This window comes from Limosilactobacillus caecicola, assembly GCF_943192935.1.
Classification (GTDB): domain Bacteria; phylum Bacillota; class Bacilli; order Lactobacillales; family Lactobacillaceae; genus Limosilactobacillus; species Limosilactobacillus caecicola.
In genome coordinates this window covers 170864-228534 of the sequence record NZ_CALPCI010000001.1, presented here as the reverse complement: position 1 = coordinate 228534, position 57671 = coordinate 170864, and the positions used below count along the sequence as shown (strand labels likewise).

Genomic DNA, 57671 nt, shown 5'->3' with positions numbered 1-57671 from the left:
ACCAAAGCAATGAAAACCGGGCGCAGACGCGGTCGGAACAGGCGGCGGCCGTGATTAATAACCAGGCCAATGGTTACTTTACCGATAGCAACTTGATCGCCGCTGAAGTCAGCATTAGTGGCGAGGAACAGCAAAACTTACGGCACCTAGTGGACCAGTTAGTGGAACAGGGAATCTTTGTGGCTGATTATGATGGCAAGGATTCCACCCAGATTATTGATGAATATAACCAAACTCACGAACCAGTGAACGCGCTGAATAAAAATCAAACCCCACCATACTTTGATTTGGTGCACGATGAATTAGGCCACCGTTTGGAAATTTACGCTGGTTTGAACCAGATGGAACGGGTCCGGGTTGGTCACATTACAAAGGTTGGCTTGACAGATGTTCATGCTGCCCATGCCAGGTACCGGCTCTATTTAGCAAATGTTTACGTTACCGGTGGTCCGCACAAGATTCCCGGACGACGGGGGACGACAATTTTAACGGATGGTGACTTTGGACTGGTCGCCCACGTTGCCTATAAGACCCGAGACAGAGAAGAATCAACTCGGCGGCGTCGGCGGTCAGAAATTTAATCTATGGATACAAGAAAGCGGGGTTGCGAGAATGTTGCAACCCTTCATTTTTGGCAATAGCTTGGGAGGAAAATTAGTGGTTACAATTAGGACAATTGCGGAGAAAGCGGGAGTCTCAACATCGACGGCCTCGCGTGCATTGAATGACAATCCGCGCATTAGTAAGGAAACCCGCGATAATATCAAGGCAATTGCAAAGCAGTTGGGTTATCGGCCAGATTATTCAGCAAAGAATTTAAGCTTGGGGGAATCTAATATTATTGGGGTGGTGTTCCCAATTCCGGAAGCAGGGAATAATGCTCCGGCAAATCCCTTTCACATTGAAATTATGTGGGGAATTGGTAAAGCAATCCGTCAGCACGACTACGAAATGATGGTGGCGATGGGGACCAGTGAGCAAGACTTGGTAAATCAGGTGGCCGCAATGGCCGAACAGGCCAAGGTACAAAAGTTTGTCTTACTGTATTCGCAACCAGCTGATCCAGTCGTGAAATATTTACGGGAACACGACCGTTCATATGTAATTGTGGGTCACCCTTACGATGAGGGGGATCGCTTTGTCGATAACGATAACGTGGGTGTGGGCCAGGCAGCTACCAACCAATTGATTCGGATTCACCACCCGCACCACCCTGCCTTTATCCAATCGAGTGCCGACCGGTCCTTTGAAATTGATCGTCGGCAGGGGTACGAAGAAGCAATGGCAAACCACCAGCTGGAACCGTTGGTCGCCAAAGTTGGCGTCGACAATCCGTTGTTAAAATGGTTGGATCAGCATCCGGAAGTCGACGGTCTACTATTTGCGGATGATGTTTTATACCTCGCAGCGGCACGCCAGTTACGCGAACACAAGATGCCAATTGTCTGTTTTAATAACAGTCAATGGATCAAGTTGGTCTTTAACGACCAAAACGTGATTGATTTACAACCGCAAAAATTGGGTACCAAGGCTGCGGAATTGCTGTTTGATCTCTCCCAGAACCATGTTTATGTCCCATACCAAGTTAATTAGTTGATTAGCAGGCGTGACGTTTAGCCATTATGAATAAGCAGTCACGCTTTTTTAGTTTGCAAACTAGTTAAAAAAATTAGCAAAAAAGTTGTGCAAACGGTTGCATAAATTTTTGGTGTTTGGTATATTATTAGCTGTAATGTAAAAGCGCTTTCACAAGCGAGTTGTTTTTGAAGGAGTGTTTGTTATGAGTCAGGAAAATTCTCAAGCGGCTGGATTACCAAAACTTTCCAGCAGCACGATTTGGATGATTAACTTTGGCTTTCTTGGTGTACAAACCGCATTTACTTTGCAGAGTTCCCAAATGAGTCGGATCTTCCAAACCATTGGTGCGGATCCTAATAATTTAGGATGGTTCTTTATTTTGCCACCGTTAGCCGGCTTGATTGTGCAACCAATCATTGGTTATTACTCAGACCGGACCTGGGCACCAAAGCTTGGTGGTCGGCGTTTGCCATACCTGCTGTTAGGAACGCTTGTGGCCGTTATCGTGATGCTATTATTACCTAATTCAGGAAGCTTTGGCTTCGGCTATGGTTCATTAGCGGCCCTTTGGTTCGGCGCGATCACCGTTGCCTTTTTGGACTTGTCCTCAAACGTCGCGATGCAGCCATTTAAGATGATGGTTGGTGATATGGTTAATGATGACCAAAAGAGTTACGCCTATGGGATTCAAAGTTTCTTATCGAACACCGGGGCGGTCTTAGCAGCCATCTTCCCATTCCTCTTAACCTGGTTTGGGGTTGCCAACACCGCTAAAAAGGGTGTTGTTCCAGATTCAGTGATCATTGCCTTTTACGTTGGGGCAGCATTATTAGTTGTTACTAGTTTATTTACGATTTTACGGGTTCACGAATACGACCCAGCTACTTACGCTAAATATCACGGAATTTCTGAAGAAGATAACAAAGAAGGGGGCAATTGGTTAACCCTCTTACGGCATGCGCCAAAGGCCTTCTGGACTGTTACCTTAGTTCAATTCTTCTGCTGGTTTGCTTTCCAATACCTCTGGACTTACTCCGCTGGGGCAATTGCTAAAAACGTTTGGCACACTACAAACGCAACTAGTGCCGGCTACCAAGCAGCTGGTAACTGGTACGGGGTGTTAGCTGCTGTTCAGTCAATTGCTGCGGTTATTTGGTCTTACGTTTTGGCCAAGGTGCCAAACAAGTACCACAAGGTTGGCTATGCTGGTAGTTTGCTACTTGGTGCCGTTGGATTCATCTCCGTCTTCTTTATCCATGACCAATGGACTTTGATTGGTTCCTACGTTCTGGTTGGGATTGCCTGGGCCGGAATGAACACTTACCCACTGACCATTGTGACGAACGCCTTGTCTGGTAAGCACATGGGAACCTACCTTGGATTATTCAACGGTTCAATTTGTTTGCCACAAATCGTTGCTTCGCTTTTGAGTTTTGCCCTCTTCCCATTGTTGGGTGGATCACAAGTCCACATGTTCCTCTTGGCTGGGGTTATCATGGTTCTTGGTGCACTTTCTGTGGGAACGATTCATGAAACTTACGTTAAATAATTTGATTGCATTTGTAGAGATTGAGAAACGGGGTTACAGTATTTGCTAACCCCTACTAGAAAGGATTTAACTATGAAACAAACATTTGAAATTGCTCCATGGCACGTTGCCACGAAAAAATGGGATCCTGAAGACAAGCGTCTTCAAGAATCAATGACGTCACTTGCCAACGAAAACCTCGGAATGCGGGGCTTCTTTGAAGAAGGTTACACCGGTGACCACATGCAAGGGGTTTACCTTGGTGGGGTTTGGTTCCCTGACAAGACCCGTGTTGGTTGGTGGAAGAACGGTTACCCAAAGTACTTTGGTAAGATGATCAACGCTGTTAACTTTATGAAATTAATCATCAAGGTCAACGGTGAACAACTGGACCTCAATCAGCAAACTCCGAAGGATTTTAAGTTAGACCTTGATATGAAGCGTGGGGTCTTAACCCGTGAATTCACGGTTGAAATTGGTGGTACAGAAATGTACTTTAACTTCGAACGATTCGTTTCTGCGGTCCAAAAGGAATTAGTTGGTCAACGCCTGCACATCAAAAACCGCGGTAACGGTGACGCGAAGGTTGAAATCACTAGCATGATTGATGCTGATGTTTACAATGAAGATGCTAACTACGATGAACAATTCTGGAATGTTTTAGGCAAGAGTGCAGATGGCGAACATGCTGAATTGACTTCTATGACGAAGAAGAATGACTTCGGCACTCCACAATTTATTGTTGGCATGAAGACGACCAGCAAGACGGACTTAGACCACACTGGTGATGGCACTGACGACAAGGACGCTTATAACACCTTTGCGGGAACGGTTGCTGCTGGTAAGGAAATTAACTTTGAAAAGCGTTCCGTAGTAGTTACTTCCCGGGACTTTGATTCTCAAGATGCCATTGAAAAGCACCTGGACGAATTAACTGACAAATTAGATGCGAAGAGTTTTGATGACCTGTTAGATCCGCACGTTCACGAATGGGCCGATCGGTGGATCAAGTCGGATGTCGAAATTGACGGTGATGAAGGAGCCCAACAAGGGATTCGTTTCAACCTCTTCCAACTCTTCTCAACGTACTACGGTAACGATTACCGTCTCAACATCAGTCCAAAAGGCTTCACTGGCGAAAAATACGGTGGTGCGACATACTGGGACACTGAAGCATACTGTATCCCAGTTTACCTGGGGGTTGCTAACCCAGAAATTGCCCGGAACCTGCTGATGTACCGGTACAAGCAATTAGATGGGGCGTTTGTTAACGCCAAGGAACAAGGACTCAAGGGTGCATTGTTCCCAATGGTAACCTTCAACGGGATTGAATGTCACAACGAATGGGAAATTACTTTTGAAGAAATTCACCGGAATGGTGATATTGCTTATGCCATCTACCTATACACTAAGTACACTGGTGACAAGTCTTACGTCCTCAACGAAGGGGCAGAAGTCTTAACTGAAATTTCTCGCTTCTGGGCTGACCGGGTTCACTACTCACAACGGCAAAACAAGTACATGCTTCACGGTGTCACTGGTCCTGATGAATACGACAACAACGTCAATAACGACTGGTACACCAACCTCCTTTGTCGGTGGACGTTACAATACACGCTGGAAATCTTGGACGAAGTTGACGACAAGGTTGCCAAGAAACTGAATGTTTCTGAAGACGAAAAGCGTCGTTGGAAGGGGATTGCTGACAACATGTACTTGCCATATGACAAGCAAAAGGATATCTTCCCAGAAAACGACGGCTTCTTGGATAAGGACCTCAAGCCAGTTTCTGAAATCCCATCTGACCAATTACCATTGAACCAAAACTGGTCATGGGACAAGATCTTGCGGTCACCATACGTTAAGCAAGGTGACGTTATCCAAGGCCTTTGGGACTTCATCGATGACTTTACGAAAGATGAAAAGAAGAAGAACTTCGACTTCTATGAACAATTTACGGTTCATGAATCTAGTCTCTCCGCTTCAGTCTACTCGATCCTGGCTGCTGATATTGGTTACGAAGACAAGGCTGTTGAATTATACGAACGTTCTGCACGGTTAGACTTAGACAACTACAACAACGACACTGCTGATGGCCTCCACATTACCTCGATGACGGGGAGTTGGTTAGACATCGTGCAAGGCTTTGCCGGTATGCGGGTTCGTGATAACGAATTGCATTACGCACCATTCTTGCCAAAGAAGTGGGATTCATACCAATTCCGCCAAATGTTCCGTGGTCGGATTTTGAAGGTGAAGGTTGATAAGCACGGTACTAAGATTGACTTGGTATCTGGTGACCCAATCACCATTGATCTTGATGGCAAGAAGTTGGAATTGAAATAAGTCGAGGAGGCAATGATGATGAATTTTGCTGATATTAAAGGCTTTGCATTTGACATGGACGGGGTAATCGCTGATACCGCCCGTTTCCACGGCCAAGCGTGGCACCAATTAGCTGATAAAGTTGGCACCACGTGGACCCCAGAATTGGCTGATGCCTTAAAAGGGGTTAGCCGGATGGACTCCCTTGAATTAATCCTCAAGGCTGGTGGTCACGAAAATGACTATACCCAAGCTGAAAAGGAAGCCCTCGCTGCTGAAAAGAATGACAATTACATTAAGTTGGTTGAAACTTTGACGCCTGCTGACATTTTGCCTGGTATGAAGGCATTTCTGGATGAATTAAAAGCCAACGGCTACCATTTGGTTTTAGCTTCTGCTTCGAAAAACGCACCGAAAGTTTTGCAATATCTGCAATTAACCGACTATTTTGAAGGAATTGTGGATCCTGCTAAACTCACCAAGGGAAAGCCAGATCCAGAAATCTATGTTGAAGCTGCTAAGACAATGAACTTACCAGCTAACCAGGTGGCCGGGGTTGAAGATGCCCAAGCGGGAATTCAATCCATTAACGGTGCCGGTGAGCTATCCATTGGGATTGGTAGTAGCTTACAAGACGCAGATGTGAAATTTGCTGATACGAGCGAAGTTTCATTGGACGCCATTAAAGCACAATTGTAATCTGTAATCTGATTCACTCATCATTCAAATCACTGTAAAACAGGCTAACGTTGGTTAGTCTGTTTTATTTATTTTCGGGTAAACGGTATAATAAAAGAGATGTAAGCTAAGCTAAAGAAAGTGAGTAGAAAGTTCAAATGAAGATTAAAAAGCGGACGTTAACGTTGGCAGCAGTTAGTTTAATGATTGGAAGCATCGGCAGTGGCGTCCTATTGACTAACACTACCAGCCCAGTTATCCAGGCCAGTGCGTCACAAATTAAAATGGATGAACAGGCCGCAGTCAAGAAATTCCAAAAGCGTTATGCGAATGCCCAAGTTACTAGTCTGACCTTAGAAAAGAAATTTGGCCAATATCGGTACGAAATTGAGGGTTACGACCAGTCTAAGGAACGGTCAATGGATATCAATGCGAAGACCGGAAAAGTGATTAAGACCAGTAGTGATCGTCTCGAAAGTGACGACCAAAACCAACGTTTGGACTTTAGTAAGTTAATTAATCGCAAGAAAGCGAACCAGGTGGCAACTAAAGCAGTCAAGGGAAGCAAAGGTATTGAATGGACATTGGATCATGAGAATGGCCAAGCAGTGTGGGAAGTAGTTGTTCAAAAAGGCCGCCACGAGACTGAAGTTGTCATCAATGCCCAAAACGGTAAGGTTTTACATACTGAACAGGATGACTAAACGGAGACAAAATCATGAAATTTATTTCTTGGAACATTGATTCAATTAATGCGGCTTTGACGGGAACGTCAACCCGGGCCGGAGAAACCCGGGAAGTATTACACCAAATTGCGGCGCTGCAACCGGACATGGTTGCCATTCAAGAGACTAAGCTTTCAAAAAATGGGCCGACTAAAAAGCATCTGGCTGCTTTGAACGAAATTTTTCCTGATTATGAAGTGGTGTGGCGCAGCTCGGTCGAACCGGCGCGGAAGGGTTATGCAGGAACGATGTATTTATACAAGGCCGCCTATCACCCGACGGTTAGCTATCCAGAAATTGGTGCACCGGAACCGATGGACCAGGAAGGCCGCATGATTACCCTCGAATTTCCAGAGTTTTATGTCACGGAAGTCTATACGCCCAATTCTGGTTCCGGATTAAAACGGCTGGCGGAACGGCAAGCCTGGGATGACCAATACCGGCAATATTTACACCGGTTGGACCAGACCAAACCAGTCATTGCCAGTGGTGACTTTAATGTTGCCCATGAGCCGATCGACCTTGCCCATCCCGAAAATAACCACCATTCGGCTGGTTACACGGATGAAGAGCGGGAACACTTTACTAAACTTCTCCAGGCTGGATTTACGGATACTTTCCGCCACCTGCATCCAGAAAAAACGGGGGCTTACTCTTGGTGGGCCCAACGGGTCATTACTAGTAAACAGAATAACTCAGGCTGGAGAATTGACTACTGGTTAGTAAGTAACCGGCTGGCCGACGCCGTTACAAATTCCTCAATGATTGATACCGGTCAACGGCGTGATCACGCCCCGATCGAATTAGACATCGATTTGTAAATTTGTTAAACTAGACCCGCACTTATTTATAAATGATGTTTGAAAGAAAGGAAGTTAGAGAATGAGTAACGTGAAAAAACGTTTTGATTGGGCGGCCTTTATTTTAGGGGTCCTCTTTGTTGTTTTAGGTTTCGTGGCAATGTACCATATGGATACGACCTTAAAATTTGTTTCAATCTTGTTTGGGATTGGGGCCATTTTAAAGGGAATCTACGAAATTTGGTTGCGGCAAACCGTTGATAGCCTTTTGAACCATAAGTCCGTTTGGTTGTTGGTAATGGCTATTTTAGACATCATCCTGGGATTAATTTTCCTGTTTTTCCATGGCGTTGGTGTCTTGACGATTGCCTACCTGTTTGCCTTCTGGTTCATTATTGATAGTATTGGTCAATTACAAGTTGCCAACTTTTACCGTCAATTTGGTAAGGGTTACTACTGGTTATTAATCATTTTGAACATCTTAGGAATTGTCCTAGGAGTGGTCCTGTTATTTAACCCAGTTCTTTCTGCTGTAACTTTGGTTTGGCTGATTTCTGCTTTCTTAATTTTGATTGGGATTACTGCCATTGTGGCAGCATTCTAAATCGCGTTATGTGCAAATCGGGGACGTGACGTTGAAGTCATTTGTGACTTTGGCGCCACGCCCTTTTCGTTTGTTTGAACGTGGTAAAATTAAACATAAAGAATTCAAAAGGGGAATGTGTATGGGAACCGTCATTGTTTTACCAGCTTTTAACCATGATTCATCAATGTGGCAACAAGTTTCGCCAGGCCACCGTGATTTGCAAATCATTGATTATCACCAGTTTGAGCTGCCAGAATATACGTTTGAATACCTAGTTCAAGCGGTCGTGGAAGTCGTTAAGCAAGCGCCACAACCAGTGATTCTAGCTGGGGAAGACTTTGGTGCCTTGGTTGCGTTACGGGCGTCAGTGGACTTGCTGGGCCGCCTCGACCGGCTACTATTAGTCAGACCACATTACCAGGCAACGAATTCCCTTTTGCGGACCGGGGTGTTTGGTTCGCGACCAATTGACAACGTACAGTATAAGACACTAAAGAAATCGCTCGTGAACGTGGATTTGACTAAGAAACTGATGCATATTCAGGGTGCAACTTTCATCTTTACTGGAGACCAGGACCGCAAAAATAAGCAGGTAGCTCTGGATTTGAAGAATCGGTTACTTGATGGTCATCTCACGATCGTACCGAAAATGGGGAAAGAATTAAATACTGAGGGAGTCCGGATGTTGAATGAAAATCTCCGTTAAGCCACGACTAACTAACCGGCAGCTGACGGATTACCAACGGGTAGCAGTTGCTAAGTTGGAGTACCAAACTTTATTGGTGGGTGACCGGGTTCAAATCAGTGATCAGTTCTTTGGTACAGTCCAAGAACACATCACCACTACTGATGGTTTGCAAGTTTTTATTATTCGTAACCGACTTCATCGTGAATATACCCTGTTATTCAAAGGATCGTCGGGGATTTCGAATGGGACTCCAGAAACTTGGAATAATGAATGGTTCGCGACTAACTTTCCGGTGGGGTGGTCATTATTCACTCATCAAATCACTGTTCCGGGCCAGCTAAGAACCGCTGCGCGGTATTTAAACCGACTTCTTAAACAGGAACCAAATGCGCAATTTTACCTTTATGGTCACTCACTTGGGGCGATGAATATTCAATATGCACTGAGTCATTGCCACCACATTGGGCAGGTTAAGCGTGCTGATATTTACGAAGGGCCAAACCTATTTTGGCTATTGAATCGTCGGGAGCGGCACCACGTGCGAAAGTTTAAACATAAGGTGCACAATTACGTTGATGTTTATGACCCGGTGACGGTCGGGTATGTCGACGGACGGCACTTAGTTGGTAAATTGCATTACTTAGTTAGCAAACGGTTACCACCGATTCCCCAACACATGTGGGGTGGGTACCAATTTACTTCTACTGGACAGTTAAGGGAACGACCGTTAGACCAACCATTTTTGCAGCGGGCTGAGGTGGATCAACGCTGGCGAGCGAGTGGTCGTCAATTATATCAGACTCACCGTCAGCTCACTAGGCGACAACGAGAACAACTTGCCGTCATTAAGGAATTGCTAGACAAGCAAAGGGGAATGATCACCACTAAACTGGCGTGGTCACAAGGTTTACCGAAGTTTGGCGATTCGGCCTGGCTAAAATTATTATCAAAATAGGGATCGTTACAGAAGTCGTTTCCGACTTCGTATTAACGCCCCCGTCGACGCGTAGCTAGTCCCCTTGCGGGAAAGCAACAATAGGGCTCCAGCATTCGGTTTTACCGGATGTTGGAGCCCATTGTTGTACTGCGCTGTTCGTGTTACAGCTATCTTTCAGGGATTATGTTTAATTATCAAGGACTTTTTTGGTGGAACGAGCGAGCTTTTCAATCAATTTTTCACCGGAATTCATGGTGGAATTATCATCGGTATAAACAGCAATGGTGTAGTTATTATTATTGCTACCCTTAATATAGCCAATACTATTGACGATCCATTTGGTGGAATCATCCTGGTTGAGCCAGCCATTTTTTATGGCAAAGTCATTACTGCCGGCTGAGATTCCCCAATTTTGATCGCTTTCGACGTTGGACATCAGTGATTTAATGTAGCTTTGTTCTGAGCTGGTTAATTTATTAGAACTCATAAAAATGTTGTTGAGTAATTTCACCTGGTCCGCTGGGGTGGTGGTTGTCATTCCCCAGGCTGATTCTGCATGAGTATTCGTCATTTGAAATTGGTTGAAGGTATCCTGCAGGCCATCAGTTCCACCGAGGTAATTATCAATCAGGGCAGTAGTAGAGTCATTATCGGAATTTTCAATCATGGCCTTAGCATAGTCGCGCCCCTCAGAGTCTAAATCCCCATCGTTTTTCAAAAGCACCCCCGCCAGGACGGAAACCTTAACGGTACTTGCCATATGGTATTTGTGGCCAGGCGTTGTATTGTAGGTGTAGGTGTCACCAGTTTTAGTGGAGTAGACGGCAATCGAGACGTTGCTATCGGAATCAGCTAAATCTGCTTTCCAAGCCTTCTTTAACCGGCTACTGATACTACTGGACTTAAAGAGGTTCAGGACGGTTTTAGTCGGGTTGCTCGATTTGTTTTGAGTGAGGGGGTTGTGATTTTGGTAAATCAAACCAACGTTTAAAAGGAGGGCCATCACAATAAATGCGATGCTTACACCCCACGCTTTTTTGCGGTTACTGCGCTTTTTTGCTGCTCTTAACTCACGCCGTGATGGTTCACGCAATGCTAGTCCCCTCCTCACTATAAACTGCACAATATAAAATCTTATCATATTATCAATCCAGATGTGTGAATTTAATATGAATATTGGGTTACAAAAAGCCAAGTTTAGGAAATAAAATCAAAAATTTGAAATAATATGCACATGAATGGGCGAATTGTTGTATAATTATGAGGATTATTCAAAGAAAGAAGTTTTTGATATGGATAAAAAAACCACCCAAATTGGTTTGAGTGCGTTAGTTTTGATGATTTTTTCATCTATCTTTGGTTTTAGTAATTCACTAACCGCCTTTTACCAAATGGGGTACGCCAGCATTATTTGGTACATCGTGACGGCGGTACTCTTTTTCTTACCATCGGCGTTAATGTTTGCTGAATATGGTGCGTCATTTAAAGCTGCTAAAGGGGGGATTTTTTCCTGGTTGCGGGGGTCAGTTAGTGAAAAAACGGCCTTCATCGGGACCTTTATTTGGCTAGCAGCGTGGGTTGTTTGGTTAGTGTCCTCAACGCAATACTTTCTGGTGTCAGTTTCCACAATGATTTCGGGAACTGATAAGACCCAGAGTTGGCACCTTTTCGGGTTGCCAGCCAACGAAACCCTGGGATTACTAGAAATCATTTTTATGATCATTGTTACCTGGATTGCTTCTCGTGGGATTAACAAAATTGCCAAAATTGCCTCTGTCTGTGGGGTTGCTACTCTGGGAATTTCGGTGGTCTTCATTCTGGCAAGTCTTCTCCTTTGGGCATTGAACCATGGTCAACTGGCGGAACCAGTCACAGTGATGAGTTTGGTGAAATCGCCTAACCATGCCTTCGTGAGTCCAATTGCGGTTATTTCCTTCATTGTTTATGCATTGTTTGCATACGGTGGTTTGGAAACAATGGCGGGAGTGATCGATTCAGTGCACAAACCGGAAAAGACCTTCCCACGGGCTTTGATCATCGCTATGATCATCATGACATTAATTTATATTTTAGCCATTTTCCTGTGTGGGGTCAGTGCCAACTGGCAAAAGGTACTTGGCCGGAGTAACGTTAACTTAGCCAATGTGGAATACGTGTTGATTAATAACATGGGGCTTACCGTTGGTGCTCGGCTTGGCATGAGCCATTCTGGTGCAGTCATGTTGGGACGGATTTTCTCCCAAATTACTGCTTTGAGTGACGTCTTAGGTGGCTTGGGGGCTGCCTTCGTTATGGTCTATTCACCAATTAAATCCTTCATTGAAGGTTGCGACTCCCGGTTATTACCAAAGCGGTTAACCAAGATGAACGATGTGAATATGCCATCATTTGCCATGTGGTGCCAAGCCATCTTGGTAAGTGCGATTATCCTCTTCATCTCCTTTGGTGGGGATGCTGCCAACCAGTTCTACACCATTTTGACGGATATGATGAACGTTTCTTCGTCTGCTCCGTACCTGTTCTTGGTAGGGGCCTTCCCATTCTTTAAGATGAAAGCGGACCTTGATCGACCATTTATCTTCTACAAGAGTATGACGTCGACGTGGATTGTTTCCATCGTGGTGTGGTTAGTCGTTGCGATCGGGATTGTCTTCACCTGTGTCGAACCAATTCTCGAAGGCCAATATTCAACAGCATTCTGGACAGCCTTTGGGCCCGTTTTCTTTGGCATTATTGCTTGGGCCTTATACACATACGCAGAACACAAAAATGTTTTGGCAGATTAACTAAAAACAGCGGCCGGGGAATGCAGATTCCATGGTCGCTATTTGATTTCAAGGGTGATTTAAATGAACTGGTCAAAAATTAAAGTAAGTTTGCGGCGAAACCTCTTTGCACTGTTAGACTTATTTGCGCAGGAAAGTGATTTTGTCAATGGCGATCGTCGTAAGGCCATTCACGAGGCCAATCAACGTCGTCAACAAGCCAAGGCTAAATCAGTAAAAGATTCTTCAACTCATTCGGGGTCTTAGTACGTGGGTTATCATCCCAAACGTCATCCTCCAGGTATTGGTCGGCAACGTCCCAATAATAATCTAACAGGTGTTCACCACTTTCGGACAGAAAGACTTGGTTGGTGGTATGCTTAATCACCAGTAACTGGTGTTGCCATAAAAATTCTAGTTGCTGGGTTGCGCCATTTTTCGTGAGTAACGGTTGCTGATTTTCCCAAAAGAGGTCATCATGACGATGGAGTGGAGAGTCTTCGAACTGCCCCCATTTTTCGACCAACGAAAGGCCGGCAAAGTGGTCATAGGTCAGCCGAAGGCCCTGACTACGGCGACTGAGGATCTGTCGCACTGCCGGAATCAAGGCATGATCATGAGGGAAAGCACGTAAGTTGAATGAATACAAATCAGGATTTTTTTCCTGATGATCATGAAAGGAAAACCGTAATTGGAAGAGAAAATTTTCTAATAACACATCAACATAGACACTTTCACTCGATTTTGATTGGTGAAAGCAAACAACTTGATAATCATCACTTGGCAAAGCGCGATTGATGACGAAGTGAATTGCGGATTGCCAGTTAGCTTGATCGACCGGTGTTGTCATAATTGGCTCCTCCATTTAAAAGGCTGTTTTTTTTATTGTAAATAATCCACGACCAGAAAACTAGCTGGCCGTGGATTTTCTTAAATATTTTTAAGTTGGTACAGGGTTCCGGTAGCGTTGACGGAATGATTGAAACTCATTTGCTGATTAGCTTGGTCGGTAAAGTAACGTAGTGTGAGGACGTGGGCACCATCGTTGACGAAAATTTCGGCAAGTGAATGGTCTAAGAAGATTCGTAATTTCAAATCTGCATGGCCAGGCAGTTTGATGGACCGGGTCGTGCCGAACTTTTCATCCATGCCTTGGCTGACTGTAGTACGGTCAACCGTTAAAGTTCCTTTAGTCGTATCAAATTGCACTTGTAAGCTCGTTTGGAGATCGTCACTCGCTGCCAGATGGAGGATGCCCGCTTGATCGTTAGTGATGGTCATCTCTAACTCACATTGCTGACCAGCCCGCTGGGCAATCACTTGGGTCTCATCGCTGAAGACGGTGGCGCCTTTTTCGTCGCGTAATTTTTTCATGGCGGGAACCGGTTGTTGGTAAAGGTGGCCATCTTTCAAGTGGAGCGCTTTGACTTGGCTCAAGCAGTTGGCCCACGTCTGGTTGTCAGTCGGGTAGCTAGTGTCAGGCAAGCCAACCCAGCTAATGGCGTAGGCAGTACCGTCAGGGGCGTTAAAGGCCTGGGTTGCGTAGACATCGAAGCCATCGTCAAGGTTAACGGGGACTTGAGAACTGCCTTCAAGCCGTGCATTAGCAAAGTCAAAGTGTTCGCCGGTGACGTACGTGTTCGGATAAATATTCGCGTAGTCAGTAATTTTCTTTTCTAACCCTTGCGGACAGAAGATGATGACTGGTTGATCATCCACGGTGATCAAGTTTGGGCATTCAATCATGTAGCCCATTGGGTAGGGAGTGAAGTCGACAAGACCGCCATCGTGCCAACCACTGGTTAGGTCATCGCTCGTCCAAAGGGCCAAGTGGCCTTCTTCCGTTTTGGCATCTTGGGCGCCCAGGAGTGCATAGTATTTACCGTTGTGCTCCAGGAGTTGGGGATCGCGGAAGTGTTCGCTGATGTAATTCGGGTTACGAAAAAGTGGTTGTTCAAGTTTGGTAACTTGATTTTTCTGATCCATCCACGCTCCTAATTGATAAGGCGTCCGGTTCCAGTTAGCGTCACGGTGGTTGCCAGTATACATGAGAAAGAGCCGGTCACCAATTTGCTTTGCTGATCCGGAATAAGCACCATGACTATCATATTCATTATCGGGAGTTAGTGCTAAACCACGGGAATGCCAATGAACGAGGTCGGTTGATTGCATATGCATCCACGACTTCAAGCCATGAGTCGCCCCGAAGGGAAACGATTGATAGAAGACGTGCCAAGCGTGATTGAAATATGAGAATCCGTTGGGGTCGTTTAGAAGGCCAGATTCCGGACGGATATGGTAACGAAGTTGTTCTGGTGAATTGTCCGCAGCGGCCTGGAGTTCTAGTAATTCTAATGCAGAATGTTGGTCATAAGGTAAGTAACGTTGTTCACGAGTCCATTCCATAAATTAAATCTCCTTTTGGAAGCGCTATAGTTACGTTGATTTTAAAATATCGCTTGCGGGGTGTCAAACGTGTAACAAATTGATTTGCGCAGTTCTTCACAAAAAGGACTACAATGAGGAGGAAAACTAGATAAAGGAGTCAACCAAAAAATGAGTGAAATGCCAAAAGTAATGCGCGCCTGGGAAGTAACTAAGCCGGGACCCATTGACCAGTCACCGTGTCCATTGCAACTGGTTGAAAAACCAGTACCGACACCACAGGTGGGTGAGGTCTTGGTCAAGATTCTGGCTTGCGGGGTCTGCCATACTGATTTACACGTTACTGAAGGCGACTTACCTGTTCACCGTGAACGCGTCACCCCTGGTCACGAAATTGTCGGACGGGTGGTCCAGCAAGGGCCGGGGACGCAACGTTTTCAACTGGGTGAAAAAATTGGAATTCCCTGGTTCCGTCATGCCTGCGGCGTCTGTCGCTTTTGTCGGTCAGGCCGGGAGAACCTCTGTCCCCATTCTACGTACACTGGATGGGATCATGATGGTGGTTATGCCGAGTATGTCACCGTTCCGGAAGGTTTTGCTTACCGGTTAGCTGATGATGCGGATCCAATGACGACAGCCCCATTGCTTTGTGCCGGCATTATCGGGTATCGGGCTTATTTGAGAGCGAAAGTTCCTGCTGGCGGGACACTGGGGCTTTACGGTTTTGGGGGTTCTGCCCATTTGACTGCTCAATTAGCGATCCAGCAAGGAATCGAAGTACACGTCTTTACGCGGGGCCAGGACGCCCAAAAATTTGCCCTGAAATTAGGCTGTGCTTCTGCGCAGGGGGCGTATGATAAGTCACCGGTGCTGTTGGATTCAGCAATCATGTTCTCACCAGCAGGAGCAATGGTTCCTAACGCACTGGCCAACCTAGTTCCTGGTGGAACACTGGCGCTGGCGGGGATCCATTTGAGTGATGTACCGAGTTTAAACTATCAGCAACACCTGTTCCACGAAAAGGAAGTTACGAGTGTCGAAAGCAATACCCGACGGGATGGAGAAGAGTTTCTGACGCTTGCTCATCGTTTACGCATTCAGCCGACAATTACCTCCTACCCATTTGAAAAGGCCGATGAGGCGTTGAAACGGGTTGCCAAAGGGAATTTAGATGGTGCTTGTGTCTTGAAAATTAGTGATGATCATATCGCCAAAAAATAAATTGATAAACGCTTGACATTTCCTCTGGATATAGTACCATTAGAGTCGGAAAAGCGCTTACAATTTTAGCGAAAATATAAATTAAGATGGGAAGTCATGCTTATGGATCACAAACAAGTTGCGACCAACGTCATTAATGCCGTCGGTAAAGACAATTTAGTTGCCGCTGCCCACTGTGCAACGCGACTGCGGTTAGTTTTGAAAGATGATTCTGCGGTTGACCAACAGGCATTGGACAATAATGCTGATGTCAAGGGAACGTTTAAAACGAACGGTCAGTACCAAGTTATTATTGGTCCTGGGGACGTTAATAACGTTTACGACGAATTCATCAAGCAAACGGGGCTGAAGGAAGTTTCCACCGACGATTTGAAACAGATTGCGGCGAAGAACCAAAAATTCAACCCAATCATGGCCTTTATCAAGCTTCTGTCTGATATTTTTGTTCCAATTATTCCAGCATTGGTTGCTGGTGGTTTGTTAATGGCCTTAGATAACGTGTTGACGGCGAAGGGACTCTTTGGTGCACAATCAGTTATTCAAATGTGGCCGGCCCTCAAGGGTGTTGAAGGTATGGTGAACGTCATGTCTGGGGCACCATACGTTTTCTTACCAATCCTGGTCGGGATTTCCGGTGCCAAACGGTTTGGGGCTAACCAGTACTTAGGTGCCTTTGTCGGGATGATGATGACGGCGCCAGCGTTAGCCGATGGTGGTCATTGGAATTTATTTGGGCTCACTGTTCATATTCAATCTTACACAAGCCAAGTTATTCCAGCGTTAGCTGCTGTTTGGCTATTATCAATTTTTGAAAAGTGGTTACACAAGAAGTTACCATCAGCGGTTGACTTTACCTTTACACCACTGCTTTCAGTTCTGTTAACTGGTTTCTTAACCTTTATCGTGGTTGGTCCGGTCATGAAGGAATTATCTGACCTGATTACGAACGGAATTGTTTGGTTGTATGACACGCTAGGCTTTGTCGGAACTGGGATTTTCGGTGCTCTGTACTCACCGATTGTCTTGACGGGGCTGCACCAAAGTTTCCCGGCAATCGAAACGCAATTAGTCACGGCCTTCAAGGCTGGTAAGGGTTCTGGAGATTTCATCTTTATTGTTGCTTCAATGGCCAACGTTGCCCAAGGGGCGGCTACCACTGCGGTTTACTTCTTAACGCGTAATAAGAAAATGAAGGCCCTCTCCAGTTCTTCAGCAATTTCGGCATTACTGGGAATTACCGAACCAGCCATCTTTGGGGTCAACTTGAAGTTGAAGTTCCCATTCTTCTGTGCATTAGTTGGTTCTTGTATTGCTTCGACAATTGCCGGATTGCTGCATGTTGTTGCCGCTTCAATGGGTTCTGCCGGTTTCATTGGTTTCCTCTCCGTTTACGCTAAATCAATTCCGGCTTACTTACTCTGTGAAATTATCTCTTTTGTGATTGCATTCTTAGTCACTTTCTTCTACGGCAAGATGCATGATGACATCGTTAATCCTGAAACGGTAAGTGATGTCGCCGCTGATGGAGCGTCTGTCGCCGCTACTGCTGCCGCTCCAGTTCACCATGCTGCTGCGCCAGCTGATGAGGCTGCAAAGACGGAGACGATCGTTAGCCCAGTTTCTGGTAAAGCCGAAGATCTTTCCCAAGTTAACGATGAGGTCTTCTCCCAAAAGATGATGGGTGATGGTGCTGCCGTTGTTCCAAGTGATGGTACGATCTATGCACCAGTTGATGGGACCATCACGGTGGCCTATGCAACTAAGCATGCGTACGGTTTGACCTCTGATGATGGTGCTGAAGTGTTGATTCACGTTGGCCTAGATACCGTGAACTTGAAAGGTGAGCACTTTACTAGTGCGGTTGAACAAGGTCAAAAAGTTAAAAAGGGTGACCAACTAGGGACGATTGATCTCGACGCTGTCAAGACGGCCGGTTACGATACGACCGTGATGGTGGTGGTTACCAACACGACTAATTACTCGAAAGTTGCACGGGTGGCCGATGGTGACATCCAGCACGGTGACGATTTGATCAATGTGGTTGGCAAATAAAGTGAAGCAAAGCGATTGGCAGTTTTGCCAATCGCTTTTTTGACGGTAAAACCGTAAATCATCCCGTATTCCATCGGAAATGTATTATAATTAAAACGTTTGATTATAAATTAGAGATGGAGAAAACATTATTAACATGGGACCTCAGAGTGAAAAAAAAGGTTGGCGTACCCTTGGACCATACTTTGTCATTTTTTTAGCGTGTTTTGTCATTGTTGCACCACAAGTGATTGAGCACTCAATGATCCTTGGCTCTGATTCAATCTTTCACTTCAACCGGTTTTATGATGCTGCCAAGCAAATTCAGAATCGCAACCTGAGCTTTTTCCAAACCAACTATGGTTATCAACAAAGTGGCCGGGTCATTAACGCAATTTATGGGCCGCTATTTGCTTACCTCAATGGCGCGGTTCTGGGAATGGTGGGTACTTGGTACCGGTACGAAGTGCTGAGTGCGCTAGTCATCTATTGGATTGCCGGAGTTGGGATGTACCAATTAGCTAAACGGCTAGGGGCCCGACCAACGATGGGGACGCTCCTGGCGATCATCTACATGAACATCGGCTGGCTTCCCCGCTGGGAAACCGCCCAAAATATGAATGCATGGGGAGCAGCGCTCGCTCCATTTCTCTGTATTTGCGCGGCCCGGATGATTCAAGATCGTCAACAACCAGTTAACCGGTGGCAATTACTGGCCATTATGACCGTTATCATTCAGATTCATATGCTGAGTTCATTGTTCTTTGCAGTGACGCTCGTGCCCTTTTTTATCTTCGGGTTGCGGTCAGCGGCTGACCCGAAAAAAATGTGGAAAGCGACTATTCAAGCGGCACTGGGGACAATTGTTTTAACCGCCAATGTGTGGGGTGCTTTGTTGGCAATGGAAATGTCAAACGACATTGCTAAGCCAGCCCCGTTTAAATTGACGAATAATGTTTTGATTGCTTCGTTTAGTAAGGGAAGTCGGGATTACATTCTAGTTGGTGTCCTCGTCCTTTTGTTAGCGCAAATTATTTACGTCATCCTTCATTGGTGGCAATCACGGGTGAACACGATCATTACGGCCGTGGGAGCGGTCTTCCTGTGGTTAAGTAGTCCCTTTTTTCCTTGGGGATTTTTACAAAAAGCTTTTCCAACTTTGGAGCGGATTCTCCAATTTCCGGACCGTTTGACGGTCCTGGCCTTTCCACTTCTTTTTGCGGGAGTGGCAGTGACCAGTCGAGAACTAGTGCTTCAGCACTCACTTCGCCAGCGCCATTGGCGGAAAATTGGGATGCTAGTTATGACATTACTGGCCGTTTGGGCCCAGCTAGCGAACATGATGGATATTTATCAAACTAGCCAGAGCTACCATACTGACAAGGTAATTGTTCATCAGGGGGGCGTTTCCAAACATAGTCCCCATGATCACTTGATTCGAATCTCAGTTCACTCGCTTCACCCTGGCCAATTGTTGCAATTGGTTGAAAAACGGAGCCCTGACTACCTCCCGGTTACCAGTAAAAACTTGAGTAAGAAGTACGTGCGTTCTTACGCTTATGAAAACCAGATTATCGAACACGTCAATGAATTTCAACATACCGTATTGCCAGGCGGAAAACTGCAACTAACTTGGCACTCTAATCGTGCCGGTGAAATTCGGTTGCCAATTGTTACCTACCGACAATCGCGGTTAACGGTGAACGGCAAAGTAGTTAAACATTACCGCCGGTCCAGCATTGGTGCTCCATTTATCCACCAACGGAAGGGGTACAATCGAGTCACTTTGCAGTTTGTTCAACCATGGTGGCTGACGCTTTTGATTATAATTTCTTTATTAGGAATCGTGGGAGTTTTAATTTTTGGTGTGATTAAGTTGCTGCTTTACGTCCAGCAGTGGTACAAATCATGATATAATACAATCGCAAAAATGATAGGAGGATGAGAAAATGGGTGAGTTTCCACAATTAAATTTAAGTAATGCAAATGGTTCACGTGCGACTTTACATACCAACCATGGTGACATTCAAATTCAATTATTTGATGACCTCGCACCAAAGACCGTTAAAAACTTCATTGAACTAGCTAAAAAAGGCTACTATGATGGGGTTACTTTTCACCGGGTCATCCCTGACTTTATGATCCAAGGTGGGGATCCAACTGGTACCGGAGCTGGTGGCGAAAGTATCTACGGTGACGCATTTGAAGATGAATTTAGCGATCAACTATTTAACTTTAATGGGGCCCTTTCGATGGCCAATGCTGGTCCCAACACCAATGGTAGTCAATTCTTTATCGTTACCAACGAAAATCTGACGACTAACTTGACGGACCAAATGAAGGCCGCGGGGTACCCACAAGAAGTGATTAACCATTATGCAGAAAATGGTGGAACTCCTTGGCTAGATCATCACCACACTGTTTTTGGTCAGGTCATTGCTGGACAAAAAGTGGCTAAAGAAATCAGTCGGGTGGCACGGGCCCTCAATGATCGTCCGAAAAAAGATGTTGTGATTGAATCCATTTCAATTGATTAGTTGGAGAAAAGGCCATGGCAAAAACTAACTACGACGTAATTATTATCGGCGCTGGTGGTGCCGGACTGACAGCCGCGGTTCAGGCACGTGAATTAGGCTTAACGGTGGCGATCTTAGAAAAGAATCCGAAAGTTGGTGGTAATACCAGCCGAGCTTCTTCCGGGATGAATGCGGCGGAAACTAATGTGCAAGCTCAACATGGGATTGTCGACCGAATGCAGGATTTCTATCAAGAGACCTTCCAAGGCGGAGGGAAGCTTAACGATCCAGCGATGCTTCAACAGTTTGTTACGCACGCACCATTAGCGGTGGACTGGTTAAACCAACATGGGCTGCCACTGGAGGACCTTACGATTACCGGTGGAATGTCAACAAAACGGACGCACCGACCGGCTTCGACCGCGCCAATTGGTGCTTACCTGATCAAAGGCCTTCAGCAGTTGGCCAGTGATGATGGGGTAGAAATTATTACTGACGCAACAGTCACTCAGTTGTTAACTAGCGATGGAAAGGTTATTGGCGTTGAGTACATGTCTACCGCTGGCCCGCAGCAATTATTGTCACGGGCAGTAATCTTAGCAAGTGGTGGTTTTGGTGCCTCTAAAGAACTAATTCGTCGCTACCGGCCTGATTTAGCGGATTATCGAACCACGAACCAACCGGGAGCAACTGGTGATGGTCTAAGGTTAGCTCAACAAGTTGGTGCGCAATTAATGCAATTGGACTTAGTTCAAGTTCATCCCACTGTCCAGCAAGACCAGGAGCATGCTTTTTTGATTGGGGAAGCAGTGCGGGGTGAAGGAGCCATTTTGGTAAACGCCCAGGGCCGACGTTTCGTCAATGAATTGGCGACGAGGCGCATTGTTTCGAACGCCATTTCTGCACTGCCTGACCACCATGCCTACCTAATCTTTGACCAACAAGTTTGTGACCGGGTCAAGGCTATTGAATTTTACAATCAGATTGGCTTAGTGAAGTCGGCAGCTTCACTAAGTGCATTGGCTGGCCAATTGGGAATGGCGGATTTGGTTGGTTCAGTCAACCGGTGGAATGAAGTCGTTGAAACTGGTCAGGATCCACAATTTGGTCGGACGACCGGTCTGACGGCTCCCTTAGTTAAGGGGCCATTTTATGCTATTCACGTGGCTCCCGCCATTCATTACACGATGGGTGGGGTCCATGCGGACGCAGAAACCCGCGTGTTAGACGCCAATGGGCACCCCATTCCCGGTCTGTATGCGGCCGGTGAAGTAGTTGGCGGTTTGCACGGTAATAATCGGATTGGTGGAAATTCGATTGCGGAAACCGTGGTCTTTGGTCGCCAAGCAGCATTGACGCTGAAAAGGGATTTAGAATCATAATTAAAAAGCCACCGTAACTGATTTTGCAGTTACGGTGGCTTGCTTTATAGTTTAGGAGAATTTCATAAAGTTGTATTAATCACGTTGGTATTCCTGGTTAACGGTTTTGGCAGTTAAACCAACAATGTTCTTCTTTTGTGGAGTGAAGAGACCAACAAACCATGCAATAAACATGGATGATAAGAAGGAAACACAGGAAACCATGAATGGTGACATTCCTTTAGATTGTACGTAGTACGTTAAGGCAGCACTGACAATCAGTCCAGTGACGGCACCAATTGTGTTAGCACGATGAGTAAAGATACCGGCGGCAAAGATTCCGGCAATTGGGACACCAAACAAACCAGTGATGGCTAAGAAGAGGTTCCAAGTCTGAGATTGGTTACCAACTAAGAGGTAAATGGCCATGAGTAATCCAAGGATCCCGGCGATTAAGATTACTAACCGTGCTAATTGGACATCGCTGACTTTCTTAAATTTGTCATCGAAGAACCGTTGCTTGAAGTCTGTAATGGCACAAGCTGAAATGGCATTTAGACTCGAGGCAATCGTTGATTGAGCAGCAGCAAAAATGGCGGCAATGATTAAACCGGCAATACCGGCAGGGATTTCTTTGATAACAAAGTATGGAACAACCGCACTAGTGTTAAAGCCCTTTGGAAGACTAGCTGAATGTTGATAGAAACTATAAAGAATGGTACCCATTCCGTAAAAGATTGGGATGGTAATGAAGGCCAACAGCCCGTTCGTCCAGAGAGACTTGGCAGTTTCCTTCATTGATGAAGTGGTTTGGTAACGTTGAACAACATCTTGACTCCCGGTGTATTGATAGAGGGAGTTGAAGACAGAACCAGCAAAGATTAGTGGAATGAAGAGCTTTAGATTCTTTGGATTCCAGTTAGCACCGGAATAAAGCTTATGATGTAAAGCCACATCATGACCAACGGTGCCTAAACCACCATGGATGTAATGAATCCCCATGATAATGATGAGGATGGCCCCACCAAGTAGTAAGAAGCCTTGGATAACGTCCGTCCAAATAACCCCTTCAATTCCGCCAAGATAAGCATAGATGATACATAAACCACCCACGAATAAAGCAATCAAGATTGGGTTAATGGAGGAAACTGAAGCGATGGCGAGAATTGGTAAGTAAATGACAATGGCAATCCGTCCCAAGTGATAGAGAATAAACAACAAACTGCCGAGGACCCGCATGACGGGGCTAAAACGGTCTTCCAAGTATTCATAGGCAGTCGTGACTTGTAGTTTTCTAAAAAATGGAACATAGTACTTAATCAAAATTGGGATAATCAAAATGATCGTTAAGTTACCTACTGAATAAGACCAATCGGTTAAGAAGGCTTGTTCAGGTGTTGACATAAATGTAATCGCACTTAAAGTCGTGGCGTAGATACTAAAGCCGGCGGCCCAAGCAGGAACGGAACTATTTGCTTTAAAGAAAGCATCAGTATCCTTGCTAGCTCTTTTAGTAAAGTATGCACCGATTAAGAGCATTGCAAGAAGATAAACAAGCAGGACAATCCAATTAAGTGTCCCAAATCCAGTTTTTTGCATATTAATCTAATCGCCTTTCCTTATTTTGACTTTTCACGTTACGTTGAATAAAAATTTTGAGTAGCAATGGTGCCAGTAAGGTCGTAATTACAGTCACTAAGATTAGTGAGGTGAAGTAGCTCTTATCGATTAAACCCGATGAAAGAGCTACCTTAATTACCACTAGTGCCATTTCTCCTCGCGAAACCATTCCGGCACCAACGACATTTGCCTCTTTCCAATTCAGGTGGAACAGCTTTGCGCCAATTCCACACCCAAGTTGTTTACCCAATACGGCAATTGCGATGAGGCAAAGAATAAAGAGAATGTCATTACCGATTCCTTTGAAAGTGACTTCCAAACCGATGCTAATGAAGAAGACAGGAGTGAAAATTGCATAACCGATTGGTTCAATTTTCGGCTCGAGATCTTGTTCGTAATTAGTTTGCGAAATGGCGAGTCCGGCACAATAGGCACCTAGTACGTCACTCATTCCACATTTAACAGCGATCCAAGAAAACCCAAAGCAGATAATCAAGGCTGCAGTAGGAAGACTTTCGTTAATTCCCATTTTGTCAAAGATTTTCAAGAAGGTTGGTACAATGAAGCGACCAATCAACAGGACAATCACAAAGAAGAGAATTTGTGGAAGGACCATCGAGATAATTTCATCACTGAGCGAACTTGCTGAGTGTTTGCCAACTAGTTGAACACTAACGCCGAGCAAAATAATACAAATAATATCATCAGCAACAGCTGCGCCAAGGATAATTTGACTTTCTCTAGTATTGGAATAACCCATTTCCCGGAGAACTTGGACAGTGATGCTAACGGAAGTAGCGCTAAGTACTAATCCCATAAACGCTGCCGTTTGAATATCAAAGTTAAAGGCGTAGTGGCATAGTAAGAAGGCAGTCCCAGTTGGAAAAATTACCCCCAAGGTTGCCACCGTTAGGGAAGGGGCCCAGTAATGGAGGAGCTGTTTTAAATTACCCTCCAAACCAGCAATAAACATCAACATGATGACCCCGATTTGCGAGAAGTAATGAATAAATACGGTTGGTGTTAGCAGGTGAAGAACCGCTGGACCAATTAAAATCCCGGCAATTAATTCACCCATCACTGGGGGTAACCCAATTCGCGAAGAAAATTCTGAGCAGACCTTACCGACCAATAAAATTAGTACAATTTGCAATAAGTAGTTCATTGGTCGATTCTCCTGGATTACAAAAGTCGGTTGACCTTTGCAATTTCACTATCAAGAAGCCGTTCAGTTGGAATGTTGTATTCTAAGAAAACTGGGATACCAGTAGGGACCTTTTGAGTGAGTTTTACCCAATCTGTCGCACCATCATCTAACATCGTGGTATCCAAATTCTTGATATTTTTAAGGTGGAAAATGGTGAGCATGGATTGGAGTTGATCCATTGCTGTTTGTGGGTCTTGCTTGATCCAATACCAATTTCCAGAGTCGAAGGTATAACCAAAGTGTTGATCAGTGGCCCGTAAAAATTTAACGATTTTATCAACTTCACCGTGTGCATTTGGTTCATTTTCTACTGAGATAGAAACTTGATCTGTAGGAATTGCCAGTAGCGTCTTTTTAAGGCTGGCATCAACAGTTGGAGCATCGCCTAAGCTAATTTTGAGATTTTTGATCCCAAATTTTGTTGCCATTGTTAGGTAATTCTGTAAGTGTGGGTTTAATTTGCCATCATCAAACAGCGCTTCTGGAATGGAGTAATAAAGCCCCCAACCATTTTCTGCAGCTAGATCACTAATTTTGGCTAATTCGGCATCACGTGTATCATCTTGGAAAAATTCACCACGAACTTCGATGTTAGCAATTGGTTTTCCAATTAGGGTTTGCAAAACTTCGTATTGGGAGTGGCCTGCATTCATTTGATCCAGAAACACGGCGGTATTAATCGAGATCTTCATTAGTAAGACACCTCTTTAAATTACAGGAACAAAAAAACACACAAACAAAGCGACCGTTAATCTCGTAGCGACGCTTAATTTGTGCGGTTGAATTTATAAAGATTAAACTATTACGTTGGTTATACTAACATAGGTTCAGAGTTTTGTATACGCTTTCATAAAAAGAAAGGCGAAATTGCGCCATACAGTTGCGCCTTATCTTGAAGCTCTGTTGCTTGAATATCAACGTTATCGAGCCCGTCTGGTAAATAGTAATTAGTGGCATTTTTTATTTGGTTAATAAAGTAATCCCCTTGTTGGCTTACTGCACCACCAATTAAAAAAATATCAGGGTCCAACAACAAACATATTTGAGCGATTTGTTTTCCTAAAACATGACACCACTTACTAATCAATTGTTGATATTTTTCATTTCCTTGGCGAGCGAGCGTGAAGGCCTCTGGTACGGTAACGTTAAAAGGTGCCAATTGATTTTGAAACGCTAAAGTCGAAGCGTGACTTTCAAAGCTTTTTTTGGTTTGTGGATCATAATTTAAGGATCCAACAGCGTTGCCAAGATTATGAGCACCGTCGAAACGTTGGCCATTAACATAAAATGCCCCACCGATGCCGGTTCCAAGAGCAATACAATAGATGGATTGATTTCTTTGATGATGCCCACGAAAAATTTCCCCCATTAGTGCTGCATCGACATCGTTCATTACGTGAACTGGAAGCTGACTTTCTTTTTCTAGGCTAGCTTTAATTTGTGTTCCTTGGTAATCACTGACGGTGGGTCCAGCATAAACTATTTCTCCGTACTTACCGACTCTGCCGGCCGTACTAACGCCAATTCCGGAAAGGGTAAACTCATCCAACATTTCAGTAGTGACGCTGAGTAAGGTCTTGATAATCGTTTGGTCACGGTTATTCCTAGTAGGGGCCTTTCCATTGGTAAGAACTACGCAATTAGAGTCCAGAACTGCATATTTAATTGACGTCCCGCCAACGTCAAAGGCTAAGTACTTTTTCATTGTGATCCACCTGAATCCTTTCAAAAAGCCATTTAAAACGCTTTCATTGTACCATACAAACTAAAAAAGTTTCAATGAATTCACTGGCTAATATTCCTGATATCGCAACGTTTCGTGTGGTAATTGAAAATGATTATCGAAAATGATAATTGCAAAAATTATTTCCGTAGGTTATCCTTAGGGTGCGGTTGAAGAAGAACTATTACAAACTTTTAGCAATTGACGTTATAAACAAAGGATGGTAAAAATGACTAAAAAATTATATTCCGCATTGTTAACTTCTTTCAACGCTGATGGGACCTTAAATGAAAAAGGGACTCGTGAAATTGTTCGCCATAACATTGACGTTAACCATATTGATGGTCTTTACGTTGGTGGAAGTACTGGTGAAAACTTTATGCTTCGGACGGACACTAAGAAACGGATTTTTGAAATTGTTAAGGATGAAGCGAGTGATGATTGTGATTTAATCGCGCAAGTTGGTTCAATCGACTTGACTGAATCTAAGGAACTTGCTGATTATGTTGTCAATGACCTTGGTTATAAGACCATTTCTGCAGTTACACCGTTCTATTACAATTTTAGTTTCCCAGAAATTAAGTACTACTATGACGAAATTGTTAAAGACGTTGATGCTAACTTGATTGTGTACTCAATTCCGGCATTAACTGGGGTTTCACTTTCCTTGGATAACTTTGCTAAATTGTTTGAAAACCCAAAGATTATTGGTGTTAAATACACCAATGCCGACTTCTTCCTCTTGGAACGGCTTCGGAATCGGTTCCCAGATAAGCAAATTCTCTTTGGAACGGATGAAATGCTCTTACCTGCATTATCACTTGGTGTTGATGGAGCCATTGGTTCAACTTACAACGTTAATGCTGCACGGGCCAAGGCTGAAATTAAAGCTTTTGAAGCTGGCGATATGAAGAAGGCATTGGATATTCAGCACGAAACCAATGATTTGATTTCTGCCATCCTTGATAATGGCCTTTACCAAACCATTAAGCTCATCTTATCTGATATGGGTGTGGAAGCTGGTTATACGAAGCAACCAATGCACCACTTTACTCCAGAAATGAAGACACGGGCTAACAAAATTTATAAGAAGTTCTTACAAAACTAAACTTAAAGAAGGCACTTTAATTATGGAAAACAATTTTATGAAAGCAACGAAGGGCAATTTGGTAGTTTCTTGTCAAGCATTGCCTGGTGAGCCATTACACAGTTCATTTATTATGGCACGGATGTCTCGTGCGGCGAAGCGCGCTGGTGCAGCAGCGATTCGTGCGAACTCCGTTGTTGACATTCAGGCCATCCAAGATGAAGCTCATTTGCCAATGATTGGTATTGCAAAAGTGGATTACGATGATTCGCCTGTTTACATTACTCCAACCATGAAGGAAATGCGTGCGGTAGCAAGTACTGGTTGTGAAGTTGTTGCTTGTGATGTCACAGGACGGCCACGGCCAAATGGCGAAAAGCTAGCAGATATTGTTGCTCAAATGCGCAAAGAATTTCCAGATACTTTGCTAATGGCAGATACTGATTGCATCGATAGTGTTAAAATTGCCAATGACTTAAATTTTGATATCATTGGGACTACCATGCATGGCTATACACTAGCAACTGATGGAATGAATGTTGCTGATAATGACTTTGAATACCTCAAGGAAGTTATCAAAGTGGCTGAGCACCCGGTTATTGCTGAAGGTAAAATTGATCGTCCTGAAAAAGCAAAACGGTGTATCGAATTAGGCTGTCATTCTGTAGTAGTTGGAGGAGCCATTACCCGGCCACTCCAGATCGCTACGGGATTTGTTAACGCCCTTAAATAGTTAGTAAGGAATGATGATGGATGTCTGAACGGTTCATGACACAGATTGAGAATATTTTTATTGACCTTCCTCGACAAGAAAAAAAGGTTGCGCGGGTGACTCTTCAGAAGCCAACGGAAGTTCGGCAAATGAATATTACTGAACTCGCCCGTGAAGCTGGGGTCGGAGTAGCAACTGTGACCCGCTTTACTAAGCGGGTCGGTTGTAAAAAATTTGCTGATTTTAAACTGGCACTAGTCACCCCTGACTCAATGCAACGTGAAGCGGAGGAAAATGTATCAACACCGCATGACATCCATGACTATTATCAAAAGATTCTTTCAGAAACAATGGCACTAGTTTCCGACAAACAATTGCGCCGTGCGGGTGACCTTATTCGTCATGCTCATCGAGTGTACCTATTTGGCATCGGCAGTTCAGGATATAATGCCCAGGAATTTGGCCAACGATTGTTGCGAATGGGAATAACGGCCTTTGCCATGACGGAAAGCAATATGATGACGATTGCTAGTTCAACAATGCAATCGAATGACGTCGTAATTGCTTTATCAGTTTCTGGTAGTACCCCTGAGGTCTGCTCAGCGGTACGAGAAAGTCGCAAAAATGGTGCAACGATTATTTCTATTACGGCCTTTAAAAATAGTCAACTTGCGAATATGAGTGATTTGATTTTTCAGATCAAGAGTACGGAATTGGTAGGTGACTATGACTTCATCAACTCTCAATTTGCGGTTACCTACGTTATCGATATGCTAACCCAAATTCTCCTCCAGTATGATGATTATCGTGCCTCAATGGATAAGACTGTTGAATCGATATTAGTGATAAAGGAAAGTTTTGCGAATAAGAATCATCACCGGTAGCAGCCGGTAAAAAAATAGCGGAAAGGAATTTCGAGATGAACGTAATTGTTGTCCAGAATGCTGAAGAAGGTGGTCGCGAAGGATACAAAATCTTCCGTAATGCCAAAGAGAATGGAGCCACCGTCTTTGGCCTAGCTACGGGAAGCACCCCGTTGACGACCTATGCTGAACTCTGTGATAGTGACATCGATTTTAGCGATTGCACTTCGGTAAACTTGGATGAATATGTCGGTCTAGGCCCTGATGATGATCAAAGCTATGCTTACTTCATGCAACATAACTTGTTCAATCAGAAACCATTTGCCCATTCCTATATTCCAAACGGTCTCGCAAATGATATTACTAAAGAAGTTAGTCGTTATGATCAAGTGCTCGCAGATAATCCAGTGGACCTCCAGATTTTAGGAATTGGACGCAATGGTCACATTGGCTTTAACGAACCAGGCACACCTTTTAATAGTAAGACGCATGAAGTTCAATTGACACAGTCAACGATTGATGCTAATTCACGATTCTTTGCTAATAAGGAGGATGTTCCGCGGTCTGCGCTTTCCATGGGGATGGCTTCGATTATGCAAGCTAAGAGTATCCTACTGGAAGCCTATGGTGATGCTAAGGCGGATGCAATTGCACAGACAATTGAAGGCCCAGTTACTGAAAATGTGCCTGCTAGTATCTTACAACGTCATCCCAACGTGACTATTATTGTGGATGAAGCGGCGGCAAGCAAACTTAAGGGGCAATACTAAGGAGCAGGACAGATGCAAACAGTGATTAAACATGCAGATATCTACACCGGTGAGGATGTCGTCAAGGATGGTTACATTCGTTTTGCCGACAAAGTTCTTGCTGTTGGGCCAATGATTGAATATCAACCGCAAGCAGCGGATGAAAAGATTATTGATGGCCATGAACGGGTGATTGTTCCTGGTTTTATCGATGTTCACAGTCATGGTGGCTATGGCCTTGATACGATGGATGGTGACCCAGCCAAATTAAACGAGATGGTTCATCAAGTGACCAAAAATGAAGGGGTGACCTCATTCTTTCCAACGACGGTGACTCAGTCAGTTGAAGCCATCAACCAGGCCATGAAGTCGATTAAGGAAGCGGCCAAGACTAACCCAGTTATTCAAGGAACCCACCTTGAGGGGCCATTTGTTTCTGCTGAATATAAGGGGGCTCAACCAGAAAAATACATTCAAGATCCAGATTACAAACTGCTGGACCAATGGAATGAATTAGCTGGTGGTTGGGTCAAAATGATCACCTACGCTCCTGAAAAACCGGGGGCTCACGAGCTGGAAGAATATTGTTTGACACATAACATTGTGCCATCAGCCGGTCACTCTAGCGCCACCCGTGAACAAATGAAGCATTCATTGGCGAGCCACATTACCCACCTTTATAATGCTCAACGTGGGATGCGCCACCGTGAACCAGGCCTAACCGGGGATGCCCTGATGGAAGATAACCTGTATACCGAAATTATTGCGGATGGTTTTCACGTTGTGCCCGACATGATTCGGTTGGCATATGAAATCAAGGGCCCAGACCGGATGGAATTAATTACCGATTCTCTGCGGGCGAAGGGAATGCCAGAAGGTGTTTCTGAATTGGGTGGTCAAAAGGTGATTGTCAAGGATCACCAAGCCCGGTTGGAAAATGGTCACCTTGCCGGATCAGTATTGCAATACAACCTGGCCTTTAAGAATATCATTGACTTCACTGATTGTGGAATTGCCAATGCGGTTAAGATGTCATCAGTCAACCAAGCCCGCGAATTTAATCTCTCCACTAAGGGTGGGTTAACCGTCGGCAAAGATGCCGATTTGAATATTTTGGACCAAGATCTGAACTTACAATCAACATATAGTTACGGCCAATTAGTTGATTAATTGGCAACATTAGATACCAACAACACTCCTTCTGAATACGAACAGAGCACGAGAATGTGACTTCATTACGTCCCACTCTCGTGCTCTTCTTATTTTCGTGGTTTTGTGAGTTGATCCCAAAGGGCAAATTTATACGGGGTTAAAGTCGCGGTACTTCGTCGAACACAGGAAATTTGAAATTCCGGCTTTTCTGGATCTAATAATGGAATTTGAACTAACCCATTGGAAGGCAAGATTGCCAAACTGGTCAAGTAAGAAATTCCAATATTTTCTGCCACCATTGATTTAAGCACGTGCACGTCATTTGTTTTATAAATTGTCCGTGGTCGAATGTGGTTAATTCGGCACATCATTCGGAAAGCTTGGTTATGAACGAACCCCTCGTCAAAGTTGATGAATTTTTCGTTAGCTAATTCGCGAAAATGGATCCCCCGCTGAGCAAATTTTGCGAGGTGGTGTTTTTTAGAAACAATGATGTTAATTGGGTAGTGTTGAATAGTTCGGCTAATTAACCGGGGGTAATTCAAGGGAATGAGTGACCCTAAAAGGGCGATATCAATGTCACCATGGCGCAGCATTTTTAGTAGCTGGGCAGACCCGTGTTCGAAAACTTCCAAGCGATCCATTAATTGGTAGTTCATCAAAGCTGGCGTTAACGGTGGAAAAAAATAATTTCCAATAATTGGCGGGAGACCAAATAGAATTTGTTCCTCTTTCGCGTTTGCAATGTCCTTATGGGCAATCTCCAGTTCTGAAAGAATCGTTGAAACGTGTTGGTCAAACTGCCAACCATTATTAGTAACGGTTAAATTATGATGTGATTGATCACGTAAGAAAAAATTCGTTTGAAATTCCTTCTCTAAGCGCTTAATAGCGTTGGTGATGGTTGGCTGGGTAACCCCAAATTTTTCCGCCACTTGGGAAAAGTTTTTTTCGGTAACTAAGGCATGATAATATTCCAAATCTTTTGTATTCATCCCAAAACACCTCTGAATCAGCATTTAATTTCCTCATATTAATTTTCTTTATTATAACACGACGATTTGACTATATTTTTCGAAGCCGGTTACAATGGCTGCGTAATTTGATAATCGATTGCAAAATAGAAAGGATCTTACATCATGACAAAAGCAATGGATATTTTAAACAACCCTTACATTAACAAGGGTACCGCCTTCACGATGGATGAGCGGAAAAAGCTGGGTTTAGTAGGAGCTTTACCAGCTAAGGTTCAAACGCTTCAAGAACAAGCCGATGAAACCTATGCCCAATTCAAGACTAAGCCAGCTGGGTTGCCACAACGGCAATTCCTGATGGAAATTTTCAACACGAACCGGACCCTATTCTTCTACATGATGGGTCAACACATTGTTGAATTTATGCCAATTGTTTATGATCCAGTCATCGCTGAATCTATTGAAACTTACAGCAATATCTTTATTCAACCACAACAAGCAGCCTTTTTGTCTGTTGATGACCAAGACAGCATCGAAGAAAGTTTGAAGAATGCTTCAGATGGTCGTGACATTCGTTTGATTGTTGTGACCGATGCCGAAGGAATTCTCGGAATTGGTGACTGGGGTGTCAACGGGGTTGACATTGCCGTTGGTAAATTGATGGTTTACACTGCTGCTGCTGGGATTGACCCATCACAAGTCTTAGCCGTTTCACTAGACGCGGGGACCAACAACCAAAAGTTACTGGATGATCCAATGTACTTAGGTAACCGTCACAAGCGGGTTTACGGTGATGAATACTACGCCATGGTTGATAAGTTTGTTCAAGCTTCCCGGAAGCTTTTTCCAGAAGCTTTGCTCCACTTTGAAGACTTTGGTCGTTCCAACGCGGCCGTGATTTTGAACAAGTACAAGGATGACATGCCAGTCTTTAACGATGACATCCAAGGGACTGGGATCATCGCCTTGGCCGGTGTTTTAGGTGCGTTGAACATTTCAAAGGAAAAGTTAAGTGACCAAAAGTTCCTGACCTTTGGTGCCGGAACTGCTGGGATGGGAATTGCCCAAATGCTCTATGATGAAATGGTTCGTCAAGGGGTTGACCCTGTAGAAGCCAAGAAGCACTTCTACTTGGTTGATGTTCAAGGTTTGTTATTCAACGACACCCCTGATTTGACACCAGAACAAAAGGCCTTCACTCGTGACCGGAGTGAATTCGCGAATGCTGATGAATTAACGGACCTGCTTTCCGTCGTTAAGGCGGTGCACCCAACTGTCATGATTGGGACTTCCAAGCAACCGGGTGCCTTTACCGAAAACGTTGTTAAGGAAATGGCGGCGCACACTGAACGGCCAATCATCTTCCCAATTTCGAACCCTACGAAGTTGATCGAAGCAATGCCTGCTGACTTGATCAAGTGGACTGACGGGAAGGTGCTGACCGCAACCGGGATTCCTGTTGATCCAGTTGAATACAAGGGGGTGACCTACACCATTGGGCAAGCTAACAACGCTTTGGTTTACCCAGGAGTTGGCTTCGGGGCCATCGCTGCTAAGTCCAAGGTAGTTAATGAAAAGATGCTGGCAGCTGCTGCCCACGCCCTTGGTGGGATCGTTGACCCTGACCAACCTGGTGCCGCTGTCTTACCACCAGTTGCTAAGCTGGAAGAATTCACCACCCGGGTATCAGAAATCGTGGCTCAATCTGCAATTGACCAAGACTTTGCTGGCGTTACCGATGCTAAAAAGGCCGTTGCTGACCTGAAGTGGGAAGCTAAATATTAATTTAAATTTTTGATAAGGGAGTTTGAGAAATGTCTGTATTCTTAACATCAGTTTCGAGTGTCGTCGAAATCGTGTTAATTATGGCGCTTGGTTATATTTTGCGTCGTAATAACTGGTTTGCCGACTCATTCGGGGGTAATATTGCGTCTTTGATTACGAAGATTGCGTTACCTGCTTCCATCTTCATGAGTGTTATGAAGTACCTCACGAAGGATAAGTTACTTGGTCTGGGAGTCGGAATTATTTTCCCAGCCATTGCCGTTATTATTAGTTACTTAATTGCTTTTGCTGCCGTTAAGTTGTTCAAGATTCGTCCGGGTCGCCGGGGGATCTTTATCAACGCGGTAGCAAACGCCAACACGATCTTTATTGGGATGCCGTTGAACACTGCTTTGTTTGGTAACAAAGCGATGTCATACTTTTTGATCTACTACATCGTTAACACTGTTTCTACCTGGGCCTTTGGGGTTTACCTGATCCAAAATGACGACCCCACTGCCGATGGTAAGAAGAAGGAACGTGGTAAGATCAACTGGAGTAAGTTGCTACCAATGCCATTGGTTGGCTTTATCTTCTCCATTATTTGGCTGTTAATCGGGATTCCGGTACCAAACTTCCTTGGCCAAACTTTGACCTACGTTGGTAGCTTGGTGACCCCATTGTCCTTGATCTACATTGGGATCGTGCTTTATGATGCTGGTTTAAACAACTTCCGGTTTGAACGTGATTCCATTCTGGCTTTAATTGGCCGGTTCATCATTTCCCCAATTGTTTTGATCGTTTTGATCAAGCTCGGGATGGGAATGGGTGTCCACTTGCCAAGCCTGATGCGGCAAACCTTGGTTGTTCAATCCGCAACGCCAATGCTGGCCGTCTTACCAATCTTGGCTAAGGAAGCTCACGGTGATGTTAAGTACGCAACTGACGTTGTTGTGATGAGTACGGTACTCTTCGTCGTTGTCGTACCAATCTTGATGTCCATCTTACAATTTGTTTAATTCAGATTGATTTGGGAGCGTTACAGAAGTCGTTTACGACTTCGTATTAACGCCCCCGCAAGCAACAATAGGGCTCCAGCATTCGGTTTTACCGGATGTTGGAGCCCATTGTTGTACTGCGCTGTTCGTGTTAGAGCTATCTTTCAGGGATTATGTCACAGCCCCTTTCTTTTAGAATTTTCGGTACACAAAGTTATGTTAAACTCGTATAATTAAAATGTTAGGCTTGAGATTCCGCAAAGCACCTGCTTGTTTTGGGGGTCTTTTTTCATGAAGAGGGATGAGGAGTGAAAAGATGAGTAGTCAGGAAGTACCAGTCGATCATTATCAACACCATATGAAGATTGATTGGATGGATTTTGTCACGAGCGATAATATTACACCGGCCACTGAGGCTAACTTGGTCGAACGGGCAGTGATCGTTGGCCGGATTGGTATTATGATGTTAGCGTGTGGGACGGGATCCTGGCGGGTCCGCAATTCAATGAACATCGCGGCCCAAACGTTAGGCATGACTTGTTCAGCCGATATTGGCCTAGTTTCGATTGAATATACTTGTATGGATAACCACCGTAGTTATACGCAAGCGTTATCCTTGCCCAGTACGGGGGTGAACACGTCAAAGCTTAACGCCATGGAGCGTTTCATGAAGGACATGGAAGCTGAGGGGGTTAGTTGGACCATTGGGGAAATCCATGACCGCCTGAACAAAATTCAAAAAACCAAGGGTAATTACCAACCATGGATGGTCGGTTTAGCGGCTGGGTTAGCATGTAGTGCCTTCGTCTTTTTGCTGGGTGGTGGCTTAGTGGAAATGCTTTGTTGCTTTATTGGTGCCACGTGTGGTAACTTTGTGCGGCGGAAGATGATTGACCATCATATGACTCTCTTTGCTTGCATTGCCGTTGCCGTTGCTACGGCCTGTTTAGCATATTTGCTTTCTTTTATTAGTGTTCGGGCCCTATTTGACGTGAGTGCCCGTCACGAAGCAGGATATATTGGTGCAATGCTCTTTATCATTCCCGGATTTCCATTCATTACGAGTGGCCTGGACTTGTCCAAATTGGATATGCGGTCCGGTCTGGAACGGGGTGCCTACGCAATTTTGATCATTACGGTGGCGACCCTCGTGGGCTGGCTAGTGGCCATGTTGGTTCACTTACGTCCAGAAGACTTTATGCCATTACCACTTTCGCCGTTGGCTTACCTCTTATTGCGGTTGCCCGCCAGTTTTTGTGGGGTTTTTGGTTTCTCCATTATGTTTAACAGCAAACCACGGATGGCAGCTACGGCAGGGTTAATCGGTGCGATTGCCAATACCCTCCGTTTGGAATTGGTCGATCTTGGTCACATGCCTGCTGGGGCGGCCGCCTTTCTGGGCGCGTTAACTGCCGGCCTGCTGGCCTCAATTGTGCGAAAAAAAGTTGGTTACCCGCGGATTTCCATTACCATTCCATCAATCGTGATTATGGTTCCGGGATTGTATATGTATCGTGCCGTTTACAACATTGGATTGACTTCAATCAGCACCGGGGCACTCTGGTTAACCCGGGCACTCTTGATTGTCGTTTTCTTGCCACTAGGGTTAATTGCGGCCCGGATTTTGACCGATCCAAAGTGGCGTCATAATGGCTAAGTATTGGAGGAGCAAGGATGCAAATTCAATATCCATCAGCAATGGTGCAGCAAATTAAAGACCGCTTGAAGGGCCACCACTTAACCGGTTTTGTATCCGGAATGGGGCCTGAGCACCCGCAGATTGCGTTGTTAGGGGAAGCGCCTGGTCGGCAGGAAGCAGAAACTGGGGTCCCGTTTGTGGGGAGCTCCGGCAAAGAGTTGATGAAGATGATTGGCTTGGCAGGCTTGACCCGTGATGATGTCTACATTACGAGTGTGGTTCGGAGTCGTCCGTATTCTGTACGTTCCGTGGTTGATAAAAAAACTGGTCAACGGGTTGAAAAACATCCCAACCGGACACCCACCAAAAAGGAAGTTCTAGCATACGCCCAGCTGTTTGATTGGGAACTTCAGCAGATTCAACCACAAATTTTAGTGCCGTTGGGAAATACAAGTTTGCAACGACTTCTCGGACCACGAGCTAATATTGGAGAACTGCATGGGCAACCACGTTATACAGTCATTCAAGAGGCATTACCTGATGATTGTGGATATCAAATGGGTGAGCATCAATACTGGGTTTATCCGATGTACCATCCGGCTGCTTACCTATATGCGCGGCGCTTAGAGCCAACCGTCCGCAAAGATTGGCAGAAATTTGGGACCTGGTTGCAAAAATTAAATCAACGTTAAGAAGCCGGAAAGATTTCCGGCTTCTTTTGTGATTAAGCTGATTTTTTCGCTGGAATGCTATACCATAAGTAGTATCAACGTGGTTTGGAGTGGTAAGGAGTTATTATGAAACGAGAATATCAGCTTAACCGCCAGACAGCGAAAACGGTGGCCAATAGTTTCAAAAAGAACCTGCGGGAACAGTTGAATTGTGGTCACAGCAGGTCTAAGAAAGCGGCCTTAGTCGAACTCAGTTTACAATTGTCGGGATTTAAACAAATGCTTCATGATCCCGCACGACTTCAGGCGGCGCTAGCGGATGCTGCAGAGGCCGCACAAGAACCGTTTGTGTTGCCAAGCGATGTCGAAACTCACCCGGGGGTCGTGCGAATTGAAAAGGCTAAAACGCCCACAGTGTTATTGAATGCTGGGGCAACGAGTGGCCGGGTGATCCTCTTCTTATGTGGGGGTGCCTATTTTCTTCAACCGACGAAGGACCACTGGCACTTTTTAATGAACTTGGCAGATCAAGTGGACGCTAAAATTGTGGTGCCCCAGTATCCGCTGGCGCCAACATTTCATTTTGACCAGGCCTATGCTCAATTAAGGAAGTTGTATATAGAGCTGTATACGAATCACCCCGCTTCACAACTTACCTTAATGGGTGATTCGGCTGGTGGTGGACTGGCTGCCGGCTTTTGTGAATGGTTGGCCGAACAAGGAATGCCCCAACCAGGTAAGCTGGTTCTGATTTCACCGTGGTTAGACTTAACCTTGACCAATCCATTGATTGAAAAATATCAAGCCAATGATGCGACTTTAGATGTAATCGGCTTACGGACTGTTGGTCGCTTATGGTCAGGCAATACTGCCGTGGACGATTACCGGCTGTCACCAATTAATGGCCGGGTTGATCAATTAAAAAATGTTCTCGTGTTTGCGGGAACCCGGGAAATCATGTTTCCAGATTGTATGAAGTTCGTTAAAAAATTGCGTCAGGAAAACGTCAACGTGCGGTCAGAAATTGGTCGGGAGCTCTACCACGAGTACCCGCTAACCCCAATTCCGGAAGCTCAGGAAGCCATCCAAGTAATCAAACAGTTTTGTTTTAACTAAATGAGGTGACAATAATGAAGGTAGCAGTAGTATTAGCAGATGGTTGTGAAGAAGTCGAAGCTTTAACGCCGATCGACGTTTTTCGCCGGTTAGGGATTCAAGCTGACATGGTGGGCTTAACCAGTAAAGACGTGATGGGGGCCCATCAAATTCCGTTACAATGTGAAAAAGTGGTGGACGATTCATTGCTTGATTATGACTGTGTCATCTTCCCTGGTGGAATGGGGGGTGCCCACGCCCTCCGTGATAACGATCGTCTGATGGATTTGATGAAGCAACGTCAAGCAGCTGGTAAGTGGAATGCGGCAATGTGCGCGGCGCCAATTGCCTTTGCCCGCTATGGATTGTTGGACAATCATGATTACACTTGTTTCCCAGGGATTGATGAAGAAACGAAACAAGTCGCACCAACCGGCCATTTTAAAGAAACGATCACCGTGGTGGATCATGACGGCCACTTGATTACGAGCCGGGGGCCAGCTACTGCCATGGCCTATGCCTTTCAGATTGCAGAAGTCTTGGGTGTCGATACTAAGGAATTGCAACACCAGATGTTGTATGATTATTTAAAGAAGAATATTTAACTACAAAGGAGCCTGGGCAAAAGCCCAGGCTCCTTTTAACAATTAATTCAAGCAAAAATTTCTTCACGTAAGGCGGTGTAAATTGGCCGTCCTCCAAGAAGGTCGTTAACCACATAGGCTACGAAGGTCATGATGGTCATTGGGAGAATCTGTTCAATTGAACCCACCATTTCGGTTAGTAACAGAATCGCCGTGAAAGGCGCCTTTTCAATCGCGCCAAAGTAGGCCGCCATCGAAAGGGCAACAATGTTGATAAAGGCGTTAGCGGGAATGATACCCGCTTCGATCATCAGCGGCGCACTGATGGCCCCCAATAGGGAACCTAGGACAAGGATCGGCATGAAAATTCCGCCCGGCACCGTCGCTCCGTAACTTAGCATGGAAAGGACAAACCGAATGACAAAGAAGATCCCCATCAAAATTAGTAAATTCTGAAAACCACTTAGGGGGGGCTTGGCGCCTTGCTTAGCAATGTCATTAATCAGCAGGTGACTGCCCCCTAATAACTTTGGTTGCCAGAGACCAACGGGAATTAATAGTACGAACGGGATGATACTGTGGTATTGAGCTGGTAATTTGGGCACTTTGCTGAACCACCACCGGAGGTTTAGTAAACACCATTGGTAACCATAAGCTAAAATACCGAGAATGATTCCTAACAGGGCGATCACAGGGTAGGAGCGCAATGGCAGGTTGACGGTAATTGGCAAATAAAGGCAGGGTTTAGTACCAAATACGCCGATGGTCACGGCATCCGAGCAAATCGCTGCTGCCAGAGCCGTTAACCAAATTTTTGGCTTGAATTGGAAGACAATTTCTTCTAACAAAAACATGGTTCCAGCCAGGGGTGCACTAAAGGCGGCCGAAAGCCCGGCGGCGACTCCACAGGCCAGTAAGGTTTTGGTTGCCTGCTGATCCCGATGGAAGAGTTGCTGACCAACTCCCTGACCAATTGCCGCCCCCATTTGAATACAGGGTCCTTCCCGTCCCAGAAATAATCCTGGACAGATTGCTAACAGGCCGCCAATAAATTTCCGCCAAAGAACTTGAAACCAGTTCATTGAATGCTGGTCATTGAGAATGGCCTCAATTTGGGGGACACCAGAACCAATTAAATCCAATTGGTAGGGGTGGATGAGCCGCCCTAAAATTAAACAAATCACGATCATTAGTGCTAAGTAACCAATAATTGCTAAGTGGTGGTGACCCATGAAGGGGTAGATAATTTGCAAGCCCTGCATGGTTTGATCAATGATCCACCGAAAGAGACTGACCACCAGGCCGGTGAAGATCCCCACTAGGCAACCTTCTAAAATGATTTTGAGAAAATCCGACGTGAAGGGTCGGTGTAAAACATCACGCGCTTTTTTCATAATGACTTCCTCCTATGATTAATGCTTCCACCAAAGAAACCAGGGATGACGACTAGCTTGTTGGTCAATCCGTTGGTTAACGACGCTCAAGAGGGCCAGCATTGAGGCAATTAACGAAGCCTTTTTGCGGAAGACGGTGTAACGCGGGAACCACTTTGAGGCGTACTTCTCTTTATACCGGCGGAGACCCTGGAAACCGTATAAGTGATACCCATATTCGTAGATAAAGTGGGCCACCTTTTCTTCAATAAAGCTATATTGGGATGCCCCAACGTTTGCCAGGGGAGCCATCCCCAGGTCGAAATATTCATAACCGTGTTCTTGGCCGTATTGGAACATCGAAACAAAAATTTTGTCCATGATTCCTGAAGGGGCCGTGTGACTGTGGCGCATGAGGTCAATGGTCAGGAGCTTCTTACTACCGGTCGGCATTAATGTTGCAAAGGCGACCAGTTGTCCATCACTGGCACGCACAAGGGCGACCGGCGCTTCATTAATGTACTGTGGTGAGAAGTAACCAAGAGAAAAGCCCTTTTCCACTTCTTTACCCAACCAATCATCGGAAACAGCCTTCAATTCGGCCATTAATTGGTCATCAAACGGTGGTTGGACAATTTCAAAGGTGTAACCTTCCCGATCAAATTTATGCATTAACGCCCGTTGCGAACGTTGCTTTTTACCGGCTAACGTAAAGTCGGCTAATTTGACCCAGCCATCTTCACCGGTTTTGATAAAGTCAAAACCGAATTCATGAAGATCCATCGTGGTGTCGCTGTCCACTTCGTAAAAGACGAGTTGGTAACCGTAACGGTCGGCTTCGCGAAGGAATTGTTTAATGGCGACGTTCTTCTTTGCTTGATTGCCGACGGGATCCCCCATGATGATTAGTTTGTCATTTTTGGGACGGTACATAAAGAAGAGTTGATCATGATCGTCTTCTGTGTAGTAGTAGATATTTTTATCGCGCAGGAGGGCCAGGTGACTCGTTTCGTTTCCACCAAATTCATCAATGATGGCCAGTACCCGGGGTTTGTCTAACGGTTGCTCGCCGGCAAAGGGGTCCGGACCCGCTGTAAAATAGCGCAAAATCACGAACATGATGGCAAAACCTAAGATCAAACCAATAAAGCCTGATAACCAAATTTTTTCACCAGGGAATAAGAGAAATTGGGGAACTGCATGATCGGCAGAGTAGCGTGGGGTGTTAATGACGCCGACGATGATGTAAAGGACGAGGCTACCAACAAAGATGATGCTGTCAACGATGAATTTACCGACGGAATATTGGAGCTTCTCGCGGTATGGCACATGGCGCATTAAAAAGACCAGGATGAGGATAATCAGCAGGAAAATCGTTAATGAAATCGTGCCGAGGTTAATAATTGTGTTGGTAATCCCAATTACCAAAATGATTAGCGTTGGCCAGTAAGCTTTTTTAACCTTGGCTTGCAGCCCCCGCGCGCACGCTAACATCGCGATTGCAAAGAGAATCGTGGTGAGCTGGTGCAGAAAGAAAAAGGTAAAGGGGTAAAAACGCTGGAGGACACGGTTGCTGTCGGTTAAATCAGGAACGGATGCCGCCAATAACATGAGGATCCCGGAAACGTACATGAAGCAGGTAATGAGCCAGTGTGCAGTTTGCCGGGCAATCGAACTCGGAATGTGGTCGAAAAAGTTGTCCAATTGGACAAAAACGTGGTGTAAAAAGAAGATCGCGCCCAAAATGATCGGGACGATATAATAAAAGACCCGGAATAAGAGCAGCCAAACAATTGCCGTTGCCCGTGGCACCCCGAGCATGCTCAATTCAAAGAGCATCATGACATCAAAGGAACCAATCGCCCCCGGCAGCATGGAAACAACCCCGAGAACTTGGGCGACCACGTAGAGGGGGAAGACGGCAACTAAATTCGTTTTGACCCCCATTAAATAACCAATCAGGATGAAGAAGAGAGCCACTAGTAACCATTCAAAGGTCGAGCTAATCGTAATGAAAGCTTCTAATTTTAAAGTTAATCCTTGAAAAAGTTTCGAATCATGCCGTCTGGTAAAGAAGAAAACAATTGGGAAATAGCATCCACCACCAATTAACCAGATGGAATACCGGTCAAAATGGCCACCATCATGGAAGCCATACATGATGCTTAAAGCCACCCAACAGAGGATTGATAATCCAGAGATCAGGAAAACGGCGATTTTGGCAATCGCTAGTAAGATTTCGCTCCGGCTGGCTTTTTTTCCGTAAAAATAGGCTCGTAAGGTTGCCCCAAGCAATCCTCCAAAGCCTGCGATGTTGGTTAATGTATTTGTGATCCAGCCACTTCGGACAATATAGAACTTGCTAAAGTGGCCAGGGAGGAGGTGAGTGATGGCCACGTCATACCCAAGCATTGGGACGACGGCAACCAGGCCACCAACCGTCATGAGAAGCAAGTTGGGCCATGATTGATCCTGGATTCCCATTTGGACTTTTCCCCAGTCAACATCTTTGAAGAAATTGCTTAATGCGATCACTACAAAGATGACGACTGAAGCAATAAAGATGGTTTTGATCACCTTAGCGTATTTGTTCCAGATATTTTTTCCTTTCTGGATGATGGTTTGCATAATATGGAATACCCCTTATCTAATTCACATTCTTCATTATTATGATAATGGAAGAGCTTGGCTGATGCTAGTATCCGGAATGATTAATCCATTTTTTTCGAAAAAAGATTGACGGGTTTGAAAAGTTCACGTATACTACTAATTGTTGTCAAATGGTCCGTTGGTCTAGTTGGTTTAGGACGCATCCCTGTCACGGATGAGATCACGAGTTCGAGTCTCGTACGGACCGTATTTACGAAGCTGGGTTTTGCCCAGCTTTTTTTGTACAAAGGAGTTCATATGGAAAACACATGGCAATATCAAGGACAGGAACCGTTAAAGATCAAACGCTTTTTTAGCCAGTTGGGCATGGGACACCGGCTCTTCAATGACATTAAAAATGGGGATGGTCAACTGCTCGTTGACCACCGGGTGGTGCGACCTACTACCAAGATTTTGCCTCATCAAACCCTCACGATCACTGTTCAGCCGGAGCTTGCGGATGAAAGTGTCGAAATCAGTCATGAACCGTTGACGGTAGTTTATGAAGACGATAACTGGTTAGTGATTAATAAGCCAAGTGGGGTGGCGTCAATTCCTGGTCCCCATGAAAGCAACGGGACAGTTTTAAACCGGGCCAAGGGTTACCTGATCGACCACCATGATGAAAATCATCGTCCCCATCTCATTACCAGGCTGGATAAGTACACGAGTGGCTTGCTATTGGTTGCTAAACACCGGGTGGCCTCGAGTATGATTAGCCAACAGGTAGAGCAACACACGATGGATAAACGTTATTTGGCGTTAGTCAGTGGGCAGGTTGAACCAGCTCACGGAATGATTGATCAACCGATCCAGCGGGTTGCGGGTCAGGCTGCCAGGATCATCGGCCAGAATGGCCAATCCGCAAAAACCGAGTATTGGGTTGTGGAGAGTAATGCAGATTACAGTCTAGTAAAGTTGAGGCTTCATAGTGGTCGGACCCACCAAATTCGGGTGCATATGCAATCGCTTGGTCATCCGCTCGTCGGTGATCATCTCTATGGCGGACCGTTGGAGTTGGCCGACCACCAGGTGTTACATGCCAGTGAGCTGAGCTTTTTCGACCCATTTACTCAGCAACAATTCCATTTCACGGCTCCGTTAACGGCAACCGAACAGCAGTTACTGGAGCGCGTGGGCCTAACTATTAAATAACAAAACGGCGATGATTGTGATAATCATCGCCGTTTGTTGTTGCTTAGTATTGCAGCTATTTGCTACGTGCAGTTTGCGCTGCTGCAGCTGCTTGCTGCTTCATCATCGTTTTTAACTGGGTAGTAGTGACTTTCCGGTAGCCACGCGGGTAGTAAAGGGTATTGGTCCGCTTCACTAACTTATTATTCATCCCAGTTCCCGTAAAGAGGAGTTTAAAGAAGCCGTTTTGGAATTGCCACCGCGTTTCCTTTGTCACGATGGAAGCTTGAGAACCGTTGGTAGTTTTAGATTGACTATAAGTGAGTTCATTTGCTTGAGTATGTTGGGGTTTGCTTTGCTTTGGTGAAGTTTTGTAGATAAAGACATTGTCCTCGCCAGAGGTTCCCACTGGTTGATAAAGGTTGATGGGAAGGTTAGTACCCGCAGCGGAAAAGATCTTTTTACTGGTCGTGGTCGTGACCTTCTTCATTCCCCAGTGATGAGAATAGTTGGCCGTCACACCCGCGGTACACAGCACAAAGAGCACTGCAAAAAGGGTGACACCGAACTTTCGGCCCTTTTTCAAAAACATTGCACAGAGGTATAAGCCAACGGCCATCAAGAATGTAATGTAAATGAGCATTAGTCAGCCACCTCCTTGTCTTTTACGAGGTCTCGTGGGGCATTATCCTTCAAGAGGAAGGTTGCTAAGAACCCAATGAGGGAGAAGGCAACGGCGAACCAGAATGAAGCGTGGTAACCCTTTAAGTTCGCGTCAATCATTGCGGACTTATATTGCAATGGCGCGGTCGTCAACAGGTGTTTAGCGGGTTGGGCATTTTTCGTTACGTTGGTCAAAACGGACATTAAAATCGCCGTCCCGACTGAGGTGGCAACTTGCCGCATTGTGTTGTTGACAGCTGTGCCGTGCGCAATCAGGTTAAACGGCAGCGCGTTCATCCCGGAAGTGGTTACTGGCATCGTGACCATGGAAATCCCAAACATCCGAATTCCGTAGAGGATCACGATGTCCACCGTTGGTGTATCTCGGTTAACAAAGGCGAATGGTAAGGTGCCGACCAAGAGAATAAACATCCCGGTCATGGCTAATCGACGGGCCCCAAACCGGTCAAACAAGTTCCCGGTAATTGGACTCATGACCCCCATGAAGAGGGCCCCAAATAGCAGGGTTAATCCAGAATGGAAGGCAGACATTCCATGAACAATTTGCAAGTACAGTGGAATGACCAATTCGACAGCGACCATCGCCATCATAGTAATGGAACTTAGGATGGTGGCGATGGTAAATTCAAAGGTTTTGAAAACCCGGAAATCCAAGAATGGGTGGTCCAGCCGGGTTTGGCGGTAAGCCAGCAGGAAGACCAAAGCGGCCCCAACCACGATAGTAATGATTACTTCAGGGTCTAACCAACCCTTATCGCCAACCGTGGAGAATCCGTAGAGCATGCCACCAAAACCAAGGGTGGAAATAATGACGGAAGGCCAATCCAGCTGTGGATGCCGATTTTCAATTACATTCTGCACTAAGAATGGCGCACAGATAATCACGACCGCAACAATTGGAACGATCATGGCGAACAGGTTCCGCCATGATGAGTTATCGATGACCCATCCAGAAAGGGAAGGGCCAATGGCCGGTGCTAACCCGATCACGAGTCCGTTAATTCCCATGGCAGCACCACGGTGTTCAGGTGGATAGATCGTCAACATAATTGTTTGCATCAATGGCATGGTGATCCCAACACCGACGGCTTGAACCAACCGGGCAGTTAGTAAAGTACCAAAATTCGGTGCTAACCAGGCCGTCACGGTTCCAATTTCAAAAATAATCATTGCTGATGTATATAAATATTTGGTGTTGAACCGGTTACTGAGGAAGGCACTAATGGGGATCATAATCCCGTTAACCATTAAAAATCCGGTCGTTAACCATTGAACGGTGGAAGTTCCGACATTGAAGGTCTTCATTAAAACAGGGAAGGCCGTCGCCAAAATGGTTTGGTTTAAAAAGGTACAAAACGTCCCAACTAATAGGATGGCAACCATGAGAAATCGGTTATACGGTTTTCCGTTGATATCAACTGGGGTAGTATCTTGCACGCAAATCCCTTCTTTCGATAAATTTTACACAGTACCAAACACTATAGGCTTTCCAAAAACTTTTGTCAAATTATTTGACAAAGAAATCAAAAAGGCTAACATTGTATTGTGATAATTTGAGAAAAAGGAGGCTCGTTTGTGAAAAGCTTAGTGAAAGAGCTCCACCACATCTTTTTTAATTCTAAATTGCAAATTACCCTCAGTGAGCTGAGTGAGGCTAGCGAAGTGTCGCCCAGCCAAATTCGCTATTGGGAGAAAAAGGGCTACATTAAATCGATTCAAGGACAGAAAAACCAAAGCCATAAGTACACGATCAAAACGCTTGGAACGGTCATGGGGATCAAATATTACCTTAACCAAGGGTTTACCCTCAAGGCCGCGTTTGAAAAACAAGATCAAAAAAAGGACTTATTCACCGCTATTCGGACATTTGCCGTTCACCGAGTTTCAGATATTGAATTAGCCGAGAATGGGGACGTTAAAATTGACTTAGGTCCGATTGATGGTGAACCGACGAAACACGTTGTGGGCATCGTGAGTCCATCGAGCCAAACCAAGATGGTCATTGAGCCAGCCGAATAATTATTTAACGAAATCGTTTTCACAATGTTATCCTATATTATAGTTAATAAGAATTAATTTGAAGGGAATGACAATTGTGAGTGAACAATTAGTTGATTATTCGAGTCTGTCTGATGAAGCCAAGAACCACGCTCGTGAGGATTTTATTACTTTTTATATCCAACAGTTTAAGGCTGATAATTTGGAAGTAGTGTCCAACCTGGCGGATGATCAGGACTTAGCCATGGTCAATCACTTAATCGGCGAAAATAATTTTCAGACGACTGATCAATTAGTACCATTGTGTGAACGGATGGTGCCTGGTTCATTCGATCGAATTCTTGAAAGCCTTGGTGTAGAATTTAACCAAGATGGCGAACCTGAACAGACTTGGAACGCTTGGGAACGGGCCATTCATGCCAGTCTCCCGGTTGAAGACTAACAAGTAGAGTAGCGATAACGGAGTTGTGTAGAAGTCTATGACTGACACAACTCCGCTTGTTTTAATTTTAGGAGAATGTCGAATGAGAAAAACCTCAATTTATAGTCGGGATGTTATTTTGGTGATGGCCGCTTCGTTCTTTTTCATGTTTAGTACGATGTTTGTTACACCATTAATGAACGGTTATGCGCGTAATCTGGGTGCCACGGCTAGTTTTGCGGGAATTATTGTGGGGATTATGAGTGTTGCCTCCCTGTTTTTGCGCCCGGTGGCTGGCAACTTGACCGACCGCTATTCCAAATATGGTTTGTCCTTTTTAGGTGGGATCTTAATTGTCATCGGGGTGGTTGGCTATGCTGTCACACCCAATAGTGAATTACTATTAGTCTTTCGACTTATTAATGGGGTTGGATATGTTCTTGATACGGTTTGTATGACCACCTGGTTGGCCGCCTTGGTTCCGCGGCAACACGTCGGTGAAGCAATGGGTTTCTATGGCCTTATGAACGCGTTGGCAATGGCGATTGGGCCCGCAATTTCTATTAATATTTACCAAACGGTTGGTTATCGACATTCCATGTTTCTATCCGCCTTATCGGCACTCTTGATGGTAATCATGATCCAGTTTGTTCAGCAAAAGGGGATGCCAGTTAGTCATGAAAAGAAGAAAATGCAGTTTAAGGTAATTCAAAAGGATGCCTTTCCGGTAGCTATTTTAATTACTTTGTTTGCGCTCCCGTACTTTGCGACCCAGGCTGATATTGTGACTTACGTTGCCCAACGGCGGATTGACGTTGCTGTTGGCTCCTTTTTCCTGATTTATGCGGTCATTTTACTAGTTCTCCGGATCATCTTAAAAAACCTCTTTGATACGGTGAGCTTTGGTTGGTGGTTGCTGGCTAGTACCATTGCCACGGCCTTTTATCTCCTCATGCTGGCGATCATGCATAATAATTGGCAGATGGCACTTGGCGCTGCTGGCATGGCGGTTGGTTACGGAATTATTTATTCTGTTCTGCAATCGACTGCATTGCTGCTGGCCCCATTAAGCGAACAGGGCTTGGCTTCTTCTACCTTTTATTTAGGGATGGATATCGCCATGTCACTTGGTCCCATTCTTGGTGGGGTAATTGATAGTACGTTACCAATCCGCTGGTATTACCCGGCTATGATGGGGTTAGTACCGATCATTATTATTGTCTATGTGATCTATCACCGTAGTTTGAACGGGGCGATCCATAATCACTAGTGATCAGACTTCTCATTAATTCGGTCTTGTGGTAAACTGGTTCTAGTTACTTTGAACGGAAAAATATAACTAGTTTGTTTCACATTCGAACCAATCAGTGGCCATTAACCCACGGCTGCTCTTTTGGCGTACCCTTTTTGGGATCCTACATAACAAGTTATAAATAAACTGAATTAAAGGAAGGTACTATGCAAAAATTAAAGATTAAGAATAATGAAGTTGCATTTTACGCAGTCGGTGGACTGGGTGAAATTGGTAAAAATATGTACTGTGTGCAATTTCAAGATGAAATCATTGTGATTGACTGTGGGGTCTTATTCCCTGAAGATGAACTACTGGGTGTTGATTATGTAATCCAAAACTATGATTACCTGGTTGAAAATAAGGATAAAATCAAGGGAATCTTTATTACCCACGGTCACGAAGACCACATTGGGGGCTTGCCGTTCTTCTTACAAAAGGTGAACGCCCCAATTTACGCGGGACCGTTTGCCATGTCCTTGATTCGTGGGAAGTTGGATGAAAAGCACCTCTTGCGGGATGCCGAACTTCACGAAATTAACGAATTCGATACGGTTCACTTTAAGAAACTGTGGGTCAGCTTCTTTAGAACTACGCACTCGATTCCCGATACTTTAGGGGTTGCAGTCCACACTCCTCAAGGGACGATTGTTCAAACTGGTGACTTTAAGTTTGACTTGACGCCAGTTGGTAACTTACCGGCACCCAATTTCCAACAAATGGCTAAGTTAGGTGAAGAAGGGGTGCTATTGTTGACCTCAGACTCCACCAACGCTGAACGACCACAATTTACGAAGTCTGAACGCTGGGTTGATATTCACATTCGGCGGGTCTTTGAACGAATTAAGGGTCGGATCATCTTTGCGTCCTTTGCATCGAACGTTTACCGGTTACGTGAAGCCGTCGATGCCGCTTTGAAGCAGGGACGGAAAATCGCCGTGTTCGGACGGAGCATGGAAAATGCGATTGAAGCAGGTCAACGGTTGGGTTACCTCAACATTCCGGAAAAATCGCTGATTGATCCCAATGAAATTAATTCCTACCCACCAGAAAAGGTGCTGATTATGTGTACTGGTTCGCAGGGTGAACCGATGGCTGCCTTGAGCCGGATTGCTAACGGGACCCACCGACAAATCAGTATTCAACCTGGTGATACGGTTGTCTTCTCCAGTAACCCGATTCCTGGTAACACGATTAGTGTGAACGCCCTTATCAATAAGCTCGAGGAAGATGGCGCAGAGGTCATCCACGGTTATGTGAACAATATTCACACTTCTGGGCACGGTGGCCAAATTGATGAAGAATTAATGCTCCGGCTTATGAAGCCGAAGTTCTTTGCTCCGGTGCACGGTGAATATCGGATGCAAAAGATCCACACGAAGTTGGCACAGCTGACGGGAGTTCCCAAGGATCATTGCTTTATCCTTCAAAACGGTGATGTCCTGGCCTTGACCAAGGATACTTGCCGGTTGGCTGATCATATCGACAGCATGGGGGACGTTTACATCGATGGTCGTGACGTGAATGATTCTGTTGGTAATCCAGAAATTCGTGAACGGCGGATGCTATCCGAAGAAGGGGTCGTGACCGCCATTGCCGTGATTGACATGAAGGACAAGCAGATTGTTGCGGGTCCAGATATTGTTTCCCGGGGCTTTGTCTACATGCACGAGTCCCAAGAACTGATTAAAGCGGCAAATCATGAGGTCTTCTGGGCAATTTTGAATACCTTTAAGAACCATGCCCACCCGGACCGTCGGGTGATCAACCGGACCATTGTCAGTCGTTTGCAGAAACTTCTGTACCAACGGACTGGTCGCCGGCCAGTGATTATTCCCATGGTCACGATTTTGAATGATAGTGAGGGACGCAAAGAAGTTGGTGAAAAGCGGCATAACAATCATCATCGTGGTCACCATAGTCATCGTGGCACTAACCAACACCAGCAAACTGCAAAACCAAATCACCAGTCTACGGAAAAAGTGACTGAATAGGACAAGAAGCGGGCCGAGCATTAGCTTGACCCGCTTTCTAAATCTTCTTGATAATTCATAAATTAGTCTTTTGATTAATGAATGAGTTTGTTATCATCGAGGTAGCTCTTATTTTGTTTTGTAGAATGGAGGAATGAATATGTCAGGAAGAGATTACCTCCACATCTGGTATATCGCCCAATCGGCGGTAATTTTATTCTTGTTACTATTGATCGCTGCGTGGGAAGCCTATTATGGAATTCGGCTGGTGATGGTCGTCATTCCAGTGGCCCTGATTATGTTGCTAGCGATTGTGAGTGCGACGTTGCCTCAATTACCACACTGGTTACAGTTAATTAATCGGTGGCTCCAGGCAGTCTGCCAGCCATTCATTTTGGCGATTGTGTGGGGCATGGTAACCCGAATCCTCATCGCGCGGTTACAATTGCCGGCTCGGGGAATTGTCGCGTTGGGGATGCTTTATTACATTGTGATGTTTGCCCCCTTTGCGAGTGAAATTGGTGGTCAGTTTCAATGGGCGGTCAGCCGAATTTGCTACCTATTTTGGTGGTTAAGCTGCATTTCTACCATGGGTGTTGGCTTACCCATGAAGTTTGCTGGTCCGCACACCTTTGTGGTGTTAATCAGCACGGGGGCGGTTGCCGCCATTGCCTATTTTGTAATGGTGACGACTGTGATGCGTTCTTGGAAATTATCGTGGCCCGGCATTAAACCGCAGTTTGGTTGGGGCTTTAGTTGGTGGGTCTTGATTACCCTTGTTCTTGTTGATGTGCTCTTTACTATTTGGAACGCCTACGGGGCAGGGGATAGTTGGAAAAATATGTTCTTTAGCTATGATTTTCATGGCATTCGACCAACTGGTACGTTGACGATGCAGGCTTTTGAAGCGGGGGTAGCTGAAGAAACCCTCTGTCGTTTTGGTATTTTGGGTTGTGCGCTCTATGCTTTTCGTCGGTTTGAAAACCGCATTCCTTATGCCGTCCTGCTAAGTTCAGCCCTGTTTGGTTTGATTCACTACACTAACCTGGCCGAGCAAACCTTTTCGTTAACGACCGTGCAAGTATTAAGTGCCTTTGCAATGGGGCTCTTCTTCTGTGTCGTTTACCTTTATACCGGGCAACTGTGGATTACCATGCTGATGCACTTTTTAATCGATTGGACATCATTTACGATCTCTGGTTCGGCAGTGATGAGTGGCCAGGCTGGCGCCATGGATTGGATCACTTTAGCAGTCCAAATGGTAGTCTTTGTTGGTGTCACGATTTGGATGATGTTTGGTAACCGCCGGCACGTAATGAAGCGGCATGCTGACCGGTTAATCGGGGAAGACCAACGCTTTGGCTTTCGCTTACAGTTTAATTAGCTAAAAAAGGTTCTGCCAACGTGGAACCTTTTTTATAATGCGGTATGAATCATTTTGATGTGCTTGCGGTCAGCTTCAATAAACGGTTCGCCCACTTCTTTAAAATCAAATTTGGCGTAATACCCGGTTACTTGGTATTGGGCGTGGATCACGATTTCATTTCCTGGGAAATGTTTTTGAATCCCATCCAAAATATGTTGCAATAGTGGGGTTCCTAATCCTTGACCGCGGTGAGCATTATCAATCACGACCCGGCCAAAGGAAACTTGATCCCCTAATGTAAAGTAACGGGCGTAAGCGACGACGTGACCACTGTCGGTTGCAAAAATGTGGCGGGCAGTGAGGTCTTGATCGTCAGGATCACAGTAGTCACTATGTTGTTCGGTATTAAAGACCGTCGCCCTCAATTTATAGATTTCAAATAGTTGCTTCACAGTTAATTCAGCGAAGTTTTTGTTATGCCATTCCATTGGTGAGGCCCTCCTGAAAAGTTATTAGGGACCATTTTAGCATGGTGGTGGTGATCTGAGAATAGTAAAAGGTATTTGTAACGGTAATGATGTTTACTAATTATCAAAAAAAGTTTAGGTTAGGCTAAAAATAGTCATTTACAAAATCAAATTCCGTAGTAGTATGAATAGTGAAAACTGACGAAATGCTAATGACAGGCTTTGTTATTTAGCGGATTAGAGAGGGGAAATTTTACGATGTTGGAAGTTAAACCGAAAAAATTTCACAAAATTTTGGTCGGGGTTGATGATGCTCCGGACGCCCGCGCAGCATTTGCGTATGCTGTTGATAAGGCAAAACGTGATGATTCCGAATTAGGGATTGTCTCCGTTTATGAAACCAACGACGTGAATGTTTACCAGGCTTTGAGCCGGGATTATGTTCACTCCAGTCGTGAGGAACTGAAAGAACGGATCAACGAGTACGTGGAAGCAGCGATTGATTATGGCGTTGATCCGAAGAAAATTACCGCAATCATCGATGAGGGTGAACGGCCAGCAGAACGAATTTGCAATCACGTCATCCCTGAATTCCACCCTGACTTGCTGATTGTCGGTTCGATTGGAAAAGCTGGTAATCGCCACACGGTGGGTTCACAAGCTTCTTACATGGTAAAACATTCTGGTACCTCAGTCTTTGTAATTCGGACTGAATCGACCGAAAACTAACTAATCATGGGCCATAACTACAATCTCCTTCCAGGTTGCAGTTGTGGCCCTTTTATTAATAATAATTCTAAATAATTGAAGTTAAATGTTGAATTAACTTTATTTCTTTTGCCAATAAGATTATAATGATTCTAAATTAATTGGAAGGGGTAGTCAAAATGGTGAAGAAAATGTCATTAGCACAGAAAATTAATGTGCTGCGGGCGACAGTGATGGGCGCCAATGACGGGATCATTTCGGTTGCGGCCATCGTAATTGGGGTTGCGGCCGCAACTAATAATAGTTATTCTATTTTAATTTCTGGGTTGTCAGGAAGCCTTGCTGGAACCATTTCAATGTGCATGGGAGAATATGTTTCGGTTAGCAGTGAAAAGGATTCACAACGTAAGGCGATCACTGAGGAACAGCAACGCTTGAAACATGATTTCGCTGGTGAATATGATTACGTCAAGCAAAAATACTTGGCTCAGGATATCGATCCACAGTTAGCGGAGCAGGCGACAAAGGAATTGATGGAAAAGGATGCGATGACAACAGCCGTCCAAGAACGGTACGGTTTTAACCCGCATGAATTCACTAGTCCCTATGCCGCGGCCATTTCATCGTTTATTTCTTTTCCTTTGGGATCAGTGCTCCCAATGTTGGCGGTAACGTTGTTTCCGCCGGCACAACGGATCATTGCGACCGTGATTGCCGTGACAATCGCTCTTGTGATTACGGGCTACTTGGCAGCAGTTTTAGGGAACAACCCGAGTCGTTGGAAGTCGGTGGTGCGCAACACCGTTTCTGGCCTCTTAACGATGGGAGTGACCTTCTTAATCGGCATGTTGCTGAAACATTAATTGGGAGGATTAAAAAATGGAGTTGAAAAAAACTAACCAGCGGCAAAAGCAAACGATGCAAGAACGGTTGAACACCTTACGGGCAGGTGTGTTGGGTTCTAATGATGGGATTTTGACGGTCGTGGGGGTGCTAGTCTCAGTCGCCGCTGCGACGGCCGATCGTTTTACCATTTTCATTGCTGGATTATCTGATTTATTGGCCTGTGCTTTTTCGATGGCCTGTGGTGAGTATGCGTCCGTCAGCACCCAAAAGGATACAGAAACTTCAGCGGTGGCCCGGGAAAATGAATTACTGAAAACCGATTACCAAGCCGAATTAGATGCGGTTACCCAGCACTATATGGATAAAGGAGTTTCTGAACAGACATCCCGGGCGATTGCAACGGACCTATTACAAAAGGAACCTCTGGAAACCGTGGTTCGGGTGAAGTACGACATCGAATTGGGACACTATTTAAATCCCTGGGATGCCGCGTTTGCTTCCCTGTTTTGTGCAGCCGCCGGTGGGCTCTTGCCATTAATGGCAATGACCTTTGTCCCGGGGACGCTCATGAAGTGGGGAGCCACCATTTTGGCAGTGGCCCTCACCAGCGCGCTGACTGGCTTTATTAGTTCCAAACTGGGCAATGGGTTAGTCAAACTGGCTGTAATCCGCAATATTGTCATTGGTTTAATTACGATCACCATCCACTATGGGGTAGGAAAGTTATTCTAAATGAAATTGCCGTCAACCAAATGGCTGGCGGCAATTTTGTTTAGTTACAGAAATGTTTTTCATCGGCGTCCGTATCAAAGAGGTCTTCCTGCCGACCCCGTTGGCATTCAGCCTGTAACGTGACGTGGCTAATGTTATATTTATTTGTTAGTAGTTGTTCAATTTTTCGGTAAATGGGTTCACATTCACTAATTTTCATGTCACGACAATTGATGTGAGCAGAGAAAACGATGCGGTGTTCATCCATGGACCAAGCATGCAGGTGATGGACACCCTCGACACCATCAATCGCTAAAATATCCTTTTCAATGGCCGGGTAATCAAGTTGGGGTGCTGATTGCATCAGAATTTCGATCGTCTTTCTGATAATCGGCCAAGCCTCATATGCAATGTAGATGGCCACGGCAATGGTTAAGAGCGGGTCTAACCAGGTAACGTCGACAAACATCAGGATGATGGCACCGATGATCACCGCAACTGATGAGAGACTGTCGCTGAGGACATGGAGGTAGGTTGCTTTAATATTCAAGCTATCGTGACTACCAGCATGCAGGAGTGCTGCCGAAACCAGATTGGCAATTAAGCCAATGACCGCCACGATCAGCATAATCTGGCCGTTGATCGGTTCAGGATGCTGAAAACGTTTTACGGCTTCAATGATTAAAAACACCGACATTATGATCAGAAAGAGGGCGTTGAGAAAGGCCGCCAAAATTTCTGCACGGCGGTAACCAAACGTCCGACGACTGTTTTCGGGACGTCCAGCGATGACTTGGGCAACGTACCCGAGGATGATCGAAAGGGAGTCCCCAAAATTATGAAAGGCATCCGAAAGCAACGCCAGGCTTCCGGAAACGAGTCCACCGATGATTTCAACCACAGTGATGATCACGTTTAAGACGGTCACGAGGAAAAAACGGCGGCCGTTCAGCTGTTGTTTATCCATGAAAAAAACTCCTCAAACAGATTTATAACAAAAAAGTTAGGTAATCCAAATTTACTGCCTTAATAATATGCTATAATCATCTTACGTTCAACTCAAAATCAGAGTAAATAAGTACGAAAGAAGGCTGATGGCGATAAATGACGCCGATGAAAGAGGACTATCTCAAAATTATCTTTGAACTTGGTGGGGGCAAGAAAAAGGTTTCCAATAAGGATATTTCGCTGGGCTTGGGAATCGCGGCGGGCTCAGTTACTGAAATGATTACGAAACTGTCTGAAGAAGGCCTGGTTGCGCATGAACCTTACGCTGGAATTTCATTAACCCCAGAGGGTGCTAAACTGGCTGCTGAATTGGTGCGCAAACACCGCTTATGGGAAAGCTTTCTGGTGGACAAACTCGGCTACAGTATGGCAGACGTCCATTCAGAAGCTGAAATTTTGGAACATAAAACCAGTGACCGCCTTGCAGCCTCTTTAGATGATTTTCTTGGTCACCCGCAAACTTGTCCCCATGGTGGTGTCATTCCGTCGGCCACGGGCAGTTTTTCTGATGTCAGTCACCGCCTTCTCGCGGATGGCAATGATGGCGAAGAAATTGTGATCGAGCGGTTTTTAGATAACCACGAATTGTTAACCTACTTAGATGACCTGGGTTTACAACTTCACGAACGCTGCCAAATCATTAAGCATGAACCATTTGAAGGACCGATTGTGTTAAAACGGCTCCGTGATGGGAAAGAAATGATGGTGTCTTACAAAGCATCACATAATATCTTTATTAACGAATAAATAATTGACTGGGCTGGCAGGTGTCAACCCTTTTTTAATGAAAAATTGTATAATAATGGTGGTAACTAACGGAGGTGGTCAGATTATGGGCAAGTACGATCCAAAGCAACTCGCGGTTAACTGTTCTTTACTCGCGGGACAATTACTAATTGAAAATGGTGCCAATATGGAGCGGGTGAATGATACCATGTACCGAATTGCGGATAATGCTGGCCTCCATTCTTTTCAGGCGTTTACCACCGTTACCGGGATTGTGGTTTCGGCTGAACACCAGTCCAATGCCCAGGCTGTTGATATTCGTGCCCGTCATAACGACTTGAGTAAGGTGGCACGGGTGAATGAAATCTCTCGTCAGTTTGCGGTGAAAGAAATTAACTTAAATGAGATGTACCACCTTCTCAAAAAAGTTGATAAAGGGACCCCGCAATTATCGATTCTGACCCAATGTATCGGGGCAGCAGTCCTTAGTCTCACGTTAATGATTGTGTTTACGGGAGATGTCAAGGATAGCTGGGCGGCCTTTTTAATCGGTGGTTCCTGTTACTGGGTTTACCTGTATCTGCTGCGCCGGTTCAAAGTTAAGTATATGGGGGAGTTCGTTTCCTCATTGCTCATTGGCGTGATTGCCATTTTGACGACCAAATTGGGATGGACGAGTAACTTAAACGACATCATTATCGGTAGTGTGATGCCACTGGTGCCAGGAGTCCCGTTAACAAATGCCGCGCGTGATTTAGTTTCCGGCAACTTAATCAGTGGCCCAACGCGTGCTTTGGAAGCGATCATCACCGCGATTGCCATCGGCTGTGCCATTGTGATTGTCTTGCGGTATGCTTAGGGAGGTGCCAAAGTGAATTTGCAGTTGATTTTGCATTTATTACTAGAATTTATATTGGCCGATGTTGCGACCATTTGCTTTGGTATCTTGATGAATATTCCCCACAAAGCCTATTTGCCAGGCGGCATCATCGGTGGCGCGGTGTGGGTATTATACATTCTGATGTACTACCACCTTCACTTGGGCTTGGCAATGAGCAACCTGCTATCTGCAATTGCCATCTCGGTGTTGAGCTTAATGGCCGCTCGCCGGTTCCGGTTGCCGATGATTATTTTCAATGTTCCAGCATTGGTTTCATTTGTGCCCGGTGGTCAGTCCTATCAGGTTGTGCGGAACTTTGTTTCGGGAAATTATGGGACAGCCATGTCATATTTATACCAAGTAATTGTGATTGCCGGAGCAATTACGCTAGGTTTCGGGCTGGGGGATGTCATTAATGCGGCCCTGCATTACCGGCCCAAAAAATGGAAAAATCGGTGATGTTCCGATGAAGAA

Annotated in this window: 54 protein-coding genes and 1 tRNA gene (1 of these 55 cut by a window edge); 41 read left to right on the top strand and 14 right to left on the bottom strand. The window is 45.1% G+C overall.

The features are described 5' to 3' along the window. From NFR43_RS01125 to NFR43_RS01080, 10 genes are all read left to right on the top strand, one after another. Nucleotides 1-581, top strand: partial view of a DUF6681 family protein gene (locus NFR43_RS01125; protein WP_251545627.1) — the 3' portion only. It extends 286 nt beyond the left edge of the window; 581 of the gene's 867 nt are visible here — the last part of the coding sequence; the start codon falls outside the window, past its left edge; its stop codon occupies nucleotides 579-581. Between the two features lie 76 nt (nucleotides 582-657). Continuing rightward, nucleotides 658-1593, top strand: a complete 936-nt coding sequence (locus NFR43_RS01120; RefSeq protein ID WP_251545626.1) for a LacI family DNA-binding transcriptional regulator — start codon at nucleotides 658-660, stop codon at nucleotides 1591-1593. Nucleotides 1594-1780: 187 nt separating this feature from the next. Next, on the top strand, nucleotides 1781-3127 hold the full coding sequence (locus NFR43_RS01115) for an SLC45 family MFS transporter (RefSeq protein ID WP_251545625.1): 1347 nt from the start codon (nucleotides 1781-1783) through the stop codon (nucleotides 3125-3127). A 72-nt stretch (nucleotides 3128-3199) separates the two neighbouring features. Next, nucleotides 3200-5452: a glycoside hydrolase family 65 protein gene (locus tag NFR43_RS01110; RefSeq protein WP_251545624.1), complete on the top strand. Its 2253-nt coding sequence runs from the start codon at nucleotides 3200-3202 to the stop codon at nucleotides 5450-5452. An 18-nt stretch (nucleotides 5453-5470) separates the two neighbouring features. Continuing rightward, a complete protein-coding gene (gene pgmB, locus NFR43_RS01105) occupies nucleotides 5471-6130 on the top strand; it encodes a beta-phosphoglucomutase (protein WP_251545616.1) in 660 nt (219 codons plus the stop codon). 137 nt (nucleotides 6131-6267) lie between these two features. Then, on the top strand, nucleotides 6268-6813 hold the full coding sequence (locus tag NFR43_RS01100; RefSeq protein WP_251545614.1) for a PepSY domain-containing protein: 546 nt from the start codon (nucleotides 6268-6270) through the stop codon (nucleotides 6811-6813). Between the two features lie 14 nt (nucleotides 6814-6827). After that, on the top strand, nucleotides 6828-7655 hold the full coding sequence (locus NFR43_RS01095; protein WP_251545612.1) for an exodeoxyribonuclease III: 828 nt from the start codon (nucleotides 6828-6830) through the stop codon (nucleotides 7653-7655). Nucleotides 7656-7716: 61 nt separating this feature from the next. Continuing rightward, nucleotides 7717-8238 (top strand): HdeD family acid-resistance protein, encoded by a 522-nt coding sequence (locus NFR43_RS01090; RefSeq protein WP_251545610.1) that lies wholly within the window; start codon nucleotides 7717-7719, stop codon nucleotides 8236-8238. A gap of 121 nt (nucleotides 8239-8359) precedes the next feature. Next, nucleotides 8360-8926: an alpha/beta fold hydrolase gene (locus tag NFR43_RS01085; protein ID WP_251545608.1), complete on the top strand. Its 567-nt coding sequence runs from the start codon at nucleotides 8360-8362 to the stop codon at nucleotides 8924-8926. Then, nucleotides 8910-9863 (top strand): Mbeg1-like protein, encoded by a 954-nt coding sequence (locus NFR43_RS01080; protein WP_251545606.1) that lies wholly within the window; start codon nucleotides 8910-8912, stop codon nucleotides 9861-9863. The genes NFR43_RS01085 and NFR43_RS01080 overlap by 17 nt, the downstream gene beginning before the upstream one ends. Before the next feature lie 169 nt (nucleotides 9864-10032). On the opposite strand, the gene NFR43_RS01075 is transcribed toward NFR43_RS01080, so the two are convergent. Continuing rightward, nucleotides 10033-10938, bottom strand: coding sequence for a serine hydrolase (locus tag NFR43_RS01075; protein WP_251545604.1), 906 nt, complete (start codon nucleotides 10936-10938; stop codon nucleotides 10033-10035). 199 nt (nucleotides 10939-11137) lie between these two features. Here NFR43_RS01075 and yjeM point away from each other — a divergent pair, with 199 nt between their 5' ends. Together yjeM and NFR43_RS01065 are read left to right on the top strand one after the other, a co-directional pair. Beyond that, the gene (gene yjeM / locus NFR43_RS01070; protein WP_251545602.1) at nucleotides 11138-12631 is read left to right on the top strand and encodes a glutamate/gamma-aminobutyrate family transporter YjeM; all 1494 of its coding nucleotides are present in this window, start codon (nucleotides 11138-11140) and stop codon (nucleotides 12629-12631) included. 63 nt (nucleotides 12632-12694) lie between these two features. Beyond that, the gene (locus NFR43_RS01065) at nucleotides 12695-12877 is read left to right on the top strand and encodes a hypothetical protein (protein ID WP_251545601.1); all 183 of its coding nucleotides are present in this window, start codon (nucleotides 12695-12697) and stop codon (nucleotides 12875-12877) included. Here the strand turns inward: NFR43_RS01065 and NFR43_RS01060 are convergent. Both NFR43_RS01060 and NFR43_RS01055 read right to left on the bottom strand, forming a co-directional pair. Beyond that, a complete protein-coding gene (locus NFR43_RS01060) occupies nucleotides 12837-13460 on the bottom strand; it encodes a hypothetical protein (RefSeq protein ID WP_251545599.1) in 624 nt (207 codons plus the stop codon). The genes NFR43_RS01065 and NFR43_RS01060 overlap by 41 nt on opposite strands. Before the next feature lie 80 nt (nucleotides 13461-13540). Continuing rightward, a complete protein-coding gene (locus NFR43_RS01055) occupies nucleotides 13541-15016 on the bottom strand; it encodes a sucrose-6-phosphate hydrolase (protein WP_251545597.1) in 1476 nt (491 codons plus the stop codon). A 150-nt stretch (nucleotides 15017-15166) separates the two neighbouring features. Between NFR43_RS01055 and NFR43_RS01050 the strand changes: the two genes are divergently transcribed. From NFR43_RS01050 to NFR43_RS01030, 5 genes are all read left to right on the top strand, one after another. Beyond that, entirely contained in the window at nucleotides 15167-16216 is a 1050-nt protein-coding gene (locus tag NFR43_RS01050) for a zinc-dependent alcohol dehydrogenase family protein (RefSeq protein WP_251545595.1), read from the top strand. Between the two features lie 102 nt (nucleotides 16217-16318). Next, nucleotides 16319-18268, top strand: a complete 1950-nt coding sequence (locus tag NFR43_RS01045; protein WP_251545593.1) for a sucrose-specific PTS transporter subunit IIBC — start codon at nucleotides 16319-16321, stop codon at nucleotides 18266-18268. A gap of 136 nt (nucleotides 18269-18404) precedes the next feature. Then, nucleotides 18405-20159 carry a cell division protein gene (locus NFR43_RS01040; RefSeq protein ID WP_251545590.1) on the top strand — a complete coding sequence of 585 codons (1755 nt, stop codon included), beginning with the start codon at nucleotides 18405-18407 and terminating at the stop codon, nucleotides 20157-20159. A gap of 37 nt (nucleotides 20160-20196) precedes the next feature. Further along, the gene (locus tag NFR43_RS01035) at nucleotides 20197-20784 is read left to right on the top strand and encodes a peptidylprolyl isomerase (RefSeq protein ID WP_251545589.1); all 588 of its coding nucleotides are present in this window, start codon (nucleotides 20197-20199) and stop codon (nucleotides 20782-20784) included. A 14-nt stretch (nucleotides 20785-20798) separates the two neighbouring features. Next, on the top strand, nucleotides 20799-22145 hold the full coding sequence (locus NFR43_RS01030; RefSeq protein WP_251545587.1) for a flavocytochrome c: 1347 nt from the start codon (nucleotides 20799-20801) through the stop codon (nucleotides 22143-22145). A 75-nt stretch (nucleotides 22146-22220) separates the two neighbouring features. Here NFR43_RS01030 and NFR43_RS01025 read toward each other — a convergent pair whose 3' ends face one another. From NFR43_RS01025 to NFR43_RS01010, 4 genes are all read right to left on the bottom strand, one after another. Continuing rightward, nucleotides 22221-23723, bottom strand: coding sequence for a sodium:solute symporter (locus NFR43_RS01025; protein ID WP_251545585.1), 1503 nt, complete (start codon nucleotides 23721-23723; stop codon nucleotides 22221-22223). Nucleotide 23724: 1 nt separating this feature from the next. Beyond that, on the bottom strand, nucleotides 23725-24909 hold the full coding sequence (locus NFR43_RS01020) for a cation:proton antiporter (RefSeq protein WP_251545583.1): 1185 nt from the start codon (nucleotides 24907-24909) through the stop codon (nucleotides 23725-23727). Between the two features lie 17 nt (nucleotides 24910-24926). Continuing rightward, nucleotides 24927-25643 (bottom strand): sugar phosphate isomerase/epimerase family protein, encoded by a 717-nt coding sequence (locus tag NFR43_RS01015; RefSeq protein WP_251545582.1) that lies wholly within the window; start codon nucleotides 25641-25643, stop codon nucleotides 24927-24929. 155 nt (nucleotides 25644-25798) lie between these two features. Beyond that, complete coding sequence (locus NFR43_RS01010) at nucleotides 25799-26656, bottom strand: ROK family protein (RefSeq protein ID WP_251545580.1); 858 nt, start codon at nucleotides 26654-26656, stop codon at nucleotides 25799-25801. A gap of 247 nt (nucleotides 26657-26903) precedes the next feature. Here NFR43_RS01010 and NFR43_RS01005 point away from each other — a divergent pair, with 247 nt between their 5' ends. From NFR43_RS01005 to nagA, 5 genes are read left to right on the top strand one after another with little or no spacing between them, the layout of a single operon-like run. Then, the gene (locus NFR43_RS01005) at nucleotides 26904-27782 is read left to right on the top strand and encodes an N-acetylneuraminate lyase (protein ID WP_251545578.1); all 879 of its coding nucleotides are present in this window, start codon (nucleotides 26904-26906) and stop codon (nucleotides 27780-27782) included. A gap of 22 nt (nucleotides 27783-27804) precedes the next feature. After that, nucleotides 27805-28494: an N-acetylmannosamine-6-phosphate 2-epimerase gene (locus tag NFR43_RS01000; RefSeq protein WP_251545576.1), complete on the top strand. Its 690-nt coding sequence runs from the start codon at nucleotides 27805-27807 to the stop codon at nucleotides 28492-28494. 20 nt (nucleotides 28495-28514) lie between these two features. Next, the gene (locus tag NFR43_RS00995) at nucleotides 28515-29357 is read left to right on the top strand and encodes a MurR/RpiR family transcriptional regulator (RefSeq protein WP_251545574.1); all 843 of its coding nucleotides are present in this window, start codon (nucleotides 28515-28517) and stop codon (nucleotides 29355-29357) included. A 35-nt stretch (nucleotides 29358-29392) separates the two neighbouring features. Then, complete coding sequence (locus NFR43_RS00990) at nucleotides 29393-30106, top strand: glucosamine-6-phosphate deaminase (protein WP_251545572.1); 714 nt, start codon at nucleotides 29393-29395, stop codon at nucleotides 30104-30106. Between the two features lie 12 nt (nucleotides 30107-30118). Next, complete coding sequence (gene nagA / locus NFR43_RS00985; RefSeq protein ID WP_251545570.1) at nucleotides 30119-31255, top strand: N-acetylglucosamine-6-phosphate deacetylase; 1137 nt, start codon at nucleotides 30119-30121, stop codon at nucleotides 31253-31255. 89 nt (nucleotides 31256-31344) lie between these two features. Here nagA and NFR43_RS00980 read toward each other — a convergent pair whose 3' ends face one another. Beyond that, nucleotides 31345-32232, bottom strand: a complete 888-nt coding sequence (locus tag NFR43_RS00980; protein WP_251545568.1) for a LysR family transcriptional regulator — start codon at nucleotides 32230-32232, stop codon at nucleotides 31345-31347. A 144-nt stretch (nucleotides 32233-32376) separates the two neighbouring features. Here NFR43_RS00980 and NFR43_RS00975 point away from each other — a divergent pair, with 144 nt between their 5' ends. From NFR43_RS00975 to NFR43_RS00950, 6 genes are all read left to right on the top strand, one after another. After that, complete coding sequence (locus tag NFR43_RS00975; RefSeq protein WP_251545566.1) at nucleotides 32377-33996, top strand: malolactic enzyme; 1620 nt, start codon at nucleotides 32377-32379, stop codon at nucleotides 33994-33996. Nucleotides 33997-34025: 29 nt separating this feature from the next. Further along, a complete protein-coding gene (locus NFR43_RS00970; RefSeq protein ID WP_251545563.1) occupies nucleotides 34026-34994 on the top strand; it encodes an AEC family transporter in 969 nt (322 codons plus the stop codon). A gap of 295 nt (nucleotides 34995-35289) precedes the next feature. Further along, the gene (locus NFR43_RS00965; protein ID WP_251545561.1) at nucleotides 35290-36630 is read left to right on the top strand and encodes a threonine/serine exporter family protein; all 1341 of its coding nucleotides are present in this window, start codon (nucleotides 35290-35292) and stop codon (nucleotides 36628-36630) included. A 17-nt stretch (nucleotides 36631-36647) separates the two neighbouring features. Next, a complete protein-coding gene (locus NFR43_RS00960) occupies nucleotides 36648-37304 on the top strand; it encodes a uracil-DNA glycosylase (protein ID WP_251545558.1) in 657 nt (218 codons plus the stop codon). Between the two features lie 105 nt (nucleotides 37305-37409). Next, nucleotides 37410-38399, top strand: a complete 990-nt coding sequence (locus NFR43_RS00955) for an alpha/beta hydrolase (protein WP_251545557.1) — start codon at nucleotides 37410-37412, stop codon at nucleotides 38397-38399. A gap of 11 nt (nucleotides 38400-38410) precedes the next feature. Next, nucleotides 38411-38983 (top strand): DJ-1 family glyoxalase III, encoded by a 573-nt coding sequence (locus NFR43_RS00950; RefSeq protein ID WP_251546186.1) that lies wholly within the window; start codon nucleotides 38411-38413, stop codon nucleotides 38981-38983. A gap of 47 nt (nucleotides 38984-39030) precedes the next feature. Here NFR43_RS00950 and NFR43_RS00945 read toward each other — a convergent pair whose 3' ends face one another. After that, nucleotides 39031-40359, bottom strand: coding sequence for a ClC family H(+)/Cl(-) exchange transporter (locus NFR43_RS00945; protein ID WP_251546184.1), 1329 nt, complete (start codon nucleotides 40357-40359; stop codon nucleotides 39031-39033). A gap of 15 nt (nucleotides 40360-40374) precedes the next feature. Continuing rightward, nucleotides 40375-42963, bottom strand: coding sequence for a bifunctional lysylphosphatidylglycerol flippase/synthetase MprF (gene mprF, locus NFR43_RS00940; protein ID WP_251545555.1), 2589 nt, complete (start codon nucleotides 42961-42963; stop codon nucleotides 40375-40377). 154 nt (nucleotides 42964-43117) lie between these two features. Here mprF and NFR43_RS00935 point away from each other — a divergent pair. Continuing rightward, nucleotides 43118-43192: transfer RNA gene (locus NFR43_RS00935), tRNA-Asp, on the top strand. A gap of 50 nt (nucleotides 43193-43242) precedes the next feature. Further along, entirely contained in the window at nucleotides 43243-44139 is an 897-nt protein-coding gene (locus NFR43_RS00930; RefSeq protein ID WP_251545554.1) for an RluA family pseudouridine synthase, read from the top strand. A 55-nt stretch (nucleotides 44140-44194) separates the two neighbouring features. Here NFR43_RS00930 and NFR43_RS00925 read toward each other — a convergent pair whose 3' ends face one another. Beyond that, on the bottom strand, nucleotides 44195-44761 hold the full coding sequence (locus tag NFR43_RS00925) for a DUF4811 domain-containing protein (protein WP_251545553.1): 567 nt from the start codon (nucleotides 44759-44761) through the stop codon (nucleotides 44195-44197). Beyond that, nucleotides 44761-46185: an MDR family MFS transporter gene (locus NFR43_RS00920; protein WP_251546182.1), complete on the bottom strand. Its 1425-nt coding sequence runs from the start codon at nucleotides 46183-46185 to the stop codon at nucleotides 44761-44763. Before NFR43_RS00920 ends, NFR43_RS00925 begins: the two co-directional genes overlap by 1 nt. Before the next feature lie 192 nt (nucleotides 46186-46377). On the opposite strand from NFR43_RS00920, the gene NFR43_RS00915 reads away from it, so the two are divergent. From NFR43_RS00915 to NFR43_RS00895, 5 genes are all read left to right on the top strand, one after another. Next, nucleotides 46378-46821 (top strand): MerR family transcriptional regulator, encoded by a 444-nt coding sequence (locus tag NFR43_RS00915; protein WP_251545552.1) that lies wholly within the window; start codon nucleotides 46378-46380, stop codon nucleotides 46819-46821. A 76-nt stretch (nucleotides 46822-46897) separates the two neighbouring features. Next, nucleotides 46898-47242: a hypothetical protein gene (locus tag NFR43_RS00910; protein WP_251545551.1), complete on the top strand. Its 345-nt coding sequence runs from the start codon at nucleotides 46898-46900 to the stop codon at nucleotides 47240-47242. Between the two features lie 82 nt (nucleotides 47243-47324). Next, a complete protein-coding gene (locus tag NFR43_RS00905) occupies nucleotides 47325-48491 on the top strand; it encodes an MFS transporter (RefSeq protein ID WP_251545550.1) in 1167 nt (388 codons plus the stop codon). 188 nt (nucleotides 48492-48679) lie between these two features. Next, nucleotides 48680-50506 (top strand): ribonuclease J1, encoded by a 1827-nt coding sequence (gene rnjA, locus NFR43_RS00900; RefSeq protein ID WP_251545549.1) that lies wholly within the window; start codon nucleotides 48680-48682, stop codon nucleotides 50504-50506. A gap of 139 nt (nucleotides 50507-50645) precedes the next feature. Then, nucleotides 50646-51869: a CPBP family intramembrane glutamic endopeptidase gene (locus tag NFR43_RS00895; RefSeq protein WP_251545547.1), complete on the top strand. Its 1224-nt coding sequence runs from the start codon at nucleotides 50646-50648 to the stop codon at nucleotides 51867-51869. Between the two features lie 32 nt (nucleotides 51870-51901). On the opposite strand, the gene NFR43_RS00890 is transcribed toward NFR43_RS00895, so the two are convergent. Beyond that, nucleotides 51902-52339: a GNAT family N-acetyltransferase gene (locus NFR43_RS00890; RefSeq protein ID WP_251545544.1), complete on the bottom strand. Its 438-nt coding sequence runs from the start codon at nucleotides 52337-52339 to the stop codon at nucleotides 51902-51904. A gap of 237 nt (nucleotides 52340-52576) precedes the next feature. Here NFR43_RS00890 and NFR43_RS00885 point away from each other — a divergent pair, with 237 nt between their 5' ends. The 3 genes from NFR43_RS00885 (at nucleotide 52577) to NFR43_RS00875 (ending at nucleotide 54604) form a co-directional block, all read left to right on the top strand. Continuing rightward, the gene (locus tag NFR43_RS00885) at nucleotides 52577-53047 is read left to right on the top strand and encodes a universal stress protein (protein WP_251545543.1); all 471 of its coding nucleotides are present in this window, start codon (nucleotides 52577-52579) and stop codon (nucleotides 53045-53047) included. A gap of 158 nt (nucleotides 53048-53205) precedes the next feature. Continuing rightward, a complete protein-coding gene (locus NFR43_RS00880; protein WP_251545541.1) occupies nucleotides 53206-53889 on the top strand; it encodes a VIT1/CCC1 transporter family protein in 684 nt (227 codons plus the stop codon). 16 nt (nucleotides 53890-53905) lie between these two features. After that, entirely contained in the window at nucleotides 53906-54604 is a 699-nt protein-coding gene (locus NFR43_RS00875) for a VIT1/CCC1 transporter family protein (protein WP_251545540.1), read from the top strand. A 40-nt stretch (nucleotides 54605-54644) separates the two neighbouring features. Here the strand turns inward: NFR43_RS00875 and NFR43_RS00870 are convergent, their stop codons facing one another. Then, nucleotides 54645-55550 carry a cation diffusion facilitator family transporter gene (locus NFR43_RS00870; protein WP_251545539.1) on the bottom strand — a complete coding sequence of 302 codons (906 nt, stop codon included), beginning with the start codon at nucleotides 55548-55550 and terminating at the stop codon, nucleotides 54645-54647. Nucleotides 55551-55687: 137 nt separating this feature from the next. Between NFR43_RS00870 and NFR43_RS00865 the strand changes: the two genes are divergently transcribed. From NFR43_RS00865 to NFR43_RS00855, 3 genes are all read left to right on the top strand, one after another. Then, complete coding sequence (locus NFR43_RS00865) at nucleotides 55688-56338, top strand: metal-dependent transcriptional regulator (protein WP_251545538.1); 651 nt, start codon at nucleotides 55688-55690, stop codon at nucleotides 56336-56338. An 85-nt stretch (nucleotides 56339-56423) separates the two neighbouring features. Then, nucleotides 56424-57176: a threonine/serine exporter family protein gene (locus tag NFR43_RS00860; RefSeq protein ID WP_251545537.1), complete on the top strand. Its 753-nt coding sequence runs from the start codon at nucleotides 56424-56426 to the stop codon at nucleotides 57174-57176. A gap of 24 nt (nucleotides 57177-57200) precedes the next feature. Then, entirely contained in the window at nucleotides 57201-57656 is a 456-nt protein-coding gene (locus NFR43_RS00855; protein WP_407658121.1) for a threonine/serine exporter family protein, read from the top strand. Nucleotides 57657-57671 lie beyond the last annotated feature (15 nt).

Bases quoted from the DNA above. Each gene is read 5' to 3' on its own strand.
- NFR43_RS01115 (WP_251545625.1), top strand. From the start codon at position 1,781: ATGAGTCAGGAAAATTCTCAAGCGGCTGGATTACCAAAACTTTCCAGC.
- NFR43_RS01110 (WP_251545624.1), top strand. From the start codon at position 3,200: ATGAAACAAACATTTGAAATTGCTCCATGGCACGTTGCCACGAAAAAA.
- pgmB (WP_251545616.1), top strand. From the start codon at position 5,471: ATGAATTTTGCTGATATTAAAGGCTTTGCATTTGACATGGACGGGGTA.
- NFR43_RS01100 (WP_251545614.1), top strand. From the start codon at position 6,268: ATGAAGATTAAAAAGCGGACGTTAACGTTGGCAGCAGTTAGTTTAATG.
- NFR43_RS01095 (WP_251545612.1), top strand. From the start codon at position 6,828: ATGAAATTTATTTCTTGGAACATTGATTCAATTAATGCGGCTTTGACG.
- NFR43_RS01090 (WP_251545610.1), top strand. From the start codon at position 7,717: ATGAGTAACGTGAAAAAACGTTTTGATTGGGCGGCCTTTATTTTAGGG.
- NFR43_RS01085 (WP_251545608.1), top strand. From the start codon at position 8,360: ATGGGAACCGTCATTGTTTTACCAGCTTTTAACCATGATTCATCAATG.
- NFR43_RS01080 (WP_251545606.1), top strand. From the start codon at position 8,910: ATGAAAATCTCCGTTAAGCCACGACTAACTAACCGGCAGCTGACGGAT.
- yjeM (WP_251545602.1), top strand. From the start codon at position 11,138: ATGGATAAAAAAACCACCCAAATTGGTTTGAGTGCGTTAGTTTTGATG.
- NFR43_RS01065 (WP_251545601.1), top strand. From the start codon at position 12,695: ATGAACTGGTCAAAAATTAAAGTAAGTTTGCGGCGAAACCTCTTTGCA.
- NFR43_RS01060 (WP_251545599.1), bottom strand. From the start codon at position 13,460: ATGACAACACCGGTCGATCAAGCTAACTGGCAATCCGCAATTCACTTC.
- NFR43_RS01055 (WP_251545597.1), bottom strand. From the start codon at position 15,016: ATGGAATGGACTCGTGAACAACGTTACTTACCTTATGACCAACATTCT.
- NFR43_RS01050 (WP_251545595.1), top strand. From the start codon at position 15,167: ATGAGTGAAATGCCAAAAGTAATGCGCGCCTGGGAAGTAACTAAGCCG.
- NFR43_RS01045 (WP_251545593.1), top strand. From the start codon at position 16,319: ATGGATCACAAACAAGTTGCGACCAACGTCATTAATGCCGTCGGTAAA.
- NFR43_RS01040 (WP_251545590.1), top strand. From the start codon at position 18,405: ATGGGACCTCAGAGTGAAAAAAAAGGTTGGCGTACCCTTGGACCATAC.
- NFR43_RS01035 (WP_251545589.1), top strand. From the start codon at position 20,197: ATGGGTGAGTTTCCACAATTAAATTTAAGTAATGCAAATGGTTCACGT.
- NFR43_RS01030 (WP_251545587.1), top strand. From the start codon at position 20,799: ATGGCAAAAACTAACTACGACGTAATTATTATCGGCGCTGGTGGTGCC.
- NFR43_RS01025 (WP_251545585.1), bottom strand. From the start codon at position 23,723: ATGCAAAAAACTGGATTTGGGACACTTAATTGGATTGTCCTGCTTGTT.
- NFR43_RS01020 (WP_251545583.1), bottom strand. From the start codon at position 24,909: ATGAACTACTTATTGCAAATTGTACTAATTTTATTGGTCGGTAAGGTC.
- NFR43_RS01015 (WP_251545582.1), bottom strand. From the start codon at position 25,643: ATGAAGATCTCGATTAATACCGCCGTGTTTCTGGATCAAATGAATGCA.
- NFR43_RS01010 (WP_251545580.1), bottom strand. From the start codon at position 26,656: ATGAAAAAGTACTTAGCCTTTGACGTTGGCGGGACGTCAATTAAATAT.
- NFR43_RS01005 (WP_251545578.1), top strand. From the start codon at position 26,904: ATGACTAAAAAATTATATTCCGCATTGTTAACTTCTTTCAACGCTGAT.
- NFR43_RS01000 (WP_251545576.1), top strand. From the start codon at position 27,805: ATGGAAAACAATTTTATGAAAGCAACGAAGGGCAATTTGGTAGTTTCT.
- NFR43_RS00995 (WP_251545574.1), top strand. From the start codon at position 28,515: ATGTCTGAACGGTTCATGACACAGATTGAGAATATTTTTATTGACCTT.
- NFR43_RS00990 (WP_251545572.1), top strand. From the start codon at position 29,393: ATGAACGTAATTGTTGTCCAGAATGCTGAAGAAGGTGGTCGCGAAGGA.
- nagA (WP_251545570.1), top strand. From the start codon at position 30,119: ATGCAAACAGTGATTAAACATGCAGATATCTACACCGGTGAGGATGTC.
- NFR43_RS00980 (WP_251545568.1), bottom strand. From the start codon at position 32,232: ATGAATACAAAAGATTTGGAATATTATCATGCCTTAGTTACCGAAAAA.
- NFR43_RS00975 (WP_251545566.1), top strand. From the start codon at position 32,377: ATGACAAAAGCAATGGATATTTTAAACAACCCTTACATTAACAAGGGT.
- NFR43_RS00970 (WP_251545563.1), top strand. From the start codon at position 34,026: ATGTCTGTATTCTTAACATCAGTTTCGAGTGTCGTCGAAATCGTGTTA.
- NFR43_RS00965 (WP_251545561.1), top strand. From the start codon at position 35,290: ATGAGTAGTCAGGAAGTACCAGTCGATCATTATCAACACCATATGAAG.
- NFR43_RS00960 (WP_251545558.1), top strand. From the start codon at position 36,648: ATGCAAATTCAATATCCATCAGCAATGGTGCAGCAAATTAAAGACCGC.
- NFR43_RS00955 (WP_251545557.1), top strand. From the start codon at position 37,410: ATGAAACGAGAATATCAGCTTAACCGCCAGACAGCGAAAACGGTGGCC.
- mprF (WP_251545555.1), bottom strand. From the start codon at position 42,963: ATGCAAACCATCATCCAGAAAGGAAAAAATATCTGGAACAAATACGCT.
- NFR43_RS00930 (WP_251545554.1), top strand. From the start codon at position 43,243: ATGGAAAACACATGGCAATATCAAGGACAGGAACCGTTAAAGATCAAA.
- NFR43_RS00925 (WP_251545553.1), bottom strand. From the start codon at position 44,761: ATGCTCATTTACATTACATTCTTGATGGCCGTTGGCTTATACCTCTGT.
- NFR43_RS00920 (WP_251546182.1), bottom strand. From the start codon at position 46,185: ATGGTTGCCATCCTATTAGTTGGGACGTTTTGTACCTTTTTAAACCAA.
- NFR43_RS00905 (WP_251545550.1), top strand. From the start codon at position 47,325: ATGAGAAAAACCTCAATTTATAGTCGGGATGTTATTTTGGTGATGGCC.
- rnjA (WP_251545549.1), top strand. From the start codon at position 48,680: ATGCAAAAATTAAAGATTAAGAATAATGAAGTTGCATTTTACGCAGTC.
- NFR43_RS00895 (WP_251545547.1), top strand. From the start codon at position 50,646: ATGTCAGGAAGAGATTACCTCCACATCTGGTATATCGCCCAATCGGCG.
- NFR43_RS00890 (WP_251545544.1), bottom strand. From the start codon at position 52,339: ATGGAATGGCATAACAAAAACTTCGCTGAATTAACTGTGAAGCAACTA.
- NFR43_RS00885 (WP_251545543.1), top strand. From the start codon at position 52,577: ATGTTGGAAGTTAAACCGAAAAAATTTCACAAAATTTTGGTCGGGGTT.
- NFR43_RS00880 (WP_251545541.1), top strand. From the start codon at position 53,206: ATGGTGAAGAAAATGTCATTAGCACAGAAAATTAATGTGCTGCGGGCG.
- NFR43_RS00875 (WP_251545540.1), top strand. From the start codon at position 53,906: ATGGAGTTGAAAAAAACTAACCAGCGGCAAAAGCAAACGATGCAAGAA.
- NFR43_RS00870 (WP_251545539.1), bottom strand. From the start codon at position 55,550: ATGGATAAACAACAGCTGAACGGCCGCCGTTTTTTCCTCGTGACCGTC.
- NFR43_RS00865 (WP_251545538.1), top strand. From the start codon at position 55,688: ATGACGCCGATGAAAGAGGACTATCTCAAAATTATCTTTGAACTTGGT.
- NFR43_RS00860 (WP_251545537.1), top strand. From the start codon at position 56,424: ATGGGCAAGTACGATCCAAAGCAACTCGCGGTTAACTGTTCTTTACTC.